Below are 56367 nucleotides of genomic sequence, written 5' to 3' on the forward strand. Positions count from 1 at the left end.
GCCCGGTTACATTCCGAACCCGGAAGCTAAGCCTCACAGCGCCGATGGTACTGCAGGGGGGACCCTGTGGGAGAGTAGGACGCCGCCGAACAATCATTCAGAAGAACCCCTGATCCACTCGGATCAGGGGTTCTTCGCATTTCCGGTGACGTATCGTCAGGGCATGGACGATCAGACCGCGGTCATGACGAACGACGTGCTCCGCCCCGCGCTGCGTGACGGCGCCCTGCGCGTGCTGGCGGAGGCCCAGGCGGTGGACGGCCGGGCCGCCGTGTCCGAGCAGGGCCGGCTTCGGCTGCGTTCCGCGCAGACGCCGCGGCCGGGCGTCGTCCACCTGGTCGAGACCGATGCCGCAGTGGATTCCGGTGCCGGGTCCGACTCCGAAGCAGGCTCCGCATCCGAAGTCGAGTCCGAGTCCGGATCCGCAGTCGTGCTCGGCTACGGCCAGCTGGAGGTTCCGCAGGGCACGACCGCCGGCCCGGCCGGGAACCCCGCCGCCGAGCTGGTCGTCGACCCGGCCGCCCGCGGCCGCGGCCTGGCCCGCCCGCTGGTGGACGCCGTCCTGGAGGAGGCCCACCGGGCGGGGCGCGACGCGGTGGACTTCTGGGTGCACGGGGGGCACCCGGCGGCCCGCCACCTGGCCGGTGCGTACGGGGCCGAGCTGGTCCGTGAGCTGCGGCAGATGCGCCGCACCGGTCGGCAGACCGAGGAGGTGGCCGTCCCCGCGGGCGTCGAGCTCCGCACCTTCCGTCCGGGGGAGGACGACGCTGAGTGGCTGCGGCTGAACGCCCTGGCCTTCGCGCACCACCCCGAGCAGGGCGCGTGGACCGGGCAGGACCTGGCCGAGCGGATCGCCGAGCCCTGGTTCGACCCGGCGGGCTTCTTCCTCGCCACCCGCGACGGCAAGGTGGTCGGTTTCCACTGGACCAAGGTGCACGGGGCCACCGCGACGGAGCCGGAGCTCGGCGAGGTGTACGTGGTGGGCGTGGACCCGGCGGAGCAGGGCAGCGGCCTCGGCCGCGCGCTGACCGCGGCGGGCCTGCGTCATCTGACCGGCTCCGGTCCGGGCGAGCGTGGACTGGAAACCGTTCTTCTCTACGTCGACGCCGACAATCCGGCCGCCGTTCGGGTATATGAACGACTGGGATTCACCATTCACGAGGTGGACCTCATGTACCGAGCCGGGTACCAGGAGAAGCGGTCGGCCTGACCGTCTCCCCCCGCCACGGTCCGGCCGTCCGAGGAGGGCGGCGGAGTCGGCCCGGAGCGGCCGGGGGCGGGATCCGGAGCGGTCGTGGGTGAGCGTCCGGGCGGCGCGGGCCCTTGCCCCGACCGACTCAGCTTTCCTCCTGGCCATGCGGTGTTTACCGTGGATTCAATTGCTGCCGCGAAGATCACAGGATGAAGTCCGTAGTGTCTCGCTCGTGCAGAGTCGACCGCCATTCGTCGGCCGGTCCTGTACGGACCGCGCCCGGTGGATGGGCGCTGTTCCCGGCATCGGTCCGGGGCGAGGGCGACGGCCCGCAGAGCCATTCGTGTCCGGACGCCGTCCTGCTGCTGGAGGAGCTGGAGCCCATGAGCATCCCCCGCCCCGTCTCTGCCGCGCTGTCGCCGACGGCCCGGATGTCCAGTGCGCTGGGTATCCCGCCGGAGCTGCCGGCCGCGGACGAGCAGGAGCACGAAGCGTTGCCGCAGGGGCGCTTCCTGGACCGCGAACGCAGCTGGCTGGCGTTCAACGAGCGCGTCCTGGAGCTGGCCGAGGACCCGGGGATCCCCCTGCTGGAGCGGGCCAAGTTCCTGGCGATCTTCGCCAGCAATCTGGACGAGTTCTTCATGGTCCGGGTGGCCGGCCTCAAGCGCCGGATCGCCACCGGTGTCGCGCAGCGCAGTGCGTCCGGCCTACAGCCGCGCGAGGTGCTGGACCTGATCTGGACCCGGTCGCGCGAGCTGATGGCCCGGCACGCCGCGGCCTTCCAGCAGGAGGTGCTGCCGGACCTCGCCACCGAGGGCATCGAGGTGGTCCGCTGGCCGGAGCTGGCCGAGAAGGAGCAGGCCCGGCTGCACACGCTGTTCCGGCAGAAGATCTTCCCCGTGCTGACCCCGCTGGCGGTCGACCCGGCGCACCCCTTCCCGTACATATCTGGACTCTCGCTCAACCTGGCCGTCGTGGTGCGCAACCCGGTCTCCGGGCACAAGCACTTCGCCCGGGTGAAGGTGCCGCAGTCGCTGGCCCGCTTCCTGGAGGCCTCGCCCCAGCGCTACGTCCCGCTGGAGGACGTGATGGGCGCGCACCTGGAGGAGCTGTTCCCGGGGATGGAGGTGCTGGCCCACCACGCCTTCCGCGTCACCCGCAACGAGGACCTGGAGGTGGAGGAGGACGACACCGAGAACATCCTCAAGGCCCTGGAGAAGGAGCTGATGCGGCGGCGCTTCGGCCCGCCGGTCCGGCTGGAGGTCGAGGAGTCGATCGACCCCTACATCCTGGACCTGCTGGTGCGGGAGCTGAACATCACCGAGGCGGAGGTCTTCCCGCTGCCCGGGCCGCTGGACCTGACCGGGCTGTTCGGGATCGCCGAGCTGGACCGCCCGGAGCTGAAGTACCCGAAGTTCGTGGCGGGCACCGCCCGCGGGCTGACCGACGTCGAGTCGGCCTCCCAGCCGGACATCTTCGCCGCGATGCGCGAGCGCGACGTGCTGCTGCACCACCCGTACGACAGCTTCTCCACCTCGGTGCAGGCCTTCCTGGAGCAGGCCGCCGCCGACCCGGACGTGCTGGCGATCAAGCAGACGCTGTACCGGACCTCGGGCGACTCGCCGATCGTGGACGCCCTGATCGACGCGGCCGAGTCCGGCAAGCAGGTGCTGGTCCTGGTCGAGATCAAGGCGCGCTTCGACGAGCAGGCCAACATCAAGTGGGCCCGCAAGCTGGAGGAGGCCGGCTGTCACGTGGTCTACGGCCTGGTCGGGCTGAAGACGCACTGCAAGCTGTCGCTGGTGGTCCGCCAGGAGGGCGACACCCTGCGGCGCTACTCGCACGTGGGCACCGGCAACTACCACCCGAAGACGGCCCGGCTGTACGAGGACCTCGGCCTGCTCACCTCCGACCCGCAGGTCGGGGCGGACCTCTCGGACCTCTTCAACCGGCTCTCCGGCTACTCGCGCCGCGAGTCCTACCGCCGCCTGCTGACCGCGCCGCGCGGCCTGCGGGACGGGCTGGTCTCGCGGATCCACAACGAGATCGCCCACCACCGGGCGGGCCGGCCGGCGTACGTGAAGCTCAAGGTCAACTCGATCGTCGACGAGTCCTTGATCGACGCGCTCTACCGGGCGTCGCAGGCCGGGGTGCCGGTGGACGTCTGGGTGCGCGGGATCTGCGCGATCCGCCCGGGCGTGCCGGGGCTGAGCGAGAACATCCGGGTCCGCAGCGTCCTGGGCCGCTTCCTGGAGCACTCCCGGATCTTCGTGTTCGGCAACAACGGCGACCCGGAGGTCTGGATCGGCAGCGCCGACATGATGCACCGCAACCTGGACCGCCGGATCGAGGCGCTGCTGCGGATCACCGATCCGGCGCACCGCGCCGAGCTGTCCGGGCTGATCGACCTCGGGGTGTCGGACGAGACCGCGTCCTGGCACCTGGGCCCGGACGGCGCCTGGACCCGCCACTCCCAGGACGCCGAGAGCCGGCAGCTCAGGCACGTCCAGGACCTCCTGATCGACTCGCGTCAGCGCCGTCGGGCCGCCACCTCGCGCTGACGCGTCCACTGATGCGAAGCCCCCGGAGCGGACGGCCCTCGACACTCACGAGGGCCGTCGTTCCGGTGGTCGGCCACCAGCCCCGGGGAACGGCCCCGGGGGAACGGGGATCTACCACGCCATGACCGATGCGCCGATGACGGCCCAGGCGGCCTCCACCGCGACCGCCGGGGACATCCTTTCCCACCACCTCACCGCCCAGGCCGGCGCCTTCCTGCGCGCCCTGCCGCTGGCGGTGGGCGAGGTCGGCGCCAGACCCGGGGCGGCCTCGGTCGTCCCGTCGGCGGGTACCGCGGACCTGCTGCGGGCCGTGCGGCGGGTCGGCGGGCTGCTGCACACCTTCGGCTCGGTCTTCGAGCAGACGTGGGCACAGGAGTCGCGCACCGAGCTGCGCTGGCTGCTCAACCTGCTGGCACTGGAGCCCGGGTACGTCCGGCGTTCGGCCCGGCTGCTGGGCGCGCTGGACTCGCTGAGCGGCAGCGACCCGGAGGGGACGGGCATGCTGGCCGGCCACGCGGGCGCCCCCAAGGCGCGGGCGCTGCTGGACCGGCAGCTCACCCTGGCCAGGACCAGGGCGCACTCCACGGTGCTCCAGGAGCTCCGCTCGGCCCGGCTGCACGCGCTGGCGGACCGGATGACGCTGCTGGTCGGCGAGGCGCCGCTGCTGGAGCCGGCGGGCGGCCGGGCCCCGACCGTGCTGCTGCCGCAGGCGGCCGCCGCGTTCGCCGTGCTGTCCGCGACCGCCCAGCAGCTGCCGCTGCACCGGGCCGCGACGCCGTACGGCGGGAACGGACTGCGGCGGCTGGGCGCGGTGCCGGCGGCCCGGGGCACGGTCGACGCGGACACGGCGCTGGCGGCCGACGACGCCCCGTGGGCCCGGCTGCGGATCCTGGTGAAGCGCGGCCGGTACGCCCTGGAGGTGTGCGGCCGCCCGTCCTCCGAGCTGGACGAGCTGGACGCGGTGCTGGCCCGGCAGCAGGAGGCCGCCGACGCCGCGGTCACCGCGGCCACGGCGGCGCGCACCCCGCGGATCACCCCCGCGACCGCGTACGTGCTGGGCGTGGTGCACGCCGACCAGCGGCTGGAGGTGGAGTCGGCGCGGTACGCCTTCGGCCGCCGGTGGTCCGACCTGCAGCCGGGCCCGGACGGCTGGCCGGAGTTCCCGGTCGAGGCCCGGGGCCACTCCGTCGCGCCGAGGACGGTCTGAGGTGGGCGGGCGCACGGGAACGGGGCGGGCGACGGGGAGCACGGCCGCGGCGGGCCGCGGCCCGGTGGTCCTGGCGGCCGGTGCGGTGCTGTGGCTGCCGGGGCGGCCGAAGAAGAGCGGGCGGCTCGGGCGGCCGCGGATCGCCGTGATCCACCGGCCCAAGTACGACGACTGGAGCCTGCCGAAGGGGAAGCTCGACCCCGGCGAGGGCATGGCCGACGCGGCGCTGCGCGAGGTGTGGGAGGAGACCGGCTTCCGCTGTCTGCTCGGCCCGGAGCTGCCGGCCCAGCACTACCAGGTGCAGGGCCGTCCGAAGGAGGTGCGGTACTGGGCGGCGGTGCCGTCCAACGGCGCCTTCCGGCCCAACCGCGAGGTGGACCGGATGGAGTGGCTGCCGGCCGGGAAGGCCCGTGCCCGGCTCACCTACGACCACGACCGGTTGCTGATCGATGCGCTGCTGGTGATCCTGGGGGCGAAGCCGGTGCGAACGGCCGGCCCGAAGCCCGTGGAGGAACAGTGGAAGTGATCTCCCCGCGCCCTTGCCGTGACGCAACCGTTACTACCTGACGTAGTTTCCTGCCATCCTTTCGAGGTTCACTCTCCGTTCATTTGCGACCGGCTGTCGTGTCACTTCTCCGGCCTAACTTCGGGACCACCGGAGGGCCGAACGGGCCCCGGACCACAGCAGGACCCACGCTCCGCCGTACTCGTACGGTCCGCGCGTCGGGCGATGCCACAGAAAGGGACACCCAGTGAAGCTCCAGCGGAACGGCCGCTCCAAGGCCCTCGCGATCGGTGCCATGGCGCTCGTCAGCTCGCTGTCGCTCGCCGCGTGCGGCTCGGACAACAACAACAGCACGACCGCGGCCGGCGGTTCCAGCGGCTCCGCCGCGGCCGGTGCCGCGATCAACTGCGGCAAGTCCGGTTCGCTGATCGCCGCCGGTTCGACCGCCCAGGGCACGGCGGTCGACGTCTGGAAGACCAACTTCAGCGGCGCCTGCTCCGGCACCACGATCAACTACCAGGGCGTCGGCTCGGGTGCGGGCATCCAGCAGTTCACCCAGGGCAAGGTCCAGTTCGCCGGTTCCGACTCGGCCCTGAAGCCGGCCGAGGTCGACGCCACCAAGGCGGTCTGCACCGGTGGCCAGGGCATCGACCTGCCGATGGCCGGCGGCCTGATCTCGCTGGTCTTCAACGTCGACGGCGTCGACAACCTGGTCCTGGACGGCCCGACCGCCGCCAAGATCTTCGACTCGCAGATCACCAAGTGGAACGACCCGGCCATCGCCGCCCTGAACCCGGGCGCCAAGCTGCCGGACGCGGAGATCCAGTCCTTCCACCGCTCGGACGACTCCGGCACCACCGACAACCTGACCAAGTACTTCGCCGCCGCCGGCAACGGCGCCTGGACCTACCCGTCCAGCAAGACCTGGGCGGCCAAGGGCGGCCAGTCGGCCAACGGCAGCGCCGGTGTCGCGGCCCAGGTGAAGCAGGTCAAGAACTCGATCAGCTACGTCGAGCTGGCCTACGCCCAGACCAACAGCCTGAAGAGCGCCGCCATCAACACCGGCGCCTCCAAGCCGGTCGAGGCCACCGCCGCCAACGCCGCCAACACCTTCGCCAAGGCCCAGATCGCCGGCACCGGCAGCGACCTGGCGCTGAAGCTCGACTACGCGACCAAGGACGAGGGTTCCTACCCGCTGGTCCTGGTCACCTACGAGATCGTCTGCGACAAGGGCAACAAGGCCGACACCCTCGACACCCTGAAGTCCTTCCTGACCTACACCATCAGTGACGCGGGTCAGAAGGCGGCCGGCGAGAAGGGCTACGTCCCGCTGCCGAAGGAGCTGACCGACAAGGTCAACGCCGTCGTCCCGACCCTGGCCTGACCCGACAGGACCACCGGTGGGGCGGCCCCGTGAGCGAGGGGGGCCGGTGCCGCCCCACCGGAACGCACCAAACCCAGCACCACGTCCGGGGCACCGCCGCCATGGTGCCGTCCCCCTTCCGGGGCGGCGCCACCAGACCGGAGTAGACCAATGACTTCATCCCCCCCTGCCGCCCCGCGAGGCAGGGAACGCCGACCGCGTGACAGCCGGGTCGGCGACAAGATCTTCATGAACCTCGCCCGGGGCTCGGGCATCCTGCTGCTGGTCATCATGGCCGCGATCGCCGGCTTCCTGGCCTGGCGCTCGGGCCTGGCCCTCAGCAAGAACGAGGGCAACTTCCTGACCTCCTTCGAGTGGGCGCCGGACGCCCCGAAGCCGGTCTTCGGCATCGCGGTGCTGGTCGTCGGCACCATCGTCAGCGCCGTCATCGCGATGGCGATCGCCGTCCCGGTGGCCATCGGGATCGCGCTGTTCATCTCGCACTACGCGCCGCGCCGGATCGCCCAGCCGTTCGCCTACCTGGTCGACCTGCTCGCCGCCGTCCCCAGCATCGTCTACGGCCTGTGGGGCGCGCTCTTCCTGGTCCCGCACATGGACGGCCTGACCAGCTGGCTCAACGAGTACCTGGGCTGGACGTACATCTTCGACCAGACCAAGTCCGGCACCCCGCGCAACCTCTTCACCGTGGGCATCCTGCTGGCGATCATGGTCCTGCCGATCATCACCGCGGTCTCCCGCGAGGTGTTCCGCCAGGTGCCGCGGATGCACGAGGAGGCGGCGCTCGCGCTCGGCGCGACCCGCTGGGAGATGATCCGCACCGCGGTGCTGCCGTTCGGCCGCCCCGGCATCATCTCGGCCTCGATGCTCGGCCTCGGCCGCGCGCTCGGCGAGACCATCGCGGTCGCGGTGGTGCTCTCCTCCAGCAACGTCCTGTCGCTGCACATCCTCGACGCGGGCGGCGGCACCTTCGCGCAGAACATCGCGCTGAAGTTCGCCGAGGCCGGCGACAACGGGCGCAACGCGCTGATGGCCTCCGGCCTCGTCCTGTTCGTCATCACCCTGCTGGTGAACGGTGCCGCGCGACTGATCATCGCCCGCCGCAAGGAGTACTCGGGGGCCAACGCATGACCGTCACCGCCATCGTCGACGACTCCCGGCCGGTCAGCCGTCCGCTGACCGCCAACCGGCTGCCCAAGTGGGCCCCGGCCGCCGTCGCGGTCGGCTCGATCGCCCTCGGCTGCGGGATCGGCGCCGCCGCCGGCCTGGCCAGCCACCTGCAGTGGGGCCTGATCTCGGGGCTGCTGTTCCTCCTGATCAGCTACGGCTTCGCGGCCCGGGTCGAGGGCCGCCGACAGGCCAAGGACCGGTTCGCCACCTCGGTGGTCTGGGTCGCCTTCATCACGGCCGTCGTGCCGCTGGTCGCCCTGACCGTCTACACGGTCCAGCAGGGCCTCGAAGTGGTCAACGGGAACTTCCTGAGCCACTCGATGAAGGGCGTGCTCCAGTCCGGCCCCGGCGGTGGCATCTACCACGCGCTGATCGGCACCCTGCAGCAGGTCGCCCTGGCCACCGCGATCGCCGCCCCGATCGGTCTGCTGACCGCCGTCTACCTGGTCGAGTACGGCCGCGGCAAGCTCGCCAAGGCCGTCACCTTCTTCGTCGACGTCATGACGGGCATCCCGTCGATCGTCGCCGGTCTGTTCATCCTCTCGCTCTGGAACCTCGCCCTGGGCTTCGGCTACTCCGGCTTCTCGGGCAGCCTCGCGCTGGCGATCCTGATGATGCCGGTCGTGGTCCGGTCCACCGAGGAGATGCTGAAGCTGGTCCCGAACGAGCTGCGCGAGGCCTCGTACGCGCTGGGCGTGCCGAAGTGGAAGACCATCCTGCGGATCGTCCTCCCCACCGCGATCGGTGGCATCACCACCGGCGTGATGCTCGCGGTCGCCCGCATCACGGGCGAGACCGCCCCGGTGATGATGCTGGTGTTCGGCGCCGACTACATCAACAACAACCCGTTCGACGGGCCGCAGCAGTCCCTGCCGATGTACATCTGGACGCAGTACTCGCAGGTCAACAACCAGTACGGCTACGCCCGTGCCTGGGGTGCGGCACTGGTGCTGATCGCCTTCGTGATGGCGCTCAACCTGATCGCCCGCGGTATCGCCCGCTGGCGCTCGCCCAAGACCGGCCACTGACCGACTGACGTACGAGACAGACGAGAGAAGCAACGATCATGGCCAAGCGCATCGACGTCAGCGGACTGTCGGCCTACTACGGCACCACCAAGGCCATCGAGGACATCTCGATGAGCATCGAACCCCGCTCGGTGACCGCCTTCATCGGCCCCTCCGGCTGCGGCAAGTCCACCTTCCTGCGCACCCTGAACCGGATGCACGAGGTGATCCCCGGCGCCCGGGTCGAGGGCAAGGTCCTCCTGGACGACGAGAACCTGTACGCCTCCAACGTCGACCCGGTCGCCGTGCGACGTTCGATCGGCATGGTCTTCCAGCGCCCGAACCCGTTCCCGACCATGTCGATCTACGACAACGTGATCGCCGGCCTCCGGCTCGCGGGCGTGAAGAAGAAGGCCGTCCTCGACGAGGTGGTGGAGCGCTCGCTGAAGGGCGCCAACCTCTGGAACGAGGTCCACACCCGGCTGAACAAGCCGGGGGCCGGCCTCTCCGGCGGCCAGCAGCAGCGCCTGTGCATCGCCCGCGCCATCGCGGTCGAGCCCCAGGTCCTGCTGATGGACGAGCCCTGCTCCGCGCTTGACCCGATCTCCACCCTCGCCATCGAGGACCTGATCGGCGAGCTGAAGTCGCAGTTCACCATCGTCATCGTGACCCACAACATGCAGCAGGCGGCCCGCGTCAGCGACCGCACCGCCTTCTTCAACCTGGCCGGCGTCGGCCAGCCGGGCAAGCTGATCGAGCTGGACGACACCCAGCGGATCTTCTCCAACCCGTCGGTCCAGGCGACCGAGGACTACATCTCCGGCCGCTTCGGCTAGACCGGACCCCGTCACGAGCGGCGCCGCGCCGGGTGACGGAACGCGAGCTGTCCCGTGGTGCTGCATGGCGGTGCCGCCGCGGGACATGAAGAAGGGCCCGCCCCCGAGATGTGGGGGCGGGCCCTGTCATGTTCCCGGTGCCGTCCGCGCCGCCGGTGCCGGTGTGGTCCCTGCCGTCCGGCCGGTGTCCCCGCGGTGTCCCTGCGGCGTCCCGGTGGGATCCTGCGGGATCAGCCCCAGAACAGGTGGACGAACCAGTACACCAGCGCCGCGACGATGGCCGCCGCCGGCATGGTGATGAACCAGCCGAGCACGATGTTCTTGGCGACGCCCCAGCGGACCGCACGGATCCGCTTGGTGGCTCCCACGCCCATGATCGCCGAGGTGATCACGTGGGTGGTGGAGATCGGCGCCTTGTAGACGAACGAGGTGATGTACATGACGATCGAGGCGGTGGTCTCCGCCGCGAAGCCCTGCGGCGGGTCCAGCTCGATGATCTTGCGGCCGAGCGTCCGCATGATCCGCCAGCCGCCCGCGTAGGTGCCCAGCGAGAGCATCGCGGCGCAGGAGATCTTCACCCAGACCGGGATGTCGTAGGTGGCCTGCTCGCCGGAGATGACCAGCGCCATCACCACGATGCCCATGGTCTTCTGGGCGTCCTGCAGGCCGTGCGCCAGGGCCATCGCGGCGGCCGAGGCGGTCTGGGCGACCCGGAAGCCGCGCTTGGCTCGGTGCGGGTTGGCCCGGCGGAAGATCCACAGGATCGCCAGCATCACCAGGAAGCCGCCGACCAGGCCGACCACCGGCGAGACCACCATCGGGATGATGATCTTGTCGACGACCCCGCTCCAGATCACCTCGGTCCCGCCGGCCAGCGCCGCGCCCACCATGCCGCCGAACAGGGCGTGCGAGGAGGAGGACGGCAGGCCGAAGTACCAGGTGACCAGGTTCCAGGCGATCGCGCCGACCAGGGCGGCGAACAGGATCGCCATCCCCTGGTTGCCGGACGGGGTCTCGATGATCCCCTGGGAGACGGTGTGCGCCACGCCGCTGCCGAGGAAGGCGCCGGCCAGGTTCATCACGGCGGCCATCGCGAGCGCGGCCCTGGGCGTGAGTGCCCGGGTGGAGACCGAGGTGGCGATCGCGTTCGCCGAGTCGTGGAACCCGTTGGTGTAGGTGAAGAAGAAGGCAACGCCGATGACGACGATGAGTGCAGCCGTGTCCACGGGGGTCAGGACTCCTTGACGGCGATGGTCTCCACCGTGTTGGCGACGTGCTCGAACGCGTCCGCCGCCTCCTCAAGGACGTCCACGACCTGCTTGAGCTTGAGCACCTCGATGGCGTCGTACTGACCGGAGAACAGGTGGGCGAGCAGCTTGCGGTGGATCTGGTCGGCCTGGTTCTCCAGCCGGTTGACCTCGATCCAGTACTCGGTCAGGTTCGACATGCTCCGCAGGTTCGGCATCGCCGCCGCGGTGAGCTCGGCGGCCCGCGCCAGCACCTCGATCTGCTGCTCGATCCCCTTCGGCAGGGTCTGGATGTCGTAGAGGACGACCAGGTCGACGGCCTCCTCCATGAAGTCCATGATGTCGTCCAGCGACGAGGCGAGGCTGTAGATGTCCTCGCGGTCGAAGGGCGTGATGAAGGAGGAGTTCAGCTGGTGGAAGACGGCGTGGGTGGTGTCGTCCCCGGCGTGCTCGGCGGCGCGCATGCGCTCGACGATCTCCGCACGGGCCGACACGTCCGATCCCAGCAGCTCCAGCAGGAGCTTCGATCCGACGACGAGGTTCTCCGCTGCGGCGGCGAACATGTCGTAGAAGCTCGTCTCCTTCGGGGTCAGGCTAAAACGCACGGAAATCTCCGATGTGCGGGGTAGGGACTGAACGATGCTAGGTGCAACCAAGCGCAATCACGCAAACGGGGTGCCGGGGAAGGAACCGGAACCTCCTCTTCCGTTCGGCCGCCGCACCGGCTGCCCGGACCGCACCGCCACGTACCGAGGCCGGCCCCCAGTCTGACGGAACCTCGCCCGGATTGTCCCCGTCGTGCGGACGGAATAAGGGGCGCCGCTCAGACGGGTGCAGTCCCGGACGGCCCGGCCCGGACGCTCCGGCACGTGCCGTCCAGGCCGCCGGAACACCACGGGAGGCCCCGGTGTTGGACACTGGTGGCCGACGCAGCCACCAGGCACTCAGACGAAGGCGGGGCCGATGACCACGACGCAAGCGCGCACCGAGCCGGATCACGCGCAGGGAACCGACCCGCACGCCGGCCACACCGCACCCGCGGCCGCCGCAGGACACCGGGGCGGGCACGGCCCGCACGGCTACAGCGCCCAGAAGGACGCCCACCTCAAGCGGCTGCGCCGGATCGAGGGCCAGATCCGCGGCCTGCAGCGCATGGTCGACGAGGACGTCTACTGCATCGACGTGCTCACCCAGGTCTCGGCGAGCACCAAGGCGCTGCAGTCCTTCGCCCTCTCCCTGCTGGAGGAGCACCTGCGGCACTGCGTCGCCGCGGCCGCCGAGGAGGGCGGTGCGGAGCTGGACGCCAAGGTGGCGGAGGCCACCGCTGCGATCAGCCGGCTGCTGCGCAGCTGAACCCGGCCGACGCCGGCCTCAGCCCGGCCCGACCGAGCCGACCCCGACTCAGCCCGGCCAGCCGCGGTGCCCGGGCCCGTCGGACGGTCCGGGCCGTCCCGCTAGCCGTCCGCCTCCCGGTCGGCCGGGCCCGGATCGGTCCGGTCGAGCAGCACCTCGTCGATCCGTTCGGTCGGCAGCCGGTCGCCGGAGCTGGCCGTCGCGGCGATCATCAGCTCGCCGGCCAGCTCGATCTCGTCGAGGGCCGCGTCGTCGTGGCCACCGCTGCGGCCGCCCGTGGACGACACCACCTGCACCACCCCTTCAGTGCCTCGCCAGCCCGGGCGGCAGCCACCCGGCGTCCAGCCTAGGCACTCCGGAGCCCGTCCACATGGCACGGACGGGCCATCTCGGCGCCGCCGAAACGGGTGGCCGCCGCTCCCCGGGCGGCCACCCGCTCCGACGGCGCCCCGTCTTGCCCCGGCGCCGGAGCGCTGCCCGGGCCGCCTACTTGGGGCTCTCCGTGGGCTTCATCTGGTAGATGTCCGAGGCCGACGGCTCGGCCGCTTCGACCGGCTTGCCGAAGTCCGACAGCGAGGTCGTCGAGGTCACCTTCACCTGGTCCTTGGGCTCCTTCGACCCGGCCACCCCGGCGAAGGTGAACAGCTCGACCACCTTGTGCAGTCGGCCCTGGTCGTCCAGCCAGGCGTCGTACGGGACCTCCTTGACGGTGAAGGTCTGTGAGCCCATCCGCAGGCCGTCCCCGCCCCGGCCACCGGTCGCGTCGGCCGCCTTGGCCAGGTCCAGGGTGCCGCGGTAGTGGTGCAGCGCGACCCCGCCGACGGTCTCGGTTCCGACCGCCTCCGCCTTCTGCGCCCCGCGCAGCGCACCCGCGGCCGAGGCCGGGTCGGTCGCGCCGCTGCTCACCAGGTTGCCGTCCGGCAGCTGGCGCACGTCCAGCTTCACCCACTTGCCCTCGGGCACCTTCGCGCCGCTGTTCTGCAGGTAGACGGTGCCGGGCAGGACCACCTCGACGATCTTCCCGGTGGTTGCAGCGCCCGGCGGCACCTGGACCTCCAGCCGGCCGATCCGTTTCACGTAGTCGTAGCCGCCCGTGCCGTTGAACGAGGCCTTCTTCTCGGCGGACTCGGTGACCAGGTCGGTGGCGGTGCGCGCCGAGCCGGTGCGGCCGGTGATGTCGGCGGCGTTGCGCACTGCCGTCAGCGGGTCCGCCGCGAGCTGGTCGGGGGCGCTCGACTGCTGGTCGGAGGAGCCGCCCGCACCGCCGGAGCAGCCCGCCGCTCCGGCCGCCAGCGCGGCGGCGAGCAGGGCGGCCCCGGCCGCCGAGCGCAGGTGCGGACCCGGACGGCGCGCTGGCCGCCCGGTGCACTGCTGGTCGGTCATCTTCATCCTCGCGACAACCCCCTCGGGCCCGACTGCCCCGCCGGACACCACCGGGTGGGCAGAGCTCTTTCCGGGCAAACGAGTTGGGGCGCAAAGGGTTACGGGTGCCCGCCGTCCCGCGGGCGTCGCGCACCGGGCCTCCGGCGCGTTACGGTGAACCACGTGCACAGTGAGCTGTCGGCCGCGCCCGGCACCCGGATGCCCGAGCACCGCCTCGTGATCAGCGAGCGCGGCTCCTTCGCCTTCGCGACCTGCAGCTGCGGCTGGTACTCCCCGGCCCGCCGCTCCCGGGACCTGGCCCGCCGCGAGGGGGCCGACCACCTCGCCGACAGCGGCGTCCAGCCGGACTGACCGCACCGGGCCGCCGGGCCGGCGGCCTCGCGCCGTCCGGCGGGCAGCGGGTCAGGCCGCGAGGTCGGACTCCGGCGGCTGCTCCTCGGCCCGCACCGCTCCGCGGCCGCGCCGGCGCGAGCGCGGGCCGGCCCCGCCGCGGGCCGCGCCGCCGCGCTCCGGCGCCCGGATCAGCGGGGCGACGGCCGTCCGGGTCAGCGCGTGGCAGAACGGGACCAGCACCGCCATCGCGATCGGCGCCAGCAGCAGCACCACGGCGACGGCGAGTGCGAAGCCCCCGATCACGTCGGTCGGGTAGTGCACCCCCATGAACATCCGGCAGAAGCCCTGCAACAGGGCCAGCCCGCCGGCGATCCAGCCGAGCTTCCGGTTCACCAGGAACAGCGCCACCGCGACGCCCATCGTCATCGTCGAGTGGTCGCTGACGAAGGAGTGCGTGCCGGCCTTGCCGTCCACCAGCACCAGCAGTCCGGGGTGGTCGACGAACGGGCGCGGGCGGTCCACGATCGCGGCGATCGGCAGATTGGCCAGCTCGGCGACGGCCACCGAGAGCGGCACCCAGAGCAGCCCGGCGATCGCCACCGGCGCGTCCGGGCGACGCCTGGCCTGCAGCCAGGCCACCAGCCCGAGCGCGGCCAGCCCGATCAGGATGCCGTACTCGCCGATCCACGAGACCAGGTGGTCCAGCCACTGCGGGGAGCGCTTGGCCAGGCCGTTGACGGCGTAGAGCAGGCCGAGGTCGGGGTTGGTCGTGTCGGCAAGCGGCGTCGACACGCCGCACCTCCTTCTGCTCAGCTGTACCTGGACGTTCCCGCCGGGGCCCGCCCGGCGCGGGGCGCTGACGAGGGGCCACCGGAAGAAACGTCATTTCCGGGACACAGCGTTCCACGGAAACGCGCGGTTATCGAAACTTGACTCAGCGTCCACACCGCGCACACAGGTCCCGTCCGTCCCGTCCGTCCCGTCCGTCCCGTCCGCGGCCCCGGTGCTACCGGCGGGCCCCCGCAGGTGCCGGCCCGGTCGGCGCGGGCGGGGCCGCCACCGCGGGCCGGACGGGCGCTGCCGGGGCGCTGCCCTGGGCCGCGGCCTGCGCGCCGCCCTGAGTGCCGCCCTGGCCGCCGGCGGGGCTCGTCGTCGTCGACCCGGGGCGGCTCGGGGCGTTGACCGAACCGTCGTTGTTCCGGCTCGGCAGCGCCTGGGCGCCGTCCGAGGTGACCCGGGTCGCGCCGATGTACTCCTTGGTGTCGATCTTGTCGTAGCGGATCACCGCACCGGTGTGCGGCGCGTTGATCATGTACCCGCCGCCGACGTAGATCCCGACGTGGTGGATGCTCCGCGGATCGCTCAGGTCCGTCGCGAAGAACACCAGGTCGCCCGGCCGCAACTGATCGCGCGACGGGTGCGGCCCCGCGTACCACTGGTCGTTGGCCACCCGGGGCAGGGTGATGCCCACACTCGCGTACGCGGCCTGGGTCAGGCCCGAGCAGTCGAACCGTCCGTTCTGCGACGGCAGGCCCTCGCCGCCCCACAGGTACGGGGTGCCGAGCTTGGTCTGCGCGAAGTAGATCGCCGCCGCCGACTGCGCGGACACCTCCAGCGGCGCGGTCGGCGCGGTGAAGCTGCGGGCCATCGCCTGGATGCTCCGCACGTACCCCTGGGTCTCCTTGTACGGCGGGATGCCCCGGTTGCTCGTCACCGCGTACGGGCCGGCGTTGTAGGCGGCCAGCATGTTGGCCTGCGGGTCGCCCGGGACGCCCGAGACGTCCTTGGCCAGCGCGCAGTCGTAGACCGCCGCCGAGGCGATCGCGTCGTACGGGTCCCAGACGTCCTTGCGGCCGTCCCCGTTCGCGTCCGTCCCGTACGTCGCCCAGGTGCCCGGCATGAACTGCGCCATTCCCTGCGCCCCGACACCGGAGCGGGCCTTCGGGTCGAATCCGCTTTCCTGGTACAGCTGCGCCGCGAGCATCGGCGGAGAGATCTCCGGGCACAGCGCGCCCCACTTCTGGACCGCGTCCTGGTACGCCGCGGGGACGGTCCCGGGGGAGAGGGCGGAACGATTCACCGACTGCTGCGGCGTCCCGCTCGCCGCATAAGTCCCCATCGTCACCAGCCCGATGAACCCGAACGCAACAACTCCCGCAGCGGCGGCGGCCGTACCGGCCTTCCGGAGTACCATCAGCACCATCCCGACGATCCGTCAGTCGAAGTGTCCCGGAAGGCGTTGCTCACCGCAATCATCAGAGATACAAGGAGTGAGCGCTATCCTTCGTACGGTGGACATCCTCGCGTACGTGTCCGATGCCTCACGACCAATCCGCGAGAAGTAGCCAAGTCGACATCAGATCTGGCCAAGAATAGGCACCGACCCTTCGCGCGGGCGGGGTCCGGGCCCTTGAATTTGCCTGATCGGGCGGTGAGATGGAAATGAACCTGAGCAGCGTGCACACATATGCGGTCGGCCACCTGGCCGATGACCCTCCCAAGAAGCCGAATATCGACACCATCATCGGCGGCATCGCCCCGGACTGGGGGCCGTTCGCCAGCCTCGGGTCGGAGGCCCGGGTGATGGTCGAGGTCATCATGGCCGTCGCCATCCTCGTCTGCCTCGGCCTCGCCGTCTGGGGCGCTGCCAAGCAGCGGATCGGTGCAACCGCCATGCGGGACAGCTTCGGAGCCGAACAGGGCAAGGGACTGATCGTCGCCGGACTGACCGGCGTGTTCATCATCGGATCACTCGGCACTCTGTTCACCATTGTCTACGGCATGGCGATCTGACGATCGGACAGCAGTAGTCCGGCCCGTCCGAGGCCAGGTCCCCGCCCGGACCCCCTCCAGCGGCCGGCCCGCCACGATTTCACCCCCGTTCCCACCCTCCGTCCGCGCCCGCCCCCGGGTGGAGGGCCCCCGGAGCCGCCCCCGGCTCCCCGCACCAGGAGGGCCGCCGTGCCGTTGTCCGACGACCAGCCGCACACCCGTACGCGGCTACCGGTCGGCGAACAGTCCTCCCAGCAGCCGAGCCTCCGTCAGTCCCGCCCGCTCCGGACCCTGCTGACCGTCCTCGTGGTGGTCACCCTCCTCGTCGTGGCCATCGCCATCGCCAACCGCGGCAAGCCCACCCCCGGCAGTGGCGGCACCGGCAGCGGCTCCGTCGACCACGCCGCCCCCAGCGCGCCCTCCGGCGCCGGCCCCGCCCCCAGCGGCGACCAGCCCGTCGGCACCACCGTCAACGGCATCGCGTCCGGCTTCCCGCACAGCGACCAGGGCGCCCAGTCCGCAGCGGCCAACTACGCCGTGGCGATCGGCTCCGCGGACATGTTCCGCACCGACAGCCGCCACACGATCGTCGCCACCATCGCCGACCCGGCCGCGACACCGACCCTGCAGAGCCGCCTGGACCAGGGGTTCGGCGGCGACACCGTCGCCCGCTACGGCCTCGACGCCCAGGGCCACGCACCCAAGGGCCTCACCTTCGTCAGCCGCACCGTCCCGGTCGGCACCAAGCAGACCGGCTACACCGACAGTGACGCCAAGGTCGAGGTGTGGTGCACCGGCCTCACCGGCCTCGCCGGCGAACGCTCCGTCCAACCGGTGACCACCAACTGGTTCACCCTCACGCTCTCGCTGCACTGGACGGGCGGCGACTGGAAGCTCACCGACTTCACCAGCAGGCAGGGCCCCGCGCCGATGCCCGGAGACCAGCAGGCCGCAACCGCCGAGGAGATCACCGGCGCCGTCCAGCAGTTCGGGGGGTTCCGCTATGCCCGTTGACCAGACCTCGTACCGATCCACCGCACGCCGCGCGGGCACACTGGCCGGTGCGCTGGTCACCCTGCAGGTGACGGCGCTGCTGGCCGCCCAGCGGGTGTTCGCAGATCCGACACCGGCACCGAGCGGCACCCCCAACGCCAACTGTCCTGACCTGCCGATCTCCGGGAACGGCATCCTCTGTGTCGACAAACCCGGCGGTGGCTCGCTCCCCGGGGCGGGCACCGTCGGCACTGTGACGGATCCGCTCGGGTCGTTGGCGAAGAGTTGTGCGCAGGCGGCGGCGTGGGTGGTGCGGAACCTGTCGGGGGCGATCGACGGGACGACGCAGGTGGACTTCACCAATGCGTCGTTCCTGCAGCAGTACGCCGTGGTGTTCGCGGTGTCGACGGTGATCACGCTGGTGCTGTGGCTGTTGGCGGTGACGAAGCGGGCGGTGCGGGGGGCGCCGTTGACGACGGCGTTCTCGGAGGCGATCGGCTTCCTGTGGCTGACGGTGGTGGCGTCGGCGTTCACGCCGTTGATCCTGTACACCGTGGTGAGCGTGACGGACGGGCTGACCAAGACGATCGCGGTGGGGACGAAGACGGACACCGGGTCGTACCTGGGCGGGTTCGCGGACACGCTGGAGAAGGGGAACGTCGGTGGCGGTCCGCTGATCCTGGTGCTGGTGTCGCTGGTGGCGGTGCTGGCGGCGGCGGTGCTCTGGATCGAGCTGTTGATCCGGGCGGCGATGCTGTACGTGGGTGCGCTGCTGGGGACGGCGGTGTACGCGGGGCTGGTGGACAAACAGCTGTGGAAGCACGTGCGCCGGTGGGCCGGGGTGATGCTGGCGGTGGACCTGGCGAAGCCGATCATCGTGGTGATCCTGGGGCTGGCGGGCGCGGTGGCGACCGGGGCCGGGGCCGGTGACGACTTTGCTCGGGTGCTGTCGGGGCTGTCGATCCTGTTCCTGTCGATCTTCGCCAGTGCCGCGATCTACCGTTTCGTGCCGGGCTTCGGCGACGAGATCCTGAACATGCGCCAGGCCAGGGCCAACGCGGTGCAGGCGGGTTCGGCGATGATCAACGGCACCGCGAACATGATGAAGCAGGGCATCACCACCCACGGCGACCGCGGTGGGCAGGCCGGTGGTGCGCGTGGCGGCGGTGGTGCGGGCGGCGGCTCGGTCGCGCCGGGCATCGCCGCCCACGCCGGCCGGACGCCGGCCCCGCCGCCGCAGGCCGGGCCGCCGCAGGCCACCCCGGTTCCGATCCGCGAAAGCAATCCAGCGAAGGGAGGGTGACGGGTAAGTGAGCAGCGAACCGCTCGGCCAGTACGGCGCCCATTACGCCCAGCCGTACGTGCACCAGCGCCGCACCTACCTGATCGGCAAGGCCCGCCCGAACGCGCCGATCGGCCGGAACCGGGAGTCCGGCGAGATCCTGCTGATCATCTTCGGGGCGTTCCTCGGGATGCTCTGGGGCCTGCTGATGCCGGTCCTGCCGCTGCGGATCGGCGGTCTGGTCGGTCTGCCGCTGCTCGCGATCGCGGCGGTGTACGTGCCGTACCGCAAGCGGACGTTCTACAAGTGGGTGGAGATCAACCGCACCTACCGCCGGACGGTCCGCAGCGGGCGGGCGGTGTGGCGTTCGGACGTGATGGACGCCGGCACCCGGCTGGACGGCCGGGAGGTGGAGGTCGGTCCGCCGCCCGGAGTGGGGCGGCTGCGCTGGCTGACCGCGCCGTTCGGGCCGGACGAGGTCGGGGTGCTGATGCACCTGGAGCGGCGGACGGTGACGGCCGCGATCGAGATCGAGGGCCCGGGCGTGGGGTTGCGCGACTCGGAGGACCAGGAGGCGCTGGTCGACCGGTTCGGCACGCTGCTGAAGCACGTCGCCAACGGGGACGGGTTCGTGACCCGGCTGCAGATCCTCGCCCGGACCCTGCCGGCCGACCCGGACGCGCACGCCAAGGACGTGGAGCGCCGCGGGGACCGTGACGCGCCGCGCTGGCTGCAGGACTCGTACGACCAGCTGCAGTCGATGGTGTCGACGTCGTCGGAGCAGCACCGGGCGTACCTGGTGGCCTGCATGCACTACACCCGGGACCTGGCCGCCGAGGCGCACGCGATGGGCCGGACGGCGACCGGCCGGCGGGCCCGGGACGACGAGGGGCTGGCGGCCGTGATGGCGCGCGAGCTGACCGACATCTGCGCCCGGCTGGCCGAGGCGGACATCCGGGTGCGCCAGCCGCTGGGCCAGGCCCGGCTCTCCTCGCTGCTGCACTCGATGTACGACCCGGACCACCCGATCGACCACATCCAGGCGATGTCCAGGCGCAACGCCTGGCCGGCCGAGCTGGACGCGACCGACCCGCAGTACCTGCAGGCGAAGACCCGGGAGTCGGTGACCCGGGAGCCGTGGTGCCACGCCACCGCGTGGATCAAGGAGTGGCCGCTCACCCCGGTGGGCGTCAACTTCCTGGCGCCGCTGCTGGTGCACACGCCGGACGTGATCCGGACGGTCGCGGTGACGATGGACCTGGAGCCCACCGACGTCGCGATCGAGCGGATGCTGACCGAGAAGACCAATGACGAGGCGGAGGCCAGCCGCGCCGCCAAGATGAACCGGACGGTCGACCCGCGCGACCTGGCCCACACCGGCCGGGTGGACCAGCGGGGTGACGACCTGGCCTCCGGCGCGGCCGGCGTGAACCTGGTCGGCTACATCACGGTCTCCTCGCGCAACCCCGACGCCCTGGCCCGCGACAAGCGGACCATCCGGGCCTCGGCCGGCAAGAGCTACCTCAAGCTGGAGTGGTGCGACCGCGAGCACCACCGGGCCTTCGTCAACACCCTTCCGTTCGCCACCGGCATCCGCCGCTGAGCACGCCCATACGGTCCCGTCGTCCGTTCGTCCGTCCCGTCCACCGCTGACCCGTCAGGAGGCCGCCCATGGCGCTCGGCAACCTCACCGAGGCCTTCACCAGCCTGATGTTCGGCAAGGTGGAGACCACCCGCCTGCCGGTGCGCACCTCCACCGGCCAGGCGCAGGCGGTCTACCTGCCCACCGCCGCACCGGGGCTGGGCGACTCGGGCGTGATCATCGGCCGAGAGGTGTACAGCGGCAAGGGGTACGTGTACGACCCCTTCCAGTTGTACGGGCAGCAGCTGCCCGCCCCGCACTGGCTGGTGCTCGGGGAGTCCGGCAACGGCAAGTCGGCGTTGGAGAAGACCTACGTACTGCGACAGTTGAGGTTCCGTGACCGGCAGATCGTGGTGCTCGACGCGCAGGGCGAGGACGGTGTCGGCGAGTGGAACCTGATCGCCGAGGCGCTGGGCATAAAGTCGATCCGGCTGGACCCGATGGCCGCCCGGGACGGCGGGGTCAAGCTCAACCCGCTGGACCCGGCGATCACCCAGACGGGTCAGCTGTCGCTGCTGCGCACCATCATCGAGGTGGCGATGGGGCGCGGTCTGGAGGAGCGGGCCGGCTTCGCGCTGAAGGCCGCGCACGCCCACGTGGTGGCCACGGTGACGGGCCGCCAGCCGGTGCTGGACGACATCATCGACACCCTGCGCAACCCCGACCTGTCCTCGGTGGAGTCGCTGGGCGTGGCCGTGGACGAGGTGCAGTCCTGGGGCCTGGACGTGGCGCTGGTGCTGGACCGGCTGGTCGACGGTGACCTGCGCGGCATGTTCGACGGGTCGACCACCGAGGGCATCGACCTGGACGCGCCGCTGATCGTCTTCGACCTCTCGCACATCGACCGCAACTCGATCGCGATGCCGATCCTGATGGCGATCGTCGGGGTGTGGCTGGAGCACACCTGGATCCGGCCGGACCGGAAGAAGCGCATCTTCCTGGTCGAGGAGGCCTGGCACATCATCAACAGCCCCTTCGTGGCCCAGCTGTTCCAGCGGCTGCTGAAGTTCGGCCGCCGGCTCGGGCTGTCCTTCGTCGCGGTGGTGCACCACCTGTCGGACGTGGTGGACGGCGCGGCGGCCAAGGAGGCGTCGGCGATCCTGAAGATGGCCTCCACCAGGACGATCTACATGCAGAAGGCCGAGGAGGCGCGGGCCACCGGCCGGGTGCTGGGCCTGCCGCGGTGGGCGGTGGAGATCATTCCCACACTTTCGCCGGGCATCGCGGTCTGGGACGTCAACGGCAACGTCCAGGTGGTCAAACACATCATCACCGAGACCGAGCGGCCGCTGGTGTACACCGACCGTGCGATGACCGAGGACGCGGTGGCCGAACGGGTGCGCGCGGAACGGTACTTGGCGGCCGAGCCGGGGGTCTGAGGGCGACTCCTCCGCAGTCTCCGCACCCGGCGGACCGCGACGGTTCGTCAGTAGGTAATCCTCTCGTTACGTTCCACGTCCTGACAGCTACGCGCGTTGACCCTAGGCTTCACAGGCGCAACACATGCCCGTACGCCGCTGCTGTCCACAGCCGGTGCTCCTCCGAGGTGCAGGGGACCCCTCATGCTCACCGTCAGATCCCGACGGACGGCGCTCGCCGTAGTCGCCGCCGCAGGTCTGCTCGGCACGGTGCTCGTGCCGACGGCCGCCCAGGCCGCCGACGCCAACGCCAAGCGTCACAAGACCGTCAACCTCCAGCTGCTGGCGATCAACGACTTCCACGGCAACCTGGAGCCCCCGGCCGGCTCCTCCGGGACCGTCAAGGAGATCGACCCGGCCACCGGCAAGGAGGTCTCCACCCCGGCCGGCGGCATCGAGTACCTGGCCACCGAGCTGCGCAAGGCCCGGATCCCGGCCGACGACTCGATCACCGTCGCGGCCGGCGACATCGTCGGCGCCAGCCCGCTCACCTCCGCGCTCTTCCACGACGAGCCGACCATCGAGGCGATGGACAAGCTCGGCCTGGACGTCACCTCCGTGGGCAACCACGAGTTCGACGAGGGTGCGCAGGAACTGCTGCGCATGCAGGAGGGCGGCTGCCACCCGACCGACGGCTGTTACGAGCCCGGCCGCACCTTCAAGGGCGCCAACTTCAACTACCTGTCGGCGAACGTCACCGACGAGAAGACCGGCAAGCCGCTGCTCGCCCCGTACTGGATCACCAAGTCCCAGGGCGTGAAGGTCGGCTTCATCGGCGTCACCCTGGAGGGCACGCCGAACATCGTGACCGCCGAGGGCGTCAAGGGCCTGAAGTTCTCCAACGAGGTCACCACGATCAACAAGTACGCCGCCGAGCTCAAGGCCAAGGGCGTCAACTCGATCGTCGCGCTGATCCACGAGGGCGGCTACCCGGCCAGCAGCGTCTACAACTACGACTGCGGCGCGGCCGGCCAGGGCATCTCCGGCCCGATCGTCGACATCGCGAAGAAGATCGACCCGGCGGTCGGCGCCATCGTCACCGGCCACACCCACAACGCGTACGCCTGCAGCATCCCCGACCCCAACGGCGTTCCGCGCTCGGTGACCAGTGCCGCCTCCTTCGGCCGGCTCTTCACCCAGATCGACATGAAGCTCGACAAGACCACCGGCGAGATCGTGCGCCCCTCGGTCAAGGCCGAGAACCACGTCGTGCGCCGCACGGTCGAGAAGGCGCCCGACATGACGGCGCTGGTCGACCACTACCAGAAGCTGGCCGCCCCGATCGCCAACCGTCCGATCGGCTGGATCGGCGCGGACATCAACGGCCGCGGCAGCAGCGACCTGGAGAAGCCCCTCGGTGACGTGATCGCCGACGCGCAGCTCGCGGGGCTCGCCCCGGCCGACAAGGGCGGTGCGCAGGTCGCCTTCATGAACCCCGGCGGCATCCGCTCCGACCTGGTCTACAAGGCCTCCGGCAGCGAGGGCGACGGCGTCGTGACCTACGGCGAGGCGTTCACCGTCCAGCCGTTCACCAACATGATGCAGGTCAAGACGCTGACCGGTGCCCAGCTCGTCCAGCTGCTCCAGCAGCAGGTGAGCGGCTCCAACGACGCCGCGCCCAAGGTCCTCCAGGTGTCGTCGAACCTGCACTACACCCTGGACATGCGCAAGACCGGCGCGGACCGGGTGCTCACGGACTCGATCAGGCTGAACGGCGCGCCGGTCGACCCGGCCGCCAAGTACCGCGTCGCGGCCAACGAGTTCCTGGCCGGCGGCGGCGACGGCTTCCCGGCCTTCGCGGCCGGCACCGACAAGCTCGTCGGCGCCTCCGACCTGGACGTCTTCACGGCCTACCTCGGTGCCCACAGCTCGGCCGGCGCGCCGCTGCAGGCCCCGGCGCAGGACCGGATCAAGGTCATCGGCCCGGGCAGCGACATCGACTGACCGTGAGCCGGCTGGGGCCCTGAGGCCCCGGGGACGGGCGGGGCGCTGTCGGGGCGCCCCGCCCGTCCTGTTCTGCACCCCGTCATTCGGGCGCGGGTCCGCCGGGCAGCCGGACGGTGGCCAGCGCACCCGGACCGCCGTCCGCGGCCGGGCCGAGCGTCACCTCGCCGCCAGCCTCCCGGACGCTCTGCGCGACGATCGACAGCCCCAGGCCCGAACCGGGCAGCTGACGCGAGGACGGCGAGCGCCAGAACCGGTCGAACACGTACTGGAGTTCGTCGGGCGGGATACCCGGTCCGTGGTCGCGGACCGTCAGCACGCCCTGCTGCAGCCGGACGTCGATGGCCCCGCCCGGTGGGCTGTACTTGACCGCGTTGTCCAGCAGGTTGATCACCGCCCGCTCCAGCCCGGCCGCGTCGCCGTGCACGTACCAGGGCTCGGTGCTCGTCTCGAAGACCAGCCCCGGACCGCGCAGCTTCGCCCGCTCGACCGCCCGCCCGGCGATCTCGTGCAGCGCGACGACGGTGAGGTTCGGGCCCGCCTTGGGGGAATCGGGCCGGGAGAGCTGCAGCAGGTCGCCGATCAGGACCGTGAGCTCCTGCATCTGCGCCTTCATGTTGCCCAGCAGCTTGGTCTTGGTGGCCGGCGGGAGCGGGCGCCCGGTGTCGTTGCTGCGGATCAGCAGGTCGACGTTGGTGCGCAGCGAGGTGAGCGGCGTCCGCAGCTCGTGGCCCGCGTCGGCGATCAGCCGGGTCTGCCGCTCGCGCGAGTTGGAGAGGGCGGTGCTCATCGAGTTGAAGGAGGTCGAGAGGCGGGCGATCTCGTCGTGCCCGTGGACGGGGATCGTCGTGCCGACCTCCTCGGTCCGGGCGATGTGCTCGACGGCGTCGGTGAGCTGGTCGACGGGTTTGAGGGCGGAACGGGCGACCAGCCGGCCGGCGAGGGCGGCGAGGAGGATGCCGCCGACGGACACGGAGCCGAGGAGGATGGCGAGGCCCTGGAGGGATTCCTCGACGGCCTGGGTGGAACCGGCCACCATCACCAGGGCCGCCGAATACCCGGAGATGTCCGAGCCCACGGCGGTCACGCGGACCATGGCCGGGGTGCCGTTGGTGTAGTGGCCGTCCCGGATGATCGACTGCCCCGGCCGCAGCTGCAGCGCCTTGGTGTCGTCCTCCTGGGTGAAGATGGCCTTGGTGGCGTTCGGAGGCAGACAGACCAGGGTGTTGCCGGTCGGGCTGATCAGGACGTACTGGGTGTCGCGAGGAGCGAAGCCGCCGACCGGGGGCTGGCGGGGGTTGTTCTGAACGTTCTTGAGGGCCGCCTGCGGGCTCGCTGCGCAGTCGGGCGGGTTCGGCAGCCGGAGGGGGACGCTCACGCTCTGGAGGTCGCTGCGGACGACTCCGTACATGCGTTCCCGGGCGATGAACCAGCACGCCAGGGCTGACAGTGCGATGGCCACCGCGACGGCTGCCGCGCTCAGGAAGGTGAGGCGGCTGCGCAGGGAGCGGGAGCGGAGCCAGTGGACCAGGCGCCGGCGCCGGGCGGGGGTGCGCGGCGGGGAGAGCGGGGGAGGCGGGATGTTGCTCACGCGCCGGCGCCGGCTGCCGGGCGCAGGGCGTAGCCGACGCCGCGCACGGTCTGGATCAGGCGGGGCATGCCGCCCTGCTCGGTCTTGCGGCGCAGGTACATCACGTACACGTCCAGGGAGTTGGACGACGGCTCGAAGTCGAAGCCCCAGACCGCTTTGAGGATCTGTTCGCGGGTGAGGACCTGGCGGGGATGGGAGAGGAACATCTCCAGCAGCATGAACTCGGTGCGGGTGAGTTCGATCGGCTTGCCGGCCCGGGTGACCTCGCGGGTGGCGGTGTTCATCCGCAGGTCGGCGAAGGCGAGCACCTCGCTCTCGTCCTCGGCGGCGGCGCGGGCGGCGGCCTCGGCGGCGAGGGCGTTGCGGCGCAGCAGGGCGCGGACGCGGGCGAGCAGTTCGTCGAGTTCGAACGGCTTGGCGAGGTAGTCGTCGGCGCCGACGTCGAGGCCGGTGACGCGGTCGCCGACGGCGTCGCGGGCGGTGAGCATCAGGACCGGGACGGTGTCGCCGCGGGAGCGCATCCGGCGGACGGCGGTGAGGCCGTCCATCCGGGGCATCATGATGTCCAGCAGGACGAGGTCGGGCCGGTCGCGTTCGACGGACTCCAGTGCTTCGTAGCCGTCGGTGGCGGTGGCGACCTCGTAGCCCTCGAAGGCGAGGCTGCTCTCCAGGGCGTCCCGGAGGGCGGGTTCGTCGTCGACCACGAGGAGCCGCGCGGCGGGGTGGCCGGGCTCGGCGGGGGTGCGGTCGTCGGCGGACGGGGTCATGGGCGGCTGCCCTTTCTCGTCGGGTGGAGGGCCTGCTGGGAGCATTGTCCGTCGTGCGGGCGGTGCCCTGGACGTTCTGGCCTACAGGTTCTGGCCGGCTTCGAGTTTCGGCAGGACCTGCTTGATGTTGTCGATCGGGATGGCGAAGCCGAGGCCGACGCTGCCGGCCGTGCCGCCGCCGGCGGTGGAGCTGGCGCCGCTCGGCGCGTACATCGCCGAGTTGATGCCGATGACCTGGCCGTTGGCGTTGATCAGCGGGCCGCCGGAGTTGCCGGGGTTGAGGGCGGCGTCGGTCTGGAAGGCCTTGTAGGTGGTGGTGCTGCCGCTGTTCGACTGGGGCTGGGTGCCGCGCAGGCCGGGCAGGCTGGGGAAGCCGAAGCCGCCGTTGCCGCTGGTGCTGCCCTCGTCGAGCTGGACGGTGACGTCGCGGTTCTCGGCGCTGATGATGCCGGAGGTGACGGTGCCGGTGAGGCCGTCGGGGTTGCCGATGGCGACGACCGGGTCGCCGACGGCCACGGAGGAGGAGTCGCCGAGGACGGCGGGGGTGAGGTTCCGGGCGCCGGTGGCGGTGATCACGGCGATGTCGAGGGACTTGTCGGTGCCGGTGACGGTGGCCTGGGCGGTGGAGCCGTCCTTGAAGGTGACGGTGATGCGGCCGCCGTCGGCCGCGGTGTCGATCACGTGGTAGTTGGTGAGGATCCGGCCGTCCTTGTCCAGGACGACGCCGGTGCCGGTGGCGGTGCCGTTGCCGTTCTTGACGGTGATCTGGACGACGCTGGGCGAGACGGCGGCGGCGATGGCCGGGACGTTGGCGCTGCCGTCGCTGCGGGCGGCGACCGGGCTGGCGACGGTGCTGACCCGGGTGTCCCCGGCCTGCCGGTCGGCGGCGACGACCCCGCCGGTGACGCCGCCGATGACGGCGGCGACCGCGGCGACGGCGGTCACCAGGGCGAGCCGGCCGCGCAGCAGACCGCGCCGGGCCCGGTTGCCGCGGCCGTCGCCGTCATCGGGGGAGCCGGGGCCGAGGACGGTGGGCGGCTCGGGCGGCATGGGCGGGGGAGGGGGCGGTCCGTCGAAGCCGCCGCCGGAGTGGTCCTCGCGGTAGGCGTACCCGGCGGGGCCGGTGCTGCCCGCGCCGCTGCCGAGTACGGTGCCCTCGATCACCCGGGGCTCGTGGGGGCCGTACTGCTCGTCGCGCCGGCTGCCGTACGGCTCGCCGTACTGGGTGCCGTACTGATCGCTGGGGTGCCGCTGCTGTTCGCTCATGCCGACCAAGCTCCGCCCGGTGGATGAGGACTGGATGAGAACCGGCTCAGAGGGCGGACAGAAGCCCGTTGGGTTCTCATAAAGCCTGGTCAGGTGGTCTGCGGAGCGGAGTTCATGCTTCCGTTTCCGCTCACCCGTCCGTGGCTCCGGCCCGTGCGCCCGGCCGGTGCACCCGGCTGGCGCCCCGGGCCGTCCGTTCCTCGGCCGGGCGGTGTCCGCCTACTCCGGCTGGGGGCGGCCGGGCGCGGCGCCGTCGCAGCCGCAGGAGCGGCGGATGACCAGGCGGGACGGGAACTTGCGGACCCGCTCGGTGTCCGAGCCGGGCACCATCAGCGAGTCGTCCAGCACCAGGTCCACGGCGGCCCGGGCCATCGCGTCGCGGTCGGAGGCGACGGTGGTCAGCGGCGGGTCGGCGAGCGCGGCCTCCGGCACGTCGTCGAAGCCGGCCACCGCGAGGTCCTCGGGGACGCGCAGGCCGACCTCGCGGGCGGCCCGCAGCACGCCGATGGCCTGGTCGTCGGTGGAGCAGAAGACCGCCCGCGGCCGGTCCGGCGAGCGCAGCACGCCGAGGGCGACCTCGTACGCTCCGTAGCGGTGGAAGGGCGCGTCGATCAGGTGCGGTTCGGTGGGGACGCCGTGCGCGTCCATGGCGCGCTGCCAGCCCTCGACGTGGTCGATGACCGGGTCGCCGGGAGCGGGGGACTCGACCGGGCCGCCGAAGCAGGCGACGTACGGGTGCCCGTGCACCTCCAGCAGGTGGCGCACGACGGCTTCGGCGCCGCCCACGTCGTCGGTGACCACCGCGACGTCGTCGATCGCCTCGGGGCGGCGGTGCAGCAGCACGACCTTGGCGCCCTCCATCGCGGCGAACTCCTCGGCGGCGCGCTGCGAGGGGCCCTGGCTGACCAGGATCAGGCCGGAGACGCGCATGCCGAGGAAGGCGCGGACGTAGTGGACCTCGCGGTCGTCGACGTAGTCGGAGTTGCCGATCAGCACGAGCTTGCCGCGCTCGGAGGCGGCCCGTTCGACGGCGTGCGCCATCTCGGCGAAGAAGGGCTGGCGGGCGTCCGGGACGACCATGCCGATCAGGTTGGTCCGGCGGGAGGCCATCGCCTGGGCGACGCTGTTCGGCCGGTAGCCGAGCTGCTCGATCGCCGCGAGGACCTTCTCCCGGGTCGCGGGCGCGACCGGGCGCGGCCCGTTGTTGATGACGTAGCTGACGACCGCGGTCGAGGTACCAGCCAGTCGGGCTACATCGTCGCGCGTCACTTTGGCCACGAGTGGAGTCTACGCGTGTGGCCTCCGGGGCGGCAGTGGGACCTGGGGGCCGCCTCCGGGCGGACGGCGGGCGGCCGCCCGGACGAACCGGACAAGCCGGGCGGGGACGGCCCGCCCGGCCCGCCGGTCAGGGCTCCAGGCGGCCGGCGGGGTGCTGTGCCGGCTCCGGGCGCTCGCCCTTCTCGGGCTTCTCCGGGACGACGAAGCGGTAGCCGACGTTGCGGACGGTGCCGATCAGCTGCTCGTTCTCCACGCCGAGCTTGGCGCGCAGCCGCCGGACGTGGACGTCCACCGTCCGGGTGCCGCCGAAGTAGTCGTAGCCCCAGACCTCCTGCAGCAGCTGGGCCCGGGTGAAGACCCGGCCGGGGTGCTGGGCGAGGTACTTGAGCAGCTCGAACTCCTTGAAGGTGAGGTCGAGCGTCCGGCCCTTGAGCTTCGCGGAGTAGGTGGCCTCGTCGACCGAGAGGTCGCCGTTGCGGATCTCCATCGGGCTGTCGTCGGTGTCGATCTGGAGGCGGCCGAGCGCGAGCCGCAGCCGGGCCTCGACCTCGGCCGGGCCGGACGTGTCCAAAAGGACGTCGTCGATGCCCCACTCGGCGGTGACGGCGGCCAGGCCGCCCTCGGTGACCACCAGGATCAGCGGGCAGCCGATGCCGGTGGAGCGCAGCAGCTGGCAGAGGCTGCGGATCTGCGGCAGGTCGCGTCGGCCGTCGACCAGGATGACGTCCGCGCTGGGCGTGTCCACCAGGGCCGAGCCCTCGGCGGGGGCCACCCGGACGTTGTGCAGCAGCAGGCCGAGGGCGGGCAGTACCTCGGCCGACGGTTGCAGTGCGTTGGTGAGGAGGAGGAGAGAACTCATACCCGGTGGTCCCCTTTCCGGGTCGTCGCGGTCGCGTTGCGGCTGCCGCCACAGCCGGATGGCGCACGTGCTGAGGGGGAGGAGAGGAGGACGGGCGCCTGGGGCGTACCGGGGGAGCGGACGGCGCGCAGGGCGTGGTGGCGTACCCGCCGGGGGTCCCGCAACCCCTGGCGCACCGTTTCTGCCCTGCTCATCACCGCGAACCCTCCGGTCTGGTCCGGTCCCGGGCGGCGGCCCGGTGCCGGGTGGCGACGTCCCGGCCGGCCGCGGCACGTCGTTGTGCCGCGACGGACGGGGCGGTCCCCGCGACCGCCGGGGGTGGACCGACGAATCGCAAGGACGTCCGTACTGGCGTCCTGAAAGCACAAAAGGACCCGGGGGCGACTCTGCCCGGATCCCTCTTGGTGGTCGAGAATAGCCGACCTCCTCCCGCGCCGGGAGTGTTCGAATCCGGCGGTTCCCCCATTTCGGGCGTACGCCGGGTGAGCCTGGACACAGCTTCGAGCGCCGCTCCGCACCCGTGCGGCCAGGGCGGTTGCCGGTCGTGGCGGCGGACCCGCCATCATGGGACGCACATCGGCGGCGCTGCGCGGGTCCATCGTTCGGGTGGTCGGACGGCCGTCCCGGTGGCGAGCCGGACCGGGCCACCGGGACCGGGCGAGGACGACGAGAAGGGGTGGCCTGATGGGCGCGACCACCGAGCCCGCGAGCGGCGCCCGGGTGCGCGGCACGATCCGCTACTGGGCGGCGGCGAAGTCCGAGGCCGGCCTGGCCGAGGAGCCGTACGAGGCGGCGACCCTGGCGGAGGCGCTCGCGGCGGCCAAGGAGCGGCACGCCGACAAGCCGAAGCTCGTCCGGCTGCTCGGGCACAGCTCGTACCTGGTCGACGGCGCCCAGGTGGGCGGCCGGGACCACACGACCGTCGCCCTGACCGAGGGCGGGACGGTCGAGATCCTCCCGCCGTTCGCGGGAGGCTGAGCGGCGTGACGGACATGAACGACCCGAACCGCGGCGGCTACGGCGAGTGGCCCCGACAGGCCCAGCCCGACCCGCAGCAGGCCCAGCCGCAGCACGCCCGGCCCCAGGCCCCGCAGCAGTCCCAGGCCCCGCAGGGGTACCCGCAGCACCCGCAGCAGCAGCACGCGCAGCACCAGCACGCGCAGTACCCGCCGCAGCAGCCGCCGCCGTACGGCTATTCGGCGGACGCGGAGGCGACGGCGGTGCTGCCGGCGGTGCCGGCGTTCGACGACGCGGCCGCGACCACGCTGCTGCCGCCGGTGCCCCCGATGGACGACGCCGCGGCCACCACGCTGCTGCCGCCGGTGGTGGTCTCCGGTGCGATGCCCGCCGCGCCGCCCCGGCATCCGGGGCAGGCTCCGGCCCAGCACCAGCACCAGCACCAGCACCAGCCTCCGGCTCAGCCTTGGCAGCCGCAGCCGCAACACCCGCAGGCACCGCAGCCGCAGCATCCGCAGGCACCGCAGCAGGCGCCGGCCCGGTCCCGGGCCCGGCACGCGGCCCCGGCCCAGACGCCGCCTGCCGAGCCGCAGCCCGTTGCCGCGCAGCAGACGGCGGAGGCCTTCGATCCGCCGACCATGACGCTCAAGCGCCCGCCCGCCCCCGGCGGGCCCGGACCGGGCGGGGCGGTGGGTGCCCCGGCCGTGCCGCCGTTCGCGGCCGTCCCGGCGCAGCCCGTGCCGTCCGCCGGTCCGCGCGGCCGGACCGGTTCGCCGATCATCGACCCGGGCCTGCAGCCGGCCCTGATCACGGCCGGTGCGGCCGCGCTGCTGGCCGGCGGTGCGGCGCTCGGACAGGTGGCGCTGGCCTTGGTGGTCGCGCTGCTGCAGCTGCTGACGGCGGCCGGCTGGTTCCGGCTGAACGGCATGTGGCCGGCCCGCCAGGGCATCCTGCTCGCCGCGCTGGCCGGGCTCACCGCGGACGTGGCGGTGCTGCTGGCGGACTCCGACGGCGGCGTGGCGGCCGTGGTGGGCACGCTGGGCGGGTTCTTCCTGCTGGTCCTGGTGCTGCAGACGTTCCGTCCGTCGGACCCGAAGGAGCGGTTCTACGCCCTGACGGTGCTGGGTTCGGCCACCGTGGTGACGGCGCTGTGCACCTCGCTGCTGCTGGCCGACTGGGTGCCGGCCGGGGTGGGTGCGGTCGCGCTGGCCACGCTGCTGGCCGCGGCGCCGCTGCCCGGCCCGAAGCAGCTGGGCCCGGTCCTGGGCCTGGCCGCAGCCGTGGCGCTGGGCCTGCTGGTGGGTGCTCCGGTGGCGCTGGGCGCGCTCGCCGGGCTGGGGGCGCTGGTCGGCCGCCGGGTCGCCGCGTACGACTTCCCGTCCCGGTTCGTGCACATGACGGCGGGCGTGGCGCTGCCGCTGGCGGTGGCCGCGCCGCTGATCTGGATCGCCACCGATCTGTTGGCCTGATCCTCCCGGCGCAGGGGAGCGCCCTTCCCACCGACGTCCCGTCCCGGAACCATGCTCCGGGGCGGGACGTCGTACCGTCGTGCGGAGCGGCCGCGTCCGGCGGTCGCCACGGGCCGGTGGACGACGGCGACGAACGACCTGCGAACGACCTGTGAACGACCACAGCGACCGGCGACGACGGGGGACACGATGCGCGGATGGCTGAAGGCCACGATCGGCCTGGTGGTGCTCTCCGGCCTCCTGGTGGGCGCCGACCGGATCGCGGTCGGCGTGGCCGAGGACGAGGCCGCCGACCGGATCGTGCAGAGCGGCCGGATGAGCCAGCGGCCGGACGTCTCGATCGAGGGCTTCCCGTTCCTCACCCAGGTGCTGTCGATGAAGCTGGACGACGTCCGGATATCCGCCGACGGCCTCACCGTCGGTGACGGCAGCCACCAGGTGGCGCTGCACTCGTTCAAGGCGAAGCTTGCCGGCGTCAAGGTGAGCGACAGCATGAACAGCGCCACGGTGGACAACGGCACCGGCAGTGGCGTGATCTCGTACCCGGATCTCGCGCAGCTGCTGCCGCCGGCCTCACAGCTGCTGCACGGCGCCAAGCTGCCGGTGGGCAGCACCACCCGGCTGAGCCTGTCGTACGGCGGCCCGGGCAAGGTCAAGGCCTCGCTGGGGCCGATCGCGATCGGCGAGGGCACCGTGCACAACGACGGGAACACCGTGACGGTGGACGGCTTCCGGCTGACTTCCCTGGCGGGGATGGTCGCCGGGATGGCCAACCAGCAGATCGAGCCGATGAGCTTCACGCTGGACACGCTGCCGGCCGGGTTGAAGCTGGCCGCCAAGGACGGCGACAAGGACGGCGTGGCGCCGCTGCCGGAGGGTCTCCAGCTGACCTTCGACGGCAAGGGCGTCAAGCTCCTGGGCTGATCCCGCCGTCGTCGTCCTGCTGCCCGTCGTCCCGCCGAGGGTCCGGGAGGGCCGGGGGCCGGGAGTCCAAGGTCCGTCGGGTCTCCGAATCCGTGATCTTCATACCGCCGAAACGTTCCGCTCCGCGAGACGCGCTGTCCAGCGCGGACCGCGGAGCGGTGGTGTTTCCGCCCGTTGCGTGCCGCTGAGGGGCGGCCGGGCCGGGCCCGACGGGTCGGACGAAGGCCAAATCTTGCAATGTGGATGTTTTGATCTCAATATTCGATACGCTGATGACAGCGGGCCGTCGGTGTCCCTAGCATCGTCGGCATGAAGCGACAGACGGACCTCACGAAGCGGCGGGCGGTAGACCTGTGCCGCGTGGCCGCCTGTCTGTGTCGAATGCGCTGACTCGGCATCCCGGCAGGGCAGTTGAAGCCCGCCGCCGATCTCCCCGGTGACCGTTCCCGGCCGCAGTCGCGGGCCGGCGCCGATGTACTCCGCAGTCTCCTGCCCCGCCGCACCGGTCCACCCGCGTTGTCCCAGTATTCGGACAGGGATTCGGACCGTACCCGCCGGGCGCTCCTGCAGTACCCCCCTGAGCAGCACCTTCCGCAAACCGCCCTCGGATGGAGAACCCACCATGAGCCGCAGCGACGTCCTGGTCGACGCCGACTGGGTCCAGGCCCACCTGGACGACCCGAAGGTCGTCATCGTCGAGGTCGACGAGGACACCTCCGCCTACGAGAAGAACCACATCCGCAACGCCGTCCGGATCGACTGGAAGCAGGACCTCCAGGACCCGGTCCGCCGCGACTTCATCGACCAGGCCGGCTTCGAGGCACTGCTCAGCGCCAAGGGCATCGCCAACGACGACACCGTCGTCCTGTACGGCGGCAACAACAACTGGTTCGCCTCGTACGCCTACTGGTACTTCAAGCTGTACGGCCACGGCGACGTCCGCCTGCTGGACGGCGGCCGCAAGAAGTGGGAGCTGGACTCCCGCGACCTGGTCTCCGAGGTGCCGGCCCGCCCGGCCACCGAGTACGCGGCGCAGCCCGCCGACTCGTCGATCCGCGCCTTCCGCGACGACGTGATCGCCGCCATCGGCACCCTGAACCTGGTCGACGTCCGCTCGCCCGACGAGTTCTCCGGCAAGCTGCTCGCCCCGGCCCACCTCCCGCAGGAGCAGTCGCAGCGCCCCGGCCACGTGCCGAGCGCCCGCAACATCCCGTGGGCCAAGAACGCCAACGACGACGGCACCTTCAAGAGCGACGACGAGCTCAAGGCGCTGTACGAGGCCGAGGGCGTCGACCTGGCGACGGACACCATCGCCTACTGCCGCATCGGCGAGCGCTCCGCGCTCACCTGGTTCGTGCTGCACGAGCTGCTCGGCCAGGAGAACGTCAAGAACTACGACGGCTCGTGGACCGAGTACGGCAGCCTGGTCGGCGTGCCGATCGAGCTCGGCAGCAACTGAGCCTCCGGCTCGACCCGTAAGTCAGAAGGGAAACAGACATGTGCGGTGCGAAGGCCGGCGGCCCGGACCTGGCAGGAGTTGACGTGGCGAACGAGACGATCATCCAGGGTTCGGTGACCCGCGACGGTGAGCCGGTCAACGGCTACGTCCGGCTGCTGGACGAGGGCGGAGAGTTCACGGCCGAGGTGCCCACCTCGGCGACCGGCCAGTTCCGGTTCTTCGCCCGCCCGGGCAAGTGGACCCTGCGGGCGCTGGTGCCGGGCCAGACCGTGGACCGTCAGGTGGTGGCCTCCCAGGGCGCCGCCGTCGAGGTCGCGATCGCGGTCTGACCGCCTCCCGACCGGAGCGCGTAGACCGGAGCGCGTGGACCGGAGCGTGCGGACTGCCGCGCGCGGACCGGTGCGCGGCCACCCGAGTGCGGACGACACTCCGAGGGCCCCTGCCGTGCAGGGGCCCTCGGCCGTACCGTGGAGGAGTGCAGGCAAGGCGGCGGCGTCGCTACTACTTCGCCATGATGGGCGTGTGCCTGGGCCTGTTCGTCATGGCCTGGGGCGTGGTGCGGTTCTTCTCGGTCGGCGCGGCGATCGGCATGTGCGTGGTCGCGATGGTGATCCCGCCGGCCGCCGCGGTGTTCGCCAACAAGCGGGACCCGGACGACGACTGGTGGAACGACCCGCGCTGGGACGACCCGAAGTGGGAGGATCCCGGCCACGACCGGGACCACCCCGACCACGAGCAGCGTCCGTAGCCGTCGGCGCACATCAGGGTTCGGCGGCGCCCGTCAGTACACGAGGGCCTGGACGCCGTCCGCCATGATCTCGCTGACGAAGACCTGCGCGCCCGCGATCCGGACGCCCTCGACGGTGTCCTTCTGCTCGATCCCGCGCCGGGCCGCGCACTGGGTGCACAGCGTCACCGAGCCGGCCGCCCGGATCGACTCCAACAGGTCCGGCAGCGGTGCCGCGTGCGGCAGTTCGAACTCCGCCGCCCGGCCCGGCAGCGCGAACCAGGAGGACTCGCCGGTCAGCCAGAGCGAGACCTCGATCCCACTGGCGACGGCCACCGCCGCCACCGTGAACGCCTGCGAGCACCGCTCCGGCGCGTCCGCACCTGCGGTGACCTTGATGACCAGTTTCTTCGACATGGCGACACCTTAGAGCGCCCGCCACCCCCGCCGTCCGTCATCCCCGGAACCCGCGGGCAAAGCTTGAGCGGCGTGGTAGCACCGGCGCGGAACCGCGACGTGGTGGGGCTCACCGCGACCGGCCGTGGCCCGACGGATAGAGTGAGCGCAGCAAAATCCACCACACTGTCGCCGCCTGGGAGCCCCCCGTGTCCGGTCTGGAAATGTTCTTCGACGGTCTGCTGGCCCTCATGGCCGTGCTGATCACCTGGTTCGCCATCTTCTCGGTGATGAAGCTGTACCAGGGCCAGCGCTGAGCCTGCCGTACGGTTGAGGCAGCCCCACACCGACGACGACAGCGACCAGGAACATGATCGAGATCCCTTCCGACCTCCACAAGGACGTCGTCCCGCTCGCCTTCCTCCTCGGCACCTGGGAGGGCGCGGGCGTCTACGCCCCTCTGCCGGGTGAAGGGGGCCCCGGCGCGGAGAAGTGCAACTTCGGCCAGGAGATCGTGATCCGGCACGACGGCCGCCCCTTCCTGGAGTTCCGCTCCCGCACCTGGGTGCTGGACAACGAGGGCGAGAAGGTCCGCCCGCTGGAGAACGAGCACGCGTTCTGGCGCATCACGAGCAACCACGACGGCACCAGCGGCGCCCGGGGGATCGAGATCTCCTCCGTCCGTGACGACGGCACCGTCGAGATCTGGTACGGCGAGCTGGCCGACGGCAAGCCCCAGGTCGACGTCTCCACCGACGCCGTGGCCCGGATCGAGGGCTCGCCGGAGTACTCGGGCGGCAAGCGTCTGTACGGCTTCGTCAACAGCGAGCTGCTCTGGGTCGGCGAGAAGGCCGCGCCGAACGTGCCGCTGCGCCCGTACATGTCCGCGCAGCTGAAGAAGGTGCTCAGCCCGGCCCAGCTGATCAAGGACATCAACGACCTGCCGGACGACGGCATCGCCTTCTTCAAGTAGGCACGACCCGTGTGACGGCACAGTCGTGCACGAGGTAGGGACCGGCCCGCGGCCGGTCCCTACACTTGCATCAGGACCCCCGACCTTGGCAGGGACAGCACCGTGGCGGACACCGGCACCACCGACTGGCAGCTCTCCGGCGACTGGAAGACCGACCTGCGCGAGCGCGGCTACCGCCTCACCCCGCAGCGGCAGCTCGTGCTGGAGGCCGTCGACGCCCTCGACCACGCCACCCCGGACGACATCCTCTGTCACGTCCGGCGGACCGCCAGCGGCATCAACATCTCCACCGTCTACCGGACCCTGGAGCTGCTGGAGGAACTGGGCCTGGTCTCGCACGCCCACCTCGGCCACGGTGCCCCGACCTACCACCTGGCCGGCCGCCACCACCACCTGCACCTGGTCTGCCGGGACTGCGAGAAGGTCACCGAGACCGACACCGAGATCGCCCAGCCGCTGATCGACAGCCTGCGCGCGCAGCACGGCTTCGACACCGACCTCAAGCACTTCGCCATCTTCGGCCGCTGTGCCGACTGCACCGCCAAGCTCGCCGGGGACCGGCCGTAAGCTGGCCGGTATGACCGGTGTGAAGAGCCCGCTGCTTGCCCTGCCCGGAGCCGTCCCCGCCGAGGGGGCCGACGAGGGCGTCGCCGCCCACTACGGCGACATCTTCCGCGAGCAACGCAACCTCGCGCGGGGCACCGGCTTCGTCGACCTCTCGCACCGCGGGGTCGTCACCGTCACCGGCGCGGACCGCCTCTCCTGGCTGCACCTGCTGCTCACCCAGCACGTCAGCGAACTGGCGCCGCAGCAGGCGGCCGAGGCACTGGTGCTCTCCCCGAACGGGCACGTCGAGCACGCCCTCTACCTGGTGGACGACGGCACCACCACCTGGGCGCACGTCGAGCCGGGCACCCAGGGCGCGCTGGTCGCCTACCTGGAGAGCATGAAGTTCTTCTACCGGGTGGAGGTCGCCGACGCGACCGCCGAATACGCCGTGGTCCACCTGCCGGCCGGCTCCGCCGCCTCCGTCGAGGGCGTCGCCGCCGTCCGCGAACTCCCTTACGGGCGCGACCTGTTCGTGCCACGCGCCGACCTGGAGAAGCTCACCTCCGGATACGGCCCGGCCGCCGGGATCTGGGCCTACGAGGCGCTGCGGATCGAGGGCCACCGGCCCCGGCTCGGCTTCGAGACCGACCACCGGACCATCCCGCACGAGGTGGACTGGCTGCGCACCGCCGTGCACCTGCAGAAGGGCTGCTACCGCGGCCAGGAGACCGTCGCCCGGGTGCACAACCTGGGCCGCCCGCCGCGCCGGCTGGTCTTCCTGCACCTGGACGGCACCGAGGAGTCGCTGCCCCCGCACGGCACCGAGGTGCGGCTGGCCACCGACCCGGACGGCCGGGCGCTCGGCTTCGTGACCTCCTCGGCCCGGCACCACGAGCTGGGGCCGATCGCGCTGGCGATCGTCAAGCGGAACGTCCCGGTGGACGCGGTGCTGCTGGCCGGGACGGTGCCGGGCACCCAGGACGTGATCGTCCCGCAGTAGGCCGCGCCGGGCGCCGGGCCGGTCCGGTCGGGCCCGCGCCCGGATCCGTGCCCGGCCGGGACGCTCAGACCTCGACGAGGACGGTGAACGGGCCGTCGTTCACCAGCGCCACCTGCATGTCGGCGCCGAACCGGCCCGTCTCCACCTTGGCGCCCAGCGCCCGCAGCCGGGCGACCACCTCGTCCACCAGCGGTTCGGCGACCGGGCCGGGGGCGGCGGCGTTCCAGGTGGGACGACGGCCCTTGCGGGCGTCTCCGTAGAGGGTGAACTGGCTGATCACCAGGAGCGGGGCGCCGAGGTCCGAGCAGCTCTGCTCGACGCCCTCCTCGTTCGCCGGCAGCAGCCGCAGCGTCCAGAGCTTGCGGGCCAGTTGGGCGGCCTTGTCGGGGGTGTCGTCGTGGGTGACGCCGACCAGGACGCAGAGCCCGGGCCCCTCGATCGCGCCGACGGTCTCACCGGCCACGGTCACCCGGGCCTCGCTCACTCGCTGCACCACTGCTCGCATGCCGTCATTGTGCCGGAGGGCGCCGACGGCCCCGGGCGGGAGGGGGCCGGGGCTCCCGGCCCCTGCGACCGCGCTCCGCACACGGCCGCGTGCCCCCGCGCGCGCCGCCGGGTCCGCCTCGCCCGGCCCCCGCCTCCCGCGTCGCGTCGCCCGTACGCCCCCGCCTCCCGCGTCGCGTCGCCCGTACGCCCCCGCCGTGTCCCGCCGTGTCCCCCACGTGCGTCACAGAGGTCTCTCAGGGCGCACACGAGGGGCGCGTAGGAGGATGCCGCACGCCATGACGTGAGCGCCTGCGCCGGGGCAGGCGCCGCGCTTCCTGCGGAAAGGTCCGGTCATACCAGCCACCCCCGTTCGCCAGGGGGCCGTTCGGGTGCACGGGCGGTGCGCGCGCGCCGGGCGGGGTGGCACGCTGGTGGCCGTACGAAGGGTCCGGGGCGCCATCAGGTCCGCCGCGCCGGGCCCCGGGTTCGGCCGGGCGGTCGAGCCGGTGGGTCAGGTGTTCTGGCGGCGTCGCCCCGACGGGTGGTCGCGGCCGGGGAGCGGAACCTCCGGGGGCTCCCGGGCGTGCCACGCACGGAACGCCGAGCCCGTCGGGGGACGGGCCGGACCGGCGGCAGGGACGGGGTGCCGCGAGCGGGCGGGATCGGACGACGGCAGGTGGGTTGGGTGATGGACGCGAGCAGCGCGGCGCGGGACCGGGCCGGGCAGGTGGTACGGGCCCCCGGGGCCCCGCGCGGCCCGGTGGCGGGTGCGGAGGGCGAGCCGGACCTGGGGCGGCTGGGCCTGGACCAGCTGCGGGTGTTGCGCCGGGAGACCATGGAGCAGGAGGCCGACCTGTCGTACCTGCGGCGGCTGCTGCACGGGCGGATGGACATCCTGCGAGCCGAGCTCGACCGGCGTCCCGGCGCGGGCCCGGTCCGGGCGGTCGGCGCGCCCGGCCCCGACCCGGTCCCCGGCGACCTGCTGGACCGGCTGCCGGCCATCCTGACCGACGCGCCCTCCACCGTGCGGCGCTCGGCCCGGCACGTCACCCTCGGCCTGCCGCGCACCCGGGAGTCCCGGCTGGAGGCGGACGCGCTGATGGGCGACGTCCAGCTGGCCGACCTGGCGGCCCACCCGACCGAGGAGCTGCAGGCCGCCCTGGAGCGGCTTCGCGCGCACGAGCGGGAGGTGTCCGGCCGGCGTCAGCGGCTGCTGCGCACGGCCGACGGTTGCAATGCCGAGATCACCCGCAGGTACCGTGATGGGGAAGCACGGGTCGACGACCTGCTCGCAGGGGGGCCGCTCTGACCGGGTGAGTCGCTGCGGGCGGGTGGGGCCCGGCTCGCTCCCGGCTCACCCTCGCCCCGGAAGGCCCACCCCCCATGCCCCAGCTCGCCACCGCGCCCGTGCTCGCCGAGGTCATACGATCCGGCTTCGTCGAGGGCCGCCACCACGGGTCCCTGGTGCTGCTCGCCGCCGACGGCTCGGTCGAGTTCGCGCTGGGCGACCCGGACGCGCCGGTCTTCCCGCGGTCGACGGCCAAGCCGTTCCAGGCGGTCGCCACGCTGCGGGCCGGGCTGGCGATCGAGGGTGAGCTGCTGGCGCTGGCGGCCTCCAGCCACTCCGCAGAATCGTTTCACCTCGACGGCGTGCGGGCCATCCTCGCCTCCGCCGGGCTCGACGAATCGGCCCTGCGCACCCCGGCCGACCTGCCGCTGGACGAGACCGAGGCGGAGCTGCTGCTCGGCGCCGGCGGCCACCGCGCCCCGATCCTGATGGACTGCTCCGGCAAGCACGCCGGCTGGCTCGCCGCCTGCGTGGCCAACGGCTGGGACACCGAGAGCTACCTCGACCCGGCCCACCCGATCCAGCGGCTGGCGCGCGAGGCCCTGGAGGAGGGCACCGGCGAGACCCCCGCGCACGCCGGTGTCGACGGCTGCGGCGCCCCGCTGCTGGCCGTCACCCTGACCGGCCTGGCCCGCAGCTACCGCGGCCTGGTGCTGGCCGCCACGGGGACCGCGCCGCGCCGGGTGGCCGACGCGATGCGCACCCACCCCGAGTACGTGGCCGGCACCCGCCGGGCCGACACCTGGCTGATGCGGGCGGTCCCCGGCGCGCTGTCCAAGATGGGCGCCGAGGCCGTCCAGGTGGTGGCCCTGCCGGACGGCCGGGCGCTGGCCTTCAAGATCGACGACGGTGGCGAGCGCGCCCGCGGACCGGTCCTGGCGGCCGCCCTGCGCCGGCTCGGGGTGACCGGCGCGGAGGAGACCGTCGAGCGGATCGGCGCGGCTCCGCTGCTCGGCGGCGGCGCCGCGGTCGGACAGGTGCAGGCGGCCTTCTAGGGCCTGCGGGGGGTGGCCTTCCAGGGCCGGCTCGGCCGGCCTCCCAGGGCCTGTTGGGACGGCCTCCCCGGGCCTGCTGGGGCGGAGTTCCGGGGCCGGGCGGGCCCCGCGGGCCGGAACTGACCCCGGGCCCGCGGTCAGGAGCCGCTCGGGAGCCCGTCGGACCCCTGCACGGAGAACGGCGGCCGCCCGCCGGGGTGCGGGCGGCGCGGCGGCGGTGCACGGTGGACCGGGGGCCGTCGCACAGCTGAGGGAGTCCGCCATGACCGACCACGTGTACCGGGTGACCGAGATCGTCGGGTCGTCGACCGAGAGCATCGACGCCGCCATCCGCAACGGGGTGGAGCGGGCCGCCCAGACGCTGCGCAACCTCGACTGGTTCGAGGTCTCGCAGGTCCGGGGCCATCTGGAGGACGGCCGGATCAAGCACTTCCAGGTCTGCATGAAGGTCGGCTTCCGGCTGGAGGACTGACCCGGGTCAGCCCCGCTCCGGCAGCACCGGCAGCACCGGCGGCACCCCGGTGGTCCCGCTGCTCGCACCGCGGCGGGTCTGCTGCCGGTCGGCGGCAGCGCCGTCGTGCTGGTGTGCAACTGCCTTGTGCCAAAAGGGCCTGAGGAGGCATCAGGGGTCTGCATCGGCGGGCGGTCGCCCGCCGGGGCCGACCCCGTTGTCGCGTGGAAGCGGCTACGCGCCCAGTGGGTAGCGGGTGTCGAGGTCACGGAAGACCGCCCCGTTGAGCGCGAAGGCCCGCTTGCACTCCTCGACCACCCGGCGCCGCTCGACCTCGTCCATCGCGGCCCCTGCCGTGTCCAGCCTGGCCCGGTAGTCGCGCTTGAAGGCGGCCGGGTTGTCGACCTCCTCGAAGACGTAGAACCGCACGCCGTCGCCCTTGCGCGCGATGCCCCAGGTCTTCTCCGCGATGCCCCGGATGATCTGGCCGCCCGACAGGTCACCGAGGTAGCGGGTGTAGTGGTGCGCGATGTACCCGGCCGGCCACCCGGTGGCCAGCTCCTCGACCCGTGCGACGTACGCGGCGGTGGCCGGGAGAGGCGCCAGGCCGTCCCGCCAGTCGGGGCCGCGCAGGTGCGCCAGGTCGTGCTCGATGGCGGCGGTGCGCAGCAGCGACCGGTCGACGAAGGGCCCGGCCAGGGGGTGTGCGGCGAGCTGCTCGGTCCGGCTCTCCAGGGCCCGGTAGACGTACCAGAGTTGGCCGGTGAGGTCGGCGTACGCCTCGATCCCGAGCTGTCCGCCGAGCAGGCGGCTCATGAACGAGGAGTGTTCGGCCGCCTCGTGCTCCTCGCTGCTGGCGGTGCGGAGCACGGTGGAGAACGGGAGGGTCTCGGGCGCGGGCATGCGGCCTCCAGGGATCGGCTGTGGCCGGGTCGGCTTCGACCCCGACATATTGGTTAGCCTAACCTGACCTCTCGGGTTGTCGACAGTCTGTCGGCAACCCGTTCCGCGAGGGGTCCCGGGCCCGGTTGTGACCCGGGCCGGCTGCGACACGGCCCCGGGTGCGACAGGGGCCGGGGTCCGCGGACGAATCCGTGAACCCCGGCCCCGCGCTGTCCCGACCTACCTCGAACTGCCCTGATCGAACGAGATCGGAACGACGGCTCAGTGACCGCCCTGGTCCGCCAGACGCTTGATCGAAGCGGTGACCTCGGCCTCGGCCTCGGAGCGGCCGACCCAGTTGGCGCCCTCGACGGACTTGCCGGGCTCCAGGTCCTTGTAGACCTCGAAGAAGTGCTGGATCTCCAGGCGGTCGAACTCCGACACGTGGTGGATGTCGCGCAGGTGCTCCCAACGCGGGTCGGTCGCCGGGACGCAGAGCAGCTTGTCGTCGCCGCCGGCCTCGTCGGTCATGTGGAACATGCCGATGGCGCGGCACTTGATGAGGCAACCCGGGAAGGTCGGCTCGTCCAGGATGACCAGGGCGTCCAGCGGGTCGCCGTCCTCGCCGAGCGTGCCCTCGACGTAGCCGTAGTCCGCCGGGTAACGGGTCGAGGTGAAGAGCATCCGGTCGAGCCGCAGACGGCCGGTCTCGTGGTCGACCTCGTACTTGTTACGAGAGCCCTTCGGGATTTCGATAAGGACGTCGAATTCCAACGGTTCCTCCAAGGTAGGGACTGACAGAATCCAAGTGTCTCCTACGGGAGTGAGTGCTCGGGAAAGGGGCCGGTCGGTGGGCGCTGGGGGAGGGGCGGCTCGCCGCCGCAGGGGGACGGCCGCGGGGCTGTTCGGGGCGGCGGTCCTGGTCGCCGGAACGGTCCTGACCGCGAGCGGTGCGTACGCCCAGCCGTCCCCGGTCCCGGGCGGGCACAGCGCCGGGCACGGCGAGGACGACGACCGCGACAGCGGGGACGGGCACGACGGCAGGAAGGGCGACCACGGGAAGGTCGGCGCCGGGCCCGGGTCCGGCGAAGGCCGGAGTGCCACGCCCGGCCGCCGGTCCGGATCGCCCGCCTCCGCGCCGGCCTCCGCGCCCGCCACCGGCGGCGGTGACGCGGCGGCCGCGCGACCGGGCCCCGTGCCGGGCGCCGTCCTGGCCGCCGCCGCGGCCGGTCCGGAGGCCGCGGCCCCCAGCACGCAGGGCCTGCAGCAGGCGCTCGCCGCCGTGCTCGCCGACCGGAACCTCGGTGAGGTCACCTTCGCCGTCGCGGACGCCGCCGGCGGTCAACTCCTGTACGGCTCCGGGGAGAACACCCCGGCCACGCCCGCCTCCACCACCAAACTGGCGACCTCGGTCGCGGCCCTGTCCCTGATCCCCGGCGACGCCCGACTGACCACCCGGGTGGTCCGAGGCGCGGACCCCGGCACGGTCACCCTGGTCGGCGGCGGCGACCCGACGCTCACCGCACTGCCCGCCGACCAGGTGCAGATCGGCGGCCAGCCCGCTGACGCCGACACCGCCCCCGCCTCGCTGGACGCCCTCGCCCGGCAGACCGCCGCCGCCCTCGCCGCCGCCGGCACCACCACCGTCAAGCTGGACTACGACCTGTCGCTGTACAGCGGCAACCCGCAGCACAGGAACCACGACGCGCAGAACATCGCCCTGGTCGTCCCGCTGATGGTGGACGAGGCCAAGGCGGACCCGAGGAGCCGCGAGGAGGCGCCCGACCGCGTCGCCGACCCGGCCGGTGCCGCCGCCGAGGCCTTCGCCGCCCTGCTCAGGGCCCAGGGCGTCACGGTGGAGGGCAGGGCCAGGCCCGCCGCCGCCCCGGCCGCCGCCGACGCGCCCGTCCTCGGCCGGGTCGACTCGCCCACGGTCGACCGGCTGGTCGAGCGCCTGCTGACCACCTCCGACAACCAGCTCGCCGAGGCGATCGCCCGTCAGGTCGCCCTCGCCGCCCATCAGCCGGCCGGCTTCGAGGGGGCGGCCGCTGCCGTCACCCAGGAGCTCGCCCGGCTCGGCGTGCCGATGACGGGCGTGGTCCTCGACGACGGCAGCGGCCTGCACCCGGACAACGCGATACCGCCCGCCGTCCTGGTCCGCCTCCTCTCCCTGGCCGCCTCCGAGCAGCACCCCGCGCTGCGGCCGGTCCTCACCGGCCTCCCGGTCGCCGGCTTCACCGGCACCCTCGGCAAGCGCTACGGCAGTGGCTCCGGCGCCGCCGGCGCGGCCGGCCTGATCCGCGCCAAGACCGGCACCCTCAGGGGCGTCAACACCCTCGCCGGCACCGTCGTCGACGCCGACGGCCGGCTCCTCGCCTTCGCCGTGATGACCCGCACTCCCGCGCCCGTCGACACCGCCCGCGCGGCGATGGACCGCATCGCCGCCCATCTCGCCGCCTGCGGCTGCCACTGACCCGCCCGCACCGCCCGTGCGCGGCTCCGGCGCGCCTTCCCCGGTGCTGCTCGGACCGGTGAAACGGACCGGTGAAACGGGCCGCCGAATCCAGGCCGCCGTGGGGCCGGTGTGCCCGCTGGGCCTGGACCGGCGCGGGGAGGCGGTGTCGGGGAGGGGTGTTCCGGGCAGGTGGCTGCCGTTGGTGGTGGGGAGCACGTACGGTGAGGGCATGACGAGCGCGAGTGGCGGTGCTGACATGGTCGACTGGAACCTCGCGGTCGCAACTGCGACCAGACTGGTGCGGCCGGGGCCGGAGGTGAGCCGGGCGGAAGCCGCGGCGGTGGTCGCCGAGCTGCGTCGGCACGCCCTGGAGGCGGAGGAGCACGTACGGGCGTTCACCGGCATGCGGTCGTCGAGCCTGGCGCGGGCCGCGGCGACGCCGGTCCTGGTGGTGGACCGCCCCGGGTGGGTGCGGGCCAACGTGGCGGGCTTCCGCACGGTCGTCCAGCCGCTGGTGGAGAAGCTGCAGGCCCGCCGCGCGAACAGCGCGACGGCCGGGGTGTTCGGCACGGTGGGGGAGAAGGCGACCGGCATCGAGGTCGGGGCGCTGCTGGCGTTCCTGGCGACCAAGGTGCTGGGCCAGTACGAGACCTTCGCCCCGGCCGAGCCCTCGCTGGAGGCGCCGGACAGCCCGGCGGCGCTGTTCGACAAGCCGCGGCTGGGGCCGGAGGGCCCCGGGCCGGGCCGGCTGCTGCTGGTGGCGCCGAACATCGTGCACGTCGAGCGGGAGCTGGACGTCGACCCGTCCGACTTCCGGCTCTGGGTCTGCCTGCACGAGGAGACGCACCGGACGCAGTTCACCGCGGTGCCGTGGCTGCGCGACCACATCCAGTCGGAGGTGCAGTCCTTCCTCACCGAGACGGACGTCGACCCGGGCGCGCTGCTGGACCGGCTGCGCGACGCCGCGGGTTCGTTCGGCGGGCTGCCGGGCGTGGGCGGCCGGGAGGGCGCCTCCTCGTCGAACCTGATGGAGATCGTCCAGTCGCCCGCGCAGCGCGAGATCCTCGGCCGGCTGACGGCCGTGATGTCGCTGCTGGAGGGCCACGCGGACGTGGTGATGGACGGTGTCGGCCCGGCGGTGGTGCCGACGGTCGCGGAGATCCGGGAGAAGTTCCAGCAGCGCCGGGACCGCGGTGCGAACCGGCTCGACCTGCTGCTGCGCCGGCTGCTGGGCATGGACGCCAAGCTGCGCCAGTACCAGGACGGCGCGGTGTTCGTGCGCGGGGTGGTGGAGCAGGTCGGCATGGAGGGGTTCAACCGGGTGTGGACGTCCCCGAACACCCTTCCGACCAAGGAGGAGATCCACGACCCGGCCGCCTGGGTGGCCCGGGTGGCCCGCTGAGGGCACGCACCGTGACGCGGGCGCGCCGCGAGCCGGACGGCAAGCGGCGCGCGGCGGTCAAACCCGCTCGTACGAGTGGTCCAATCGGGCAGATGGCGAGTGAAGAAGCGTTTCTTCATTCACCCGAACGTGGGACGGTGGTCGTACCGGTGGCGCGGGTGGCGTAGCGGGTCGCGACTTTCTGCCACCATCTGTGAGCGCCCGGTAACAGGGTGCTCATGCAGGTGTGCGGTCCCCGCCGCCCGCCGCAGTCCTGTCCCCTCCGTCGAGGAGTCGTCCGCCGTGGGCCCTCACCCCGCCGTCGCCGCGATACGCCTGGCCGTTCGCCGCACGCTCACCGACCTCGCCGCCGAGGCCGGTTCCACCTTCACCGCGCCCGTGCGCGAGCCCCGCGAGCGCCCCGCCATGGCGCCGCTGGTGGGTGCCGCCGTCGGCACCACCCTGATCGGCAACGCCGCTCGCCACCCGTCCGGGTTGCCCCGCACCCCGGCCGCGCCCGGCTCGCCGCTGGTCCTGGTCGCCGTCAGCGGCGGTGCGGACTCCATGGCGCTGGCCATCGCCACCGCCTTCGAGGCCCCCAAGATCGGCCTGCGGGTCGGCGCCGTCACCATCGACCACGGCCTGCAGCCCGGCTCCGCCGAGCGCGCCGACCAGGTGGCCGACCGGCTGCGCTCGCTCGGCCTCGACCCGGTCGAGGCGGTCCCGGTCCGGGTCGGCCGCGCCGGCGGCCCGGAGGCCGCGGCCCGGGACGCCCGCTACGCGGCCCTGGATGAGGCCGCCGAGCGTCACGGCGCGATCGCCGTGCTGCTCGGCCACACCCGGGACGACCAGGCCGAGACCGTGCTGCTGGGCCTGGCCCGCGGTTCGGGCGCCCGCTCGCTGGCCGGGATGCCGGCCCAGAAGGGCCGCTACCGCCGCCCCCTGCTGGAACTGGACCGGGCCGCCACCCGGCAGGCCTGCTCCGCGCAGTCGATCCCGGTCTGGGACGACCCGCACAACTGTGATCCCGCCTACACCCGCTCCCGGGTCCGCCACGAGGTGCTGCCGGTGCTGGAGAAGCACCTGGGCGGCGGCGTGGTCGAGGCGCTGGCCCGCACCGCCCGGCTGTTCCGCGACGACGCCGACGCCCTCGACCAGTGGGCCTCTCTGGCCGAACGCGACCTCCGTACGGGCGAAGGCACCCTGGACGCCGTCAAACTGGCCGAACTCCCGCCGGCCGTCCGGCGCCGGGTGCTCCGTCGGGCCGCGCTGCGGGCGGGCTGTCCGGCCGGGGACCTGTTCGCCCGGCACCTGGAGACGATCGACCTGCTGGTCACCGGATGGCGGGGCCAGGGGCCGCTGCACCTACCCGGGGGCGTCGAGGCCACCCGCAGGTGTGGCACGCTGGTCTTCCGGCGGCAGGGTGACTGACGGGCGAGGCACGCCCCTGGGGGAGCCGGCCGCCGGCCACACAGACCCCGAACGTTTGAGGACGTATCCCCGGTGGACCAGAACGACATGGGCGCTGACCTCGCGAAGGTGCTCATCAGCAAGGACGAGATCGACGCCAAGCTCCTGGAGCTTGCCGAGCGCATCGACCGGGACTACGCAGGCAAGGACCTGCTGATCGTCGGCGTCCTCAAGGGTGCCGTGATGGTCATGGCCGACCTCGCCCGGGCCCTGCACTCGCAGGTCACCATGGACTGGATGGCCGTCTCCTCGTACGGGATGGGCACCAAGTCCTCCGGCGTGGTGCGGATCCTGAAGGACCTGGACACCGACATCGCCGGCCGTGACGTCCTGATCGTCGAGGACATCATCGACTCCGGTCTGACGCTGTCCTGGCTGCTGGGCAACCTGGGGTCGCGCGGCCCGGCCTCGCTGGAGGTCTGCACCCTGCTGCGCAAGCCGGACGCGGCCAAGGTCGAGATCGACGTGAAGTACGTCGGTTTCGACATTCCGAACGAGTTCGTGGTCGGCTACGGCCTGGACTACGCGGAGAAGCTGCGTAACCTCCCCTTCATCGGCACCCTCGCCCCGCACGTCTACGGCGGCTGAGGGCCCGTTCGGGTTATGGGCGGGAACAGTAGGTTGTTCCCGCCCGTTGGACCGGGGGGACCAAAGAACCACAGCCGTGTCGCCGCGCTCCCGCCATGGGTGGGTCCGACTGCGGTACGGTCCAATAAACCGCTCTTCACATGAGCACCGATTCGGATTGCGCCGCGGCCCACAGCCACCCGGCGCCGTTGAGTGGCAGGAGGGACGGGGCGGCAACGCCCCGCATGGATGGACGTCAAGCGATACTTCCGTGCGCCGATCATGTGGATCGTGCTGGCCGTCCTCGCCGTCATCGTCTTGATGCAGGTCGTTTCGGACTCGAACGGCTACAAGACGGTGGACACCGGCCAGGTCGTCGCGGCGATCGACGCGCACAACGTCAAGTCGGCGCAGATCACCACCGGTGACTCGAACACGATCAAGATCCAGTTGAAGGACGGCGCAACGCTGCCCACCGCCGGTACGGGCAAGACCCCGTCCGGTACCAAGTTCCAGGCCTCGTACATCGGCGACCAGGGTGTCGCGATCGCCGACAAGCTGCAGGCCCAGATCAACGACAAGGACGCGAGCACGCTCGCCGAGGGCTACACCGTCAGCCCGGAGAAGCAGAGCACCTTCGTCAGCCTGCTGCTGTCGATGCTGCCGATCGTGATCATCGTCCTGGTCTTCCTGTTCCTGATGAACCAGATGCAGGGCGGCGGTTCCCGCGTCATGCAGTTCGGCAAGTCCAAGGCCAAGCTGCTCACCAAGGACACCCCGAAGACCACCTTCTCCGACGTCGCAGGCGCGGACGAGGCGGTCGAGGAGCTCCACGAGATCAAGGAGTTCCTGCAGGAGCCGGCCAAGTTCCAGGCCGTCGGCGCCAAGATCCCCAAGGGCGTGCTGCTCTACGGCCCGCCCGGTACCGGCAAGACCCTGCTGGCGCGTGCCGTCGCGGGCGAGGCCGGGGTGCCGTTCTACTCCATCTCCGGCTCGGACTTCGTCGAGATGTTCGTCGGTGTCGGCGCCAGCCGCGTCCGCGACCTCTTCGAGCAGGCCAAGGCGAACGCCCCGGCGATCGTCTTCGTCGACGAGATCGACGCCGTCGGTCGGCACCGCGGTGCGGGTCTCGGCGGCGGCCACGACGAGCGCGAGCAGACCCTCAACCAGTTGCTGGTCGAGATGGACGGCTTCGACGTCAAGGGCGGCGTGATCCTGATCGCCGCGACCAACCGCCCCGACATCCTGGACCCGGCGCTGCTGCGCCCGGGCCGCTTCGACCGCCAGATCGCGGTGGAGCGCCCCGACCTCCAGGGCCGGCTGGACATCCTCAAGGTGCACCAGAAGGGCAAGCCGATCGCGCCCGACGTCGACCTGTCGGCCGTCGCCAAGCGCACCCCCGGCTTCACCGGTGCCGACCTGTCGAACGTCCTCAACGAGGCGGCGCTGCTGACCGCCCGTTCGGACAAGAAGCTGATCGACAACGGCATCCTGGACGAGGCGATCGACCGCGTCGTGGCGGGTCCGCAGAAGCGCACGCGGATCATGTCCGACAAGGAGAAGAAGATCACCGCGTACCACGAGGGCGGTCACGCCCTCGTCGCGGCGGCCTGCCAGTACAGCGACCCGGTGCACAAGATCACCATCCTGTCCCGCGGCCGGGCCCTCGGCTACACCATGGTGCTGCCGGACGAGGACAAGTACTCCACCACCCGCAACGAGATGCTCGACCAGCTCGCCTACATGCTGGGCGGGCGCGCGGCGGAGGAGCTGGTCTTCCACGACCCGACCACCGGTGCCTCGAACGACATCGAGAAGGCCACCGCCACGGCGCGGGCCATGGTCACCCAGTACGGCATGACCGAGCGTCTGGGCGCGATCAAGTTCGGGTCGGACAACTCGGAGCCGTTCCTGGGCCGTGAGATGGGCCACCAGCGCGACTACTCGGAAGAGGTCGCCGCGCTGGTCGACGAAGAGGTCAAGAAGCTCATCGAGAGCGCGCACAACGAGGCCTGGGAGATCCTGGTCGAGAACCGCGACGTGCTCGACAACCTGGTGCTGGAGCTCCTGGAGAAGGAGACCCTGAACAAGGAGCAGATCGCCGAGGTCTTCGCCCCGATCGTCAAGCGTCCGGCCCGGCCGGCGTGGACGGGTTCCACCCGTCGTACGCCGTCCACCCGGCCGCCGGTGCAGTCCCCGAAGGAGCTGGCGCTCACCAACGGCGCCGCTGCCGGGGAGGCCGCTCCGGTCGACGTCGTGAAGCTCCCGCCGCTGCCGGCGGCCGAGCCGCCGGTCGAGGGCTGATCCCGGTCCCGTAGGGAATGGATGCCGCGTCACCAGGGTTTGTACCCTGGAGGCGCGGCATCCGTGCTGTTCAGCCAGAGTCTTCCCCACATGTAAGCGAGGCCCGCATGATCGACCCGGTGACGCTCGACGGTCCGCCCGCCGTCGGGACCTTCGACCAGAAGCGGGCCGAGAACGCCATTCGCGAGCTGCTGCTCGCCGTGGGGGAGGACCCGGACCGCGAGGGCCTGCTGGAGACCCCGGCCCGGGTCGCGCGCGCCTACAAGGAGATATTCGCGGGCCTGTGGCAGGAGCCCGAGGAGGTCCTGACGACGACCTTCGACCTCGGCCACGACGAGATGGTGCTGGTCAAGGACATCGAGCTGACCTCGGTTTGCGAGCACCACCTGGTGCCGTTCCGGGGCGTGGCGCACGTCGGGTACATCCCGTCCACCAGCGGCAAGATCACCGGGCTCTCCAAGCTCGCCCGGCTGGTCGACGTCTACGCCCGCCGCCCGCAGGTGCAGGAGCGGCTGACCAGCCAGGTGGCGGACGCGCTGATGCGCATCCTGGAGCCCCGCGGGGCGATCGTCGTGGTCGAGTGCGAGCACATGTGCATGTCGATGCGAGGCATCCGAAAGCCCGGCGCCAAGACCATCACCTCGTGCGTGCGCGGCCAGCTGCGTGACCCGGCCACCCGGGCCGAGGCGATGAGCCTCATCATCGGCCGGTAGCCGGACGGCGCCGGAGAACGAACGGCTCAGGGCACCTCGTGCTCCGCGTGCGGCGGAGCCGGGGTGCCCAGTGCGTTGCGGCGCTCGGGCATCCGCAGCGTGACCATCCGGCGCCAGCCGTAGGCGCGGTCGTACAGGTAGAGCGCGTGCACCCCGAGGGTGACCACGGCCAGCTGCCAGCGCGGCCAGCGCAGGATCCGGGCCATCCGGGCGGCGACCGCCAGGCCGACGTCCCGGTGGGTGCGGATCTCGCCGCGGGCGCTGGTCTCCAGGGTGTGCCGGATGTACGGGCCGTGGCCCTCGGCCCGCAGCCGCAGCAGCTCCTCGTGGCAGTACGCGAGGTGGTTGTCCTCGTCGGCGGAGATCATCCGCATCGCCCGGCCGATCTCGGGGTTGTCCGCGTACACCTTGACCAGCTGGCGCATCTGCTCGGCGGCGCGCTGCTCGGTGACCCGGCTGTGCGCGAGGTAGGTGATGATCTCGCGGTCGGTCAGCGGGACGTCGCTGTTCAGCCGTTCGTGGGAGAGACCGACGCCCTGGCGCTCCAGCAGCATGCAGTAGTCGGCCTCGTCCGGGACGGGCACCTTGGGCAGGCCGCGCTTGTTCAGCAGCTGGGTGAAGATCCGGCCGTGCTTGCGCTCGTCCGCGCCGTGCCGGGCGACCTTCGGGGCCAGGACCGGGTCGCGGGTGAGGGTGGTGATCCGCTCGTTCTCCCAGCCGCCCTGGTCCTCGCCGCCCGCCGCGATGCTGCAGAAGAGCTGGTACGCCTGGTCGTTCCGGTAGATCTCGTCGAAGAGGGATCGGGTGCTCAGCAAGGCGCCTCCTGCGCGGATCCGGGGCGGCGCCCGCCGAGGGCGGCGGGCGGACGGCCGCGATACGTTCCCCCGAGCCGTCGGCCGAACGATCCGACCGGCGGGTAATCACTCACACGCGCTAGCCGAGGTGGGTGCCCAGCCATTCGAGCGAGGCGGGCAGCTCCTTGATCCAGCTGTCGATGTTGTGCCCGCCGTCGTCCAGGTAGAGCGAGTCGACCTTGAACTGCGGGTTGGCCGCCGCTACCTGGGTGGCCTGGTCGACGAACTGGATGGTCTGCGGGTAGTCCGACTCCTTGCGGGTGGACACCACCAGCACGTTGAGCGGCGGCACCGGCAGGTTCTGCAGGCGCCAGCCGAGGTCGTGCTGCTGGGCCAGCGCCTTGTCGCCGCTGAAGAGGTCGCCGCCGGTGTAGCCGTCCTGGCGCACGGTGAAGTCGCCGTGCAGGCTGGCCGCGCTGCCGAAGACGTTCGGGAAGCGCATCGCCAGGCGCAGCGCGCAGCTGCCCCCGGTGGAGTAGCCGAAGGTGGCCCAGGAGCCGGCGGTGCGGCCGACCCGGTAGGTGGCGAGGACGGCCTCGGGCACGTCCTTGGCGAACCAGGCCTCGGTGCGCGGCCCGCCGGGGACGTCCACGCACTCGGTGTCCCGGGACGGGACCACGCCGGGGCGGACCATCACCACGACGGTCGGCGGCATCTTGCCGGAGCGCTGCAGCTCGTACGCGGACTGCGGGAGGGACAGGTCCTTGACCAGGTTCAGTGCCGTGCCCGGATAGCCGGCGATGGCCAGCAGGACGGGGAAGCGGACCAGGGCGAACTTCGGGTCGAAGTACTCGGGCGGCAGGTAGACGAACATCTGGTCGGAGAAACCCGTCTCCTTGCCGCTGACCTGGACCGACTCGACCTTGCCGACCTCCTCGGGGGTGCCCTTCGGCAGGTTGGTGACGGTCTCCAGTCCGCCCTCGGTGGTCGGCTGGATCAGCGCGTCGGCGACCGGGGTGCCGCCCTTGTGGTTCTCGTTGCTGGTCAGCGCGAGCTTGGCGCCGCTGTGGCCGAGCAGGTCGTCCCAGGAGGTGTAGAACCCGAACGAGTTGTTCACCGACAGCGCGAGTACGGCCACGATCGACACTTGAACGACCGTCAGCAGGCCGATCCGGCCGAGCACCGGCAGCGGCCGCTGCCGGCCCAGCCGGGGCCAGACCCACAGGGTGGTGACCAGGGCCGCGGTTCCGAGTGCGAGCAGCGAGTTCATCAGAGCGTCGCTGGTCAGTTCCATGCGGTCGGCCTTCCGGTGGGACACTGTCGGGGCAGGCTCATCGTCTGGCGGCCCGTCAGGTGGGGCCACCGCAGCTAGGCTGTCCGGGCGCCCGCGAGGGGGCCGGGAGGGCGGGGGAAGTCGCAGGCAACCGGCACCCTAGAATGCGGCGTCCACCGTACGTAACGCGTCCCGGGGGGTCCTGCCGCGCCACGCTGCGGCGTTCCCCCGACTCCCGCCACCGGCTCAACCCCGCAGCGCGTCCACGGCCCCGGTTTACCGACCGTTTCCGGATCCTTGGCATGCGCATTGCCTGATGAAGGAATAGGCATGAAGGTCCATCACGCGTCCTCCCCCGGAGTGACCGGACACCGCACCGCAGCCTCTACGCTGAGCTTCCATGAGCGTTCCCGTGTCCGTTGAGCCGAGCCCCGAGCAGCCGCCGCGCCGTCGCCGCGGCCTGCAGACGCTGCGTACCCAGGCAGCCGCTGTTCCGAGGGCCTGGCTCCCGGGCGCGGTCGGCTACGCCTGTCTGCTGATCGGGCTGCTGGACATCGCCAGCGCGGTGTTCCCCAAGCTCCGGCACACCAGGGTGCACAGCTTCGCCGGGCAGCTGCCCGGCGGCACCACCAGCCTGGCCGCGGTCGGCACGCTGATGGTCGGCATCCTGCTGGTGCCGCTCGCCCACGCGCTGCGCCGGCGCAAGCGGCGAGCCTGGCGGGTGGTCTGCGTGCTGCTGCCGGTCAGCGCGGCGCTGCACATCGTGCGGTGGCACCAGATCGGTCCGGCGGTCGTGTCGCTGGCGGTCCTCGCGGTGATGCTGCTGCACCGGCGCGAGTTCTACGCCAAGGCCGACCCGCGCACCCGCTGGCGGGCGGTGGCCAACCTGGTCGTCATGGGCGTCCTCAGCGTGCTGCTCGGCCTGCTGATCGTGAGCACCCGGTCCAAGTACGAGATCGGGCACCCGGGTCTGGCCGAGCGCCTGGAGCACGTCGGGTACGGGCTGTTCGGCTTCGAGGGCCCGGTCCGCTACACCAACATCCGGATGTCCGACCTGGTCGCCTACCTGCTGGGCGGGCTGGGCCTGCTGACCGCCTTCACCACCGCCTACCTGGCGCTGCGCCCGGGCAAGCCCAAGCCCGAGCTCACCGAGGAGGACGAGGAGAAGGTCCGCGCGCTGCTGGCGCGGCACGGCGAGCGCGACTCGCTGGGCTACTTCGCGCTGCGCCGCGACAAGAGCGTGCTGTTCTCGCCCACCGGCAAGGCCGCGATCTCCTACCGGGTGGTCTCCGGCGTGATGCTGGCCTCCGGCGACCCGGTCGGCGACGTCGAGGCCTGGCCGGGCGCGATCAAGGTGTTCATGACCGAGGCGCGCGAGCACGCCTGGGTGCCGGCCGTGATGGGCTGCAGCGAGGTCGGCGGCGAGGTCTGGACCCGGGAGGCGGGCCTGGACGCGCTGGAGCTGGGCGACGAGGCGATCGTCGACACCGCCGCCTTCTCGCTCGCCGGCCGCGCCATGCGCAACGTCCGGCAGATGGTCAAGCGCATCGAGCGCAACGGCTACTCCTGCAAGGTGCGCCGGGTCTCCGAGCTCACCGCCGAGGAGAAGTACCGGATCGCCGACGCCGCCGCCCGCTGGCGCGGGACCGACACCGAGCGCGGCTTCTCGATGGCGCTGGGCCGCTTCGGCGACCCGCTGGACGACGACTGCGTGGTGGTCACCGCCCACAAGGAGCCGGAGGAGGGCGAGGGCGGCGACGACCTGAAGGCCGTGCTGCACTTCGTGCCCTGGGGGCCGGACGGCATCTCGCTGGAGCTGATGCGCCGCGACCGCGCCGCCGACCCCGGCCTGAACGAGCTGCTGATCGTCGCTGCACTGCAGGCGGTGCCCGCGCTGGGCGTCCGCCGGGTGTCGCTCAACTTCGCGATGTTCCGCTCGGCACTGGCCCGCGGCGAGCGGATCGGCGCGGGCCCGGTGCTGCGCGCCTGGCGCGGACTGCTGGTGTTCCTGTCGCGCTGGTTCCAGATCGAGTCGCTGTACAAGTTCAATGCCAAGTTCCAGCCCGAGTGGGAGCCGCGCTTCCTGGTCTTCCCGAACACCCGGGACCTGCCGCGGATCGGCTTCGCCGCGATGCAGGCGGAGGCCTTCATCACCCTCGGCATGCCGCGCTTCGGCCGCAAGCGCCAGCGCCAGGGCCTGATGCCGGTCCCGTCGACCCGCGACGTCACCGAGGCCGCCTGAGCGGCTCCGGTGCTCCGGACAGCGCCCCCGCCGGGATTCCCCGGCGGGGGCTCCGTTCGTTTTCGGCGCGTTCGATAATGGACAGCATGAGCGATTCGCCGTCCTTCTCCCTCCCGGCCGGTCTGCCGCGACTGGAACGCTGCGCCGTCATGGGCGTGGTCAACGTCACGCCCGACTCCTTCTCCGACGGCGGGCTCTGGCACGACCCCGCCAAGGCGATCGCGCACGGGCTGGCCCTGCGCGCCCGCGGCGCGGACCTGGTGGACGTCGGTGGCGAGTCCACCCGGCCCGGCTCGCAGCGGGTGCCCGAGGAGGAGGAGCTGCGCCGGGTGGTCCCGGTGGTGCGCGAGCTCGCCGACGCCGGCGTGATGGTCTCCGTCGACACCATGCGGGCCTCGGTCGCCGAGCGGGCCGTGGAGGCCGGCGCGGTGGTCGTCAACGACGTCTCCGGCGGGCTGGCGGACCCGGCGATGGCCCGGGTGGTCGCCGAGACCGGCGCGCCCTTCGTGGTGATGCACTGGCGCGGGCAGTCCGCCGACATGCAGCGGATGGCCGTCTACGACGA

The 56367-nt window shown here is 72.2% G+C and carries 54 protein-coding genes and 1 rRNA gene (1 of these 55 only partly in view); 38 read left to right on the plus strand and 17 right to left on the minus strand.

All coding sequences use genetic code 11. The annotated features are described in order from the left end of the window. From rrf to pstB, 9 genes are all read left to right on the plus strand, one after another. Nucleotides 1-91, plus strand: a 5S ribosomal RNA gene (gene rrf / locus AB0D10_RS36145); the annotation flags it as partial. Between the two features lie 93 nt (nt 92-184). Then, a complete protein-coding gene (mshD, locus tag AB0D10_RS36150) occupies nt 185-1210 on the plus strand; it encodes a mycothiol synthase (RefSeq protein WP_360264114.1) in 1026 nt (341 codons plus the stop codon). Between the two features lie 365 nt (nt 1211-1575). Continuing rightward, nucleotides 1576-3753 (plus strand): RNA degradosome polyphosphate kinase, encoded by a 2178-nt coding sequence (locus AB0D10_RS36155; protein WP_360263969.1) that lies wholly within the window; start codon nt 1576-1578, stop codon nt 3751-3753. Between the two features lie 121 nt (nt 3754-3874). Next, nucleotides 3875-4960 (plus strand): CHAD domain-containing protein, encoded by a 1086-nt coding sequence (locus AB0D10_RS36160; protein ID WP_360263972.1) that lies wholly within the window; start codon nt 3875-3877, stop codon nt 4958-4960. A gap of 85 nt (nt 4961-5045) precedes the next feature. Next, nucleotides 5046-5486 carry an NUDIX hydrolase gene (locus AB0D10_RS36165; RefSeq protein ID WP_360264117.1) on the plus strand — a complete coding sequence of 147 codons (441 nt, stop codon included), beginning with the start codon at nt 5046-5048 and terminating at the stop codon, nt 5484-5486. A 226-nt stretch (nt 5487-5712) separates the two neighbouring features. Then, entirely contained in the window at nt 5713-6849 is a 1137-nt protein-coding gene (gene pstS / locus AB0D10_RS36170) for a phosphate ABC transporter substrate-binding protein PstS (protein WP_360263974.1), read from the plus strand. 150 nt (nt 6850-6999) lie between these two features. Further along, nucleotides 7000-7977 (plus strand): phosphate ABC transporter permease subunit PstC, encoded by a 978-nt coding sequence (pstC, locus tag AB0D10_RS36175; protein WP_360263976.1) that lies wholly within the window; start codon nt 7000-7002, stop codon nt 7975-7977. Beyond that, nucleotides 7974-9044 carry a phosphate ABC transporter permease PstA gene (pstA, locus tag AB0D10_RS36180; RefSeq protein WP_360263979.1) on the plus strand — a complete coding sequence of 357 codons (1071 nt, stop codon included), beginning with the start codon at nt 7974-7976 and terminating at the stop codon, nt 9042-9044. The genes pstC and pstA overlap by 4 nt, the downstream gene beginning before the upstream one ends. A gap of 38 nt (nt 9045-9082) precedes the next feature. Continuing rightward, nucleotides 9083-9859, plus strand: coding sequence for a phosphate ABC transporter ATP-binding protein PstB (pstB, locus tag AB0D10_RS36185; RefSeq protein ID WP_360263981.1), 777 nt, complete (start codon nt 9083-9085; stop codon nt 9857-9859). A 230-nt stretch (nt 9860-10089) separates the two neighbouring features. Here the strand turns inward: pstB and AB0D10_RS36190 are convergent, their stop codons facing one another. After that, the gene (locus AB0D10_RS36190; protein WP_360263983.1) at nt 10090-11085 is read right to left on the minus strand and encodes an inorganic phosphate transporter; all 996 of its coding nucleotides are present in this window, start codon (nt 11083-11085) and stop codon (nt 10090-10092) included. 5 nt (nt 11086-11090) lie between these two features. Next, nucleotides 11091-11711 carry a DUF47 family protein gene (locus AB0D10_RS36195; protein ID WP_360263985.1) on the minus strand — a complete coding sequence of 207 codons (621 nt, stop codon included), beginning with the start codon at nt 11709-11711 and terminating at the stop codon, nt 11091-11093. Between the two features lie 358 nt (nt 11712-12069). On the opposite strand from AB0D10_RS36195, the gene AB0D10_RS36200 reads away from it, so the two are divergent. After that, nucleotides 12070-12459: a metal-sensitive transcriptional regulator gene (locus AB0D10_RS36200; protein ID WP_360263988.1), complete on the plus strand. Its 390-nt coding sequence runs from the start codon at nt 12070-12072 to the stop codon at nt 12457-12459. 101 nt (nt 12460-12560) lie between these two features. Here the strand turns inward: AB0D10_RS36200 and AB0D10_RS36205 are convergent, their stop codons facing one another. Both AB0D10_RS36205 and AB0D10_RS36210 read right to left on the minus strand, forming a co-directional pair. Beyond that, entirely contained in the window at nt 12561-12749 is a 189-nt protein-coding gene (locus tag AB0D10_RS36205) for a hypothetical protein (protein ID WP_360263991.1), read from the minus strand. Nucleotides 12750-12945: 196 nt separating this feature from the next. Then, a complete protein-coding gene (locus AB0D10_RS36210) occupies nt 12946-13842 on the minus strand; it encodes a hypothetical protein (RefSeq protein WP_360263994.1) in 897 nt (298 codons plus the stop codon). A gap of 162 nt (nt 13843-14004) precedes the next feature. Here AB0D10_RS36210 and AB0D10_RS36215 point away from each other — a divergent pair, with 162 nt between their 5' ends. After that, nucleotides 14005-14193, plus strand: a complete 189-nt coding sequence (locus AB0D10_RS36215; protein WP_360263996.1) for a hypothetical protein — start codon at nt 14005-14007, stop codon at nt 14191-14193. 51 nt (nt 14194-14244) lie between these two features. Here the strand turns inward: AB0D10_RS36215 and AB0D10_RS36220 are convergent, their stop codons facing one another. After that, nucleotides 14245-14967 (minus strand): phosphatase PAP2 family protein, encoded by a 723-nt coding sequence (locus AB0D10_RS36220; protein WP_360263999.1) that lies wholly within the window; start codon nt 14965-14967, stop codon nt 14245-14247. Between the two features lie 214 nt (nt 14968-15181). After that, nucleotides 15182-16369, minus strand: a complete 1188-nt coding sequence (locus AB0D10_RS36225) for a bifunctional lytic transglycosylase/C40 family peptidase (RefSeq protein ID WP_360264119.1) — start codon at nt 16367-16369, stop codon at nt 15182-15184. 248 nt (nt 16370-16617) lie between these two features. On the opposite strand from AB0D10_RS36225, the gene AB0D10_RS36230 reads away from it, so the two are divergent. The 6 genes from AB0D10_RS36230 (at nt 16618) to AB0D10_RS36255 (ending at nt 24226) form a co-directional block, all read left to right on the plus strand. Further along, complete coding sequence (locus AB0D10_RS36230) at nt 16618-16968, plus strand: hypothetical protein (RefSeq protein ID WP_350525702.1); 351 nt, start codon at nt 16618-16620, stop codon at nt 16966-16968. 168 nt (nt 16969-17136) lie between these two features. Continuing rightward, nucleotides 17137-17961 carry a hypothetical protein gene (locus tag AB0D10_RS36235; RefSeq protein WP_360264002.1) on the plus strand — a complete coding sequence of 275 codons (825 nt, stop codon included), beginning with the start codon at nt 17137-17139 and terminating at the stop codon, nt 17959-17961. Nucleotides 17962-18028: 67 nt separating this feature from the next. Further along, the gene (locus tag AB0D10_RS36240; RefSeq protein WP_360264005.1) at nt 18029-19243 is read left to right on the plus strand and encodes a hypothetical protein; all 1215 of its coding nucleotides are present in this window, start codon (nt 18029-18031) and stop codon (nt 19241-19243) included. Between the two features lie 7 nt (nt 19244-19250). Next, nucleotides 19251-20825 carry an SCO6880 family protein gene (locus tag AB0D10_RS36245; RefSeq protein ID WP_360264007.1) on the plus strand — a complete coding sequence of 525 codons (1575 nt, stop codon included), beginning with the start codon at nt 19251-19253 and terminating at the stop codon, nt 20823-20825. Nucleotides 20826-20893: 68 nt separating this feature from the next. Beyond that, nucleotides 20894-22243 carry an ATP-binding protein gene (locus tag AB0D10_RS36250; protein ID WP_360264010.1) on the plus strand — a complete coding sequence of 450 codons (1350 nt, stop codon included), beginning with the start codon at nt 20894-20896 and terminating at the stop codon, nt 22241-22243. A gap of 183 nt (nt 22244-22426) precedes the next feature. After that, the gene (locus AB0D10_RS36255; RefSeq protein ID WP_360264013.1) at nt 22427-24226 is read left to right on the plus strand and encodes a bifunctional metallophosphatase/5'-nucleotidase; all 1800 of its coding nucleotides are present in this window, start codon (nt 22427-22429) and stop codon (nt 24224-24226) included. Between the two features lie 82 nt (nt 24227-24308). On the opposite strand, the gene AB0D10_RS36260 is transcribed toward AB0D10_RS36255, so the two are convergent. From AB0D10_RS36260 to AB0D10_RS36280, 5 genes are all read right to left on the minus strand, one after another. Continuing rightward, nucleotides 24309-25817: a HAMP domain-containing sensor histidine kinase gene (locus tag AB0D10_RS36260; RefSeq protein ID WP_360264016.1), complete on the minus strand. Its 1509-nt coding sequence runs from the start codon at nt 25815-25817 to the stop codon at nt 24309-24311. Further along, nucleotides 25814-26584, minus strand: coding sequence for a response regulator transcription factor (locus tag AB0D10_RS36265; RefSeq protein ID WP_360264019.1), 771 nt, complete (start codon nt 26582-26584; stop codon nt 25814-25816). Before AB0D10_RS36265 ends, AB0D10_RS36260 begins: the two co-directional genes overlap by 4 nt. Nucleotides 26585-26665: 81 nt before the next feature. Beyond that, complete coding sequence (locus tag AB0D10_RS36270) at nt 26666-27850, minus strand: trypsin-like peptidase domain-containing protein (protein WP_360264021.1); 1185 nt, start codon at nt 27848-27850, stop codon at nt 26666-26668. Between the two features lie 219 nt (nt 27851-28069). Next, entirely contained in the window at nt 28070-29128 is a 1059-nt protein-coding gene (locus AB0D10_RS36275; protein ID WP_360264024.1) for a LacI family DNA-binding transcriptional regulator, read from the minus strand. A 127-nt stretch (nt 29129-29255) separates the two neighbouring features. After that, on the minus strand, nt 29256-29987 hold the full coding sequence (locus tag AB0D10_RS36280) for a response regulator transcription factor (protein ID WP_360264027.1): 732 nt from the start codon (nt 29985-29987) through the stop codon (nt 29256-29258). Nucleotides 29988-30671: 684 nt separating this feature from the next. Here AB0D10_RS36280 and AB0D10_RS36285 point away from each other — a divergent pair. From AB0D10_RS36285 to AB0D10_RS36315, 7 genes are all read left to right on the plus strand, one after another. Next, nucleotides 30672-30965: a MoaD/ThiS family protein gene (locus AB0D10_RS36285; RefSeq protein WP_360264029.1), complete on the plus strand. Its 294-nt coding sequence runs from the start codon at nt 30672-30674 to the stop codon at nt 30963-30965. A 5-nt stretch (nt 30966-30970) separates the two neighbouring features. Then, the gene (locus AB0D10_RS36290) at nt 30971-32413 is read left to right on the plus strand and encodes a hypothetical protein (protein ID WP_360264032.1); all 1443 of its coding nucleotides are present in this window, start codon (nt 30971-30973) and stop codon (nt 32411-32413) included. Between the two features lie 189 nt (nt 32414-32602). Further along, nucleotides 32603-33337, plus strand: coding sequence for a DUF2993 domain-containing protein (locus AB0D10_RS36295; RefSeq protein WP_360264035.1), 735 nt, complete (start codon nt 32603-32605; stop codon nt 33335-33337). A gap of 309 nt (nt 33338-33646) precedes the next feature. Then, a complete protein-coding gene (locus AB0D10_RS36300; RefSeq protein ID WP_350517234.1) occupies nt 33647-33727 on the plus strand; it encodes an Ms5788A family Cys-rich leader peptide in 81 nt (26 codons plus the stop codon). Between the two features lie 232 nt (nt 33728-33959). Then, nucleotides 33960-34796, plus strand: coding sequence for a sulfurtransferase (locus AB0D10_RS36305; protein ID WP_360264038.1), 837 nt, complete (start codon nt 33960-33962; stop codon nt 34794-34796). A gap of 38 nt (nt 34797-34834) precedes the next feature. Continuing rightward, entirely contained in the window at nt 34835-35125 is a 291-nt protein-coding gene (locus AB0D10_RS36310; RefSeq protein WP_030244525.1) for a DUF1416 domain-containing protein, read from the plus strand. A gap of 146 nt (nt 35126-35271) precedes the next feature. Then, a complete protein-coding gene (locus AB0D10_RS36315; RefSeq protein WP_360264041.1) occupies nt 35272-35544 on the plus strand; it encodes a DUF3099 domain-containing protein in 273 nt (90 codons plus the stop codon). Nucleotides 35545-35577: 33 nt separating this feature from the next. Here the strand turns inward: AB0D10_RS36315 and AB0D10_RS36320 are convergent, their stop codons facing one another. Further along, nucleotides 35578-35940 (minus strand): DsrE family protein, encoded by a 363-nt coding sequence (locus tag AB0D10_RS36320; RefSeq protein WP_360264044.1) that lies wholly within the window; start codon nt 35938-35940, stop codon nt 35578-35580. Nucleotides 35941-36289: 349 nt separating this feature from the next. On the opposite strand from AB0D10_RS36320, the gene AB0D10_RS36325 reads away from it, so the two are divergent. The 3 genes from AB0D10_RS36325 to AB0D10_RS36335 all read left to right on the plus strand — a co-directional run bounded on the left by AB0D10_RS36325 (nt 36290) and on the right by AB0D10_RS36335 (nt 38441). Further along, the gene (locus tag AB0D10_RS36325) at nt 36290-36892 is read left to right on the plus strand and encodes an FABP family protein (protein ID WP_360264047.1); all 603 of its coding nucleotides are present in this window, start codon (nt 36290-36292) and stop codon (nt 36890-36892) included. Nucleotides 36893-36994: 102 nt separating this feature from the next. Continuing rightward, on the plus strand, nt 36995-37459 hold the full coding sequence (locus AB0D10_RS36330) for a Fur family transcriptional regulator (RefSeq protein WP_360264050.1): 465 nt from the start codon (nt 36995-36997) through the stop codon (nt 37457-37459). 19 nt (nt 37460-37478) lie between these two features. After that, the gene (locus tag AB0D10_RS36335; RefSeq protein ID WP_360264122.1) at nt 37479-38441 is read left to right on the plus strand and encodes a folate-binding protein; all 963 of its coding nucleotides are present in this window, start codon (nt 37479-37481) and stop codon (nt 38439-38441) included. Between the two features lie 64 nt (nt 38442-38505). Here AB0D10_RS36335 and dtd read toward each other — a convergent pair whose 3' ends face one another. Further along, nucleotides 38506-38946, minus strand: coding sequence for a D-aminoacyl-tRNA deacylase (gene dtd, locus AB0D10_RS36340; protein ID WP_360264052.1), 441 nt, complete (start codon nt 38944-38946; stop codon nt 38506-38508). A gap of 669 nt (nt 38947-39615) precedes the next feature. Between dtd and AB0D10_RS36345 the strand changes: the two genes are divergently transcribed. The 3 genes from AB0D10_RS36345 to AB0D10_RS36355 all read left to right on the plus strand — a co-directional run bounded on the left by AB0D10_RS36345 (nt 39616) and on the right by AB0D10_RS36355 (nt 41742). Then, entirely contained in the window at nt 39616-40236 is a 621-nt protein-coding gene (locus AB0D10_RS36345; RefSeq protein ID WP_360264055.1) for an ABC transporter substrate-binding protein, read from the plus strand. Between the two features lie 74 nt (nt 40237-40310). Beyond that, nucleotides 40311-41270, plus strand: a complete 960-nt coding sequence (locus AB0D10_RS36350) for an asparaginase (RefSeq protein ID WP_360264057.1) — start codon at nt 40311-40313, stop codon at nt 41268-41270. 262 nt (nt 41271-41532) lie between these two features. After that, on the plus strand, nt 41533-41742 hold the full coding sequence (locus AB0D10_RS36355; protein WP_360264060.1) for a dodecin: 210 nt from the start codon (nt 41533-41535) through the stop codon (nt 41740-41742). Nucleotides 41743-41955: 213 nt separating this feature from the next. Here AB0D10_RS36355 and AB0D10_RS36360 read toward each other — a convergent pair whose 3' ends face one another. Both AB0D10_RS36360 and AB0D10_RS36365 read right to left on the minus strand, forming a co-directional pair. Beyond that, entirely contained in the window at nt 41956-42624 is a 669-nt protein-coding gene (locus AB0D10_RS36360) for a biliverdin-producing heme oxygenase (RefSeq protein ID WP_360264063.1), read from the minus strand. Nucleotides 42625-42885: 261 nt separating this feature from the next. Further along, nucleotides 42886-43377, minus strand: a complete 492-nt coding sequence (locus tag AB0D10_RS36365) for an inorganic diphosphatase (RefSeq protein ID WP_360264066.1) — start codon at nt 43375-43377, stop codon at nt 42886-42888. 76 nt (nt 43378-43453) lie between these two features. On the opposite strand from AB0D10_RS36365, the gene dacB reads away from it, so the two are divergent. From dacB to folE, 6 genes are all read left to right on the plus strand, one after another. Next, entirely contained in the window at nt 43454-45076 is a 1623-nt protein-coding gene (dacB, locus tag AB0D10_RS36370) for a D-alanyl-D-alanine carboxypeptidase/D-alanyl-D-alanine-endopeptidase (RefSeq protein ID WP_360264068.1), read from the plus strand. 211 nt (nt 45077-45287) lie between these two features. Then, nucleotides 45288-46460, plus strand: coding sequence for a zinc-dependent metalloprotease (locus AB0D10_RS36375; protein ID WP_360264071.1), 1173 nt, complete (start codon nt 45288-45290; stop codon nt 46458-46460). 282 nt (nt 46461-46742) lie between these two features. After that, on the plus strand, nt 46743-47870 hold the full coding sequence (gene tilS, locus AB0D10_RS36380; protein WP_360264073.1) for a tRNA lysidine(34) synthetase TilS: 1128 nt from the start codon (nt 46743-46745) through the stop codon (nt 47868-47870). A 72-nt stretch (nt 47871-47942) separates the two neighbouring features. Further along, entirely contained in the window at nt 47943-48497 is a 555-nt protein-coding gene (gene hpt / locus AB0D10_RS36385) for a hypoxanthine phosphoribosyltransferase (RefSeq protein ID WP_030059589.1), read from the plus strand. Between the two features lie 228 nt (nt 48498-48725). Further along, nucleotides 48726-50780 carry an ATP-dependent zinc metalloprotease FtsH gene (ftsH, locus tag AB0D10_RS36390; protein ID WP_360264076.1) on the plus strand — a complete coding sequence of 685 codons (2055 nt, stop codon included), beginning with the start codon at nt 48726-48728 and terminating at the stop codon, nt 50778-50780. Between the two features lie 107 nt (nt 50781-50887). Then, nucleotides 50888-51493 carry a GTP cyclohydrolase I FolE gene (folE, locus tag AB0D10_RS36395; protein ID WP_329883966.1) on the plus strand — a complete coding sequence of 202 codons (606 nt, stop codon included), beginning with the start codon at nt 50888-50890 and terminating at the stop codon, nt 51491-51493. 26 nt (nt 51494-51519) lie between these two features. On the opposite strand, the gene AB0D10_RS36400 is transcribed toward folE, so the two are convergent. Further along, on the minus strand, nt 51520-52308 hold the full coding sequence (locus AB0D10_RS36400) for a ferritin-like domain-containing protein (protein WP_360264079.1): 789 nt from the start codon (nt 52306-52308) through the stop codon (nt 51520-51522). Between the two features lie 118 nt (nt 52309-52426). Further along, complete coding sequence (locus AB0D10_RS36405; RefSeq protein WP_360264082.1) at nt 52427-53581, minus strand: alpha/beta hydrolase-fold protein; 1155 nt, start codon at nt 53579-53581, stop codon at nt 52427-52429. Between the two features lie 379 nt (nt 53582-53960). On the opposite strand from AB0D10_RS36405, the gene AB0D10_RS36410 reads away from it, so the two are divergent. Both AB0D10_RS36410 and folP read left to right on the plus strand, forming a co-directional pair. After that, entirely contained in the window at nt 53961-55802 is a 1842-nt protein-coding gene (locus tag AB0D10_RS36410) for a phosphatidylglycerol lysyltransferase domain-containing protein (RefSeq protein ID WP_360264085.1), read from the plus strand. 77 nt (nt 55803-55879) lie between these two features. Next, a protein-coding gene (gene folP / locus AB0D10_RS36415; RefSeq protein WP_360264088.1) for a dihydropteroate synthase crosses the window boundary here: on the plus strand, nt 55880-56367 show its 5' portion. The gene runs 394 nt beyond the window's last position; only the first 488 of its 882 coding nucleotides appear in the window; its start codon is at nt 55880-55882; its stop codon lies beyond the right edge, outside the window.

It is taken from the genome of Kitasatospora sp. NPDC048545 (assembly GCF_040651155.1).
Lineage (GTDB): Bacteria > Actinomycetota > Actinomycetes > Streptomycetales > Streptomycetaceae > Kitasatospora.

What these genes read in the sequence shown, in the direction of transcription:
- mshD (WP_360264114.1), top strand. Translation starts at nt 185, where the DNA reads ATGACGAACGACGTGCTCCGCCCCGCGCTGCGTGACGGCGCCCTGCGC.
- AB0D10_RS36155 (WP_360263969.1), top strand. Translation starts at nt 1,576, where the DNA reads ATGAGCATCCCCCGCCCCGTCTCTGCCGCGCTGTCGCCGACGGCCCGG.
- AB0D10_RS36160 (WP_360263972.1), top strand. Translation starts at nt 3,875, where the DNA reads ATGACCGATGCGCCGATGACGGCCCAGGCGGCCTCCACCGCGACCGCC.
- pstC (WP_360263976.1), top strand. Translation starts at nt 7,000, where the DNA reads ATGACTTCATCCCCCCCTGCCGCCCCGCGAGGCAGGGAACGCCGACCG.
- pstA (WP_360263979.1), top strand. Translation starts at nt 7,974, where the DNA reads ATGACCGTCACCGCCATCGTCGACGACTCCCGGCCGGTCAGCCGTCCG.
- pstB (WP_360263981.1), top strand. Translation starts at nt 9,083, where the DNA reads ATGGCCAAGCGCATCGACGTCAGCGGACTGTCGGCCTACTACGGCACC.
- AB0D10_RS36200 (WP_360263988.1), top strand. Translation starts at nt 12,070, where the DNA reads ATGACCACGACGCAAGCGCGCACCGAGCCGGATCACGCGCAGGGAACC.
- AB0D10_RS36210 (WP_360263994.1), bottom strand. Translation starts at nt 13,842, where the DNA reads ATGACCGACCAGCAGTGCACCGGGCGGCCAGCGCGCCGTCCGGGTCCG.
- AB0D10_RS36225 (WP_360264119.1), bottom strand. Translation starts at nt 16,369, where the DNA reads ATGGTACTCCGGAAGGCCGGTACGGCCGCCGCCGCTGCGGGAGTTGTT.
- AB0D10_RS36230 (WP_350525702.1), top strand. Translation starts at nt 16,618, where the DNA reads ATGAACCTGAGCAGCGTGCACACATATGCGGTCGGCCACCTGGCCGAT.
- AB0D10_RS36250 (WP_360264010.1), top strand. Translation starts at nt 20,894, where the DNA reads ATGGCGCTCGGCAACCTCACCGAGGCCTTCACCAGCCTGATGTTCGGC.
- AB0D10_RS36255 (WP_360264013.1), top strand. Translation starts at nt 22,427, where the DNA reads ATGCTCACCGTCAGATCCCGACGGACGGCGCTCGCCGTAGTCGCCGCC.
- AB0D10_RS36265 (WP_360264019.1), bottom strand. Translation starts at nt 26,584, where the DNA reads ATGACCCCGTCCGCCGACGACCGCACCCCCGCCGAGCCCGGCCACCCC.
- AB0D10_RS36270 (WP_360264021.1), bottom strand. Translation starts at nt 27,850, where the DNA reads ATGAGCGAACAGCAGCGGCACCCCAGCGATCAGTACGGCACCCAGTAC.
- AB0D10_RS36280 (WP_360264027.1), bottom strand. Translation starts at nt 29,987, where the DNA reads ATGAGTTCTCTCCTCCTCCTCACCAACGCACTGCAACCGTCGGCCGAG.
- AB0D10_RS36285 (WP_360264029.1), top strand. Translation starts at nt 30,672, where the DNA reads ATGGGCGCGACCACCGAGCCCGCGAGCGGCGCCCGGGTGCGCGGCACG.
- AB0D10_RS36295 (WP_360264035.1), top strand. Translation starts at nt 32,603, where the DNA reads ATGCGCGGATGGCTGAAGGCCACGATCGGCCTGGTGGTGCTCTCCGGC.
- AB0D10_RS36300 (WP_350517234.1), top strand. Translation starts at nt 33,647, where the DNA reads ATGAAGCGACAGACGGACCTCACGAAGCGGCGGGCGGTAGACCTGTGC.
- AB0D10_RS36305 (WP_360264038.1), top strand. Translation starts at nt 33,960, where the DNA reads ATGAGCCGCAGCGACGTCCTGGTCGACGCCGACTGGGTCCAGGCCCAC.
- AB0D10_RS36310 (WP_030244525.1), top strand. Translation starts at nt 34,835, where the DNA reads ATGTGCGGTGCGAAGGCCGGCGGCCCGGACCTGGCAGGAGTTGACGTG.
- AB0D10_RS36320 (WP_360264044.1), bottom strand. Translation starts at nt 35,940, where the DNA reads ATGTCGAAGAAACTGGTCATCAAGGTCACCGCAGGTGCGGACGCGCCG.
- AB0D10_RS36325 (WP_360264047.1), top strand. Translation starts at nt 36,290, where the DNA reads ATGATCGAGATCCCTTCCGACCTCCACAAGGACGTCGTCCCGCTCGCC.
- dtd (WP_360264052.1), bottom strand. Translation starts at nt 38,946, where the DNA reads ATGCGAGCAGTGGTGCAGCGAGTGAGCGAGGCCCGGGTGACCGTGGCC.
- AB0D10_RS36345 (WP_360264055.1), top strand. Translation starts at nt 39,616, where the DNA reads ATGGACGCGAGCAGCGCGGCGCGGGACCGGGCCGGGCAGGTGGTACGG.
- AB0D10_RS36350 (WP_360264057.1), top strand. Translation starts at nt 40,311, where the DNA reads ATGCCCCAGCTCGCCACCGCGCCCGTGCTCGCCGAGGTCATACGATCC.
- AB0D10_RS36355 (WP_360264060.1), top strand. Translation starts at nt 41,533, where the DNA reads ATGACCGACCACGTGTACCGGGTGACCGAGATCGTCGGGTCGTCGACC.
- AB0D10_RS36360 (WP_360264063.1), bottom strand. Translation starts at nt 42,624, where the DNA reads ATGCCCGCGCCCGAGACCCTCCCGTTCTCCACCGTGCTCCGCACCGCC.
- AB0D10_RS36375 (WP_360264071.1), top strand. Translation starts at nt 45,288, where the DNA reads ATGACGAGCGCGAGTGGCGGTGCTGACATGGTCGACTGGAACCTCGCG.
- ftsH (WP_360264076.1), top strand. Translation starts at nt 48,726, where the DNA reads ATGGACGTCAAGCGATACTTCCGTGCGCCGATCATGTGGATCGTGCTG.
- folE (WP_329883966.1), top strand. Translation starts at nt 50,888, where the DNA reads ATGATCGACCCGGTGACGCTCGACGGTCCGCCCGCCGTCGGGACCTTC.
- AB0D10_RS36405 (WP_360264082.1), bottom strand. Translation starts at nt 53,581, where the DNA reads ATGGAACTGACCAGCGACGCTCTGATGAACTCGCTGCTCGCACTCGGA.
- AB0D10_RS36410 (WP_360264085.1), top strand. Translation starts at nt 53,961, where the DNA reads ATGAGCGTTCCCGTGTCCGTTGAGCCGAGCCCCGAGCAGCCGCCGCGC.